General features: G+C 70.9%; 52 protein-coding genes, 1 pseudogene and 1 riboswitch (1 of these 54 running past the window's edge). Of the genes and pseudogenes, 27 read left to right on the plus strand and 26 right to left on the minus strand.

The annotated features are described in order from the left end of the window. Together IEY73_RS20355 and IEY73_RS20360 are read left to right on the plus strand one after the other, a co-directional pair. A partial coding sequence (locus tag IEY73_RS20355) for an ABC transporter permease (protein ID WP_189080858.1) occupies positions 1–931 on the plus strand: 931 nt, incomplete at its 5' end. Next, complete coding sequence (locus tag IEY73_RS20360) at positions 928–1,830, plus strand: carbohydrate ABC transporter permease (protein WP_189080859.1); 903 nt, start codon at positions 928–930, stop codon at positions 1,828–1,830. The genes IEY73_RS20355 and IEY73_RS20360, both read left to right, overlap by 4 nt. Here IEY73_RS20360 and IEY73_RS20365 read toward each other — a convergent pair. Next, the gene (locus tag IEY73_RS20365; RefSeq protein WP_189080860.1) at positions 1,820–4,060 is read right to left on the minus strand and encodes a glycosyl hydrolase family 95 catalytic domain-containing protein; all 2,241 of its coding nucleotides are present in this window, start codon (positions 4,058–4,060) and stop codon (positions 1,820–1,822) included. The genes IEY73_RS20360 and IEY73_RS20365 overlap by 11 nt on opposite strands. Before the next feature lie 46 nt (positions 4,061–4,106). Between IEY73_RS20365 and IEY73_RS20370 the strand changes: the two genes are divergently transcribed. From IEY73_RS20370 to IEY73_RS20380, 3 genes are all read left to right on the plus strand, one after another. After that, positions 4,107–6,128: a beta-galactosidase gene (locus IEY73_RS20370; RefSeq protein WP_229715996.1), complete on the plus strand. Its 2,022-nt coding sequence runs from the start codon at positions 4,107–4,109 to the stop codon at positions 6,126–6,128. A gap of 52 nt (positions 6,129–6,180) precedes the next feature. Next, complete coding sequence (locus tag IEY73_RS20375) at positions 6,181–6,384, plus strand: hypothetical protein (RefSeq protein WP_189080861.1); 204 nt, start codon at positions 6,181–6,183, stop codon at positions 6,382–6,384. Positions 6,385–6,588: 204 nt separating this feature from the next. Continuing rightward, positions 6,589–7,473 (plus strand): MHYT domain-containing protein, encoded by an 885-nt coding sequence (locus tag IEY73_RS20380; RefSeq protein ID WP_306661514.1) that lies wholly within the window; start codon positions 6,589–6,591, stop codon positions 7,471–7,473. 22 nt (positions 7,474–7,495) lie between these two features. Here IEY73_RS20380 and IEY73_RS20385 read toward each other — a convergent pair whose 3' ends face one another. The 3 genes from IEY73_RS20385 to IEY73_RS20395 all read right to left on the minus strand — a co-directional run bounded on the left by IEY73_RS20385 (position 7,496) and on the right by IEY73_RS20395 (position 8,715). Continuing rightward, on the minus strand, positions 7,496–7,828 hold the full coding sequence (locus IEY73_RS20385) for a PRC-barrel domain-containing protein (protein ID WP_189080863.1): 333 nt from the start codon (positions 7,826–7,828) through the stop codon (positions 7,496–7,498). Between the two features lie 29 nt (positions 7,829–7,857). After that, the gene (locus tag IEY73_RS20390; RefSeq protein WP_229715997.1) at positions 7,858–8,289 is read right to left on the minus strand and encodes a response regulator; all 432 of its coding nucleotides are present in this window, start codon (positions 8,287–8,289) and stop codon (positions 7,858–7,860) included. A 75-nt stretch (positions 8,290–8,364) separates the two neighbouring features. Then, positions 8,365–8,715 (minus strand): DUF2750 domain-containing protein, encoded by a 351-nt coding sequence (locus tag IEY73_RS20395; protein WP_189080865.1) that lies wholly within the window; start codon positions 8,713–8,715, stop codon positions 8,365–8,367. A 130-nt stretch (positions 8,716–8,845) separates the two neighbouring features. Between IEY73_RS20395 and IEY73_RS20400 the strand changes: the two genes are divergently transcribed. Continuing rightward, entirely contained in the window at positions 8,846–9,331 is a 486-nt protein-coding gene (locus IEY73_RS20400; RefSeq protein ID WP_229715998.1) for a GNAT family N-acetyltransferase, read from the plus strand. An 83-nt stretch (positions 9,332–9,414) separates the two neighbouring features. Further along, complete coding sequence (locus IEY73_RS20405) at positions 9,415–9,900, plus strand: hypothetical protein (protein ID WP_189080867.1); 486 nt, start codon at positions 9,415–9,417, stop codon at positions 9,898–9,900. An 88-nt stretch (positions 9,901–9,988) separates the two neighbouring features. Here the strand turns inward: IEY73_RS20405 and IEY73_RS20410 are convergent, their stop codons facing one another. Together IEY73_RS20410 and IEY73_RS20415 are read right to left on the minus strand one after the other, a co-directional pair. Then, positions 9,989–12,397 (minus strand): lipopolysaccharide biosynthesis protein, encoded by a 2,409-nt coding sequence (locus tag IEY73_RS20410; protein ID WP_189080868.1) that lies wholly within the window; start codon positions 12,395–12,397, stop codon positions 9,989–9,991. A gap of 303 nt (positions 12,398–12,700) precedes the next feature. Then, positions 12,701–13,195, minus strand: a complete 495-nt coding sequence (locus IEY73_RS20415; RefSeq protein ID WP_189080869.1) for a GrpB family protein — start codon at positions 13,193–13,195, stop codon at positions 12,701–12,703. Between the two features lie 160 nt (positions 13,196–13,355). Here IEY73_RS20415 and IEY73_RS20420 point away from each other — a divergent pair, with 160 nt between their 5' ends. Then, a complete protein-coding gene (locus IEY73_RS20420) occupies positions 13,356–14,183 on the plus strand; it encodes an LLM class flavin-dependent oxidoreductase (RefSeq protein ID WP_189080870.1) in 828 nt (275 codons plus the stop codon). 32 nt (positions 14,184–14,215) lie between these two features. Here the strand turns inward: IEY73_RS20420 and IEY73_RS20425 are convergent, their stop codons facing one another. From IEY73_RS20425 to IEY73_RS20435, 3 genes are all read right to left on the minus strand, one after another. Continuing rightward, on the minus strand, positions 14,216–14,779 hold the full coding sequence (locus IEY73_RS20425) for a hypothetical protein (protein ID WP_189080871.1): 564 nt from the start codon (positions 14,777–14,779) through the stop codon (positions 14,216–14,218). 243 nt (positions 14,780–15,022) lie between these two features. Beyond that, entirely contained in the window at positions 15,023–16,846 is a 1,824-nt protein-coding gene (locus tag IEY73_RS20430; protein WP_189080872.1) for a M48 family metalloprotease, read from the minus strand. Between the two features lie 52 nt (positions 16,847–16,898). After that, positions 16,899–17,447: a GNAT family N-acetyltransferase gene (locus tag IEY73_RS20435; RefSeq protein ID WP_189080873.1), complete on the minus strand. Its 549-nt coding sequence runs from the start codon at positions 17,445–17,447 to the stop codon at positions 16,899–16,901. 25 nt (positions 17,448–17,472) lie between these two features. Between IEY73_RS20435 and IEY73_RS20440 the strand changes: the two genes are divergently transcribed. Further along, the gene (locus IEY73_RS20440) at positions 17,473–18,939 is read left to right on the plus strand and encodes a beta-N-acetylhexosaminidase (protein WP_229715999.1); all 1,467 of its coding nucleotides are present in this window, start codon (positions 17,473–17,475) and stop codon (positions 18,937–18,939) included. A gap of 144 nt (positions 18,940–19,083) precedes the next feature. Here the strand turns inward: IEY73_RS20440 and IEY73_RS20445 are convergent, their stop codons facing one another. Both IEY73_RS20445 and IEY73_RS20450 read right to left on the minus strand, forming a co-directional pair. Next, on the minus strand, positions 19,084–20,019 hold the full coding sequence (locus tag IEY73_RS20445) for a hypothetical protein (RefSeq protein WP_189080875.1): 936 nt from the start codon (positions 20,017–20,019) through the stop codon (positions 19,084–19,086). Positions 20,020–20,030: 11 nt separating this feature from the next. Beyond that, positions 20,031–20,666 carry a hypothetical protein gene (locus tag IEY73_RS20450; RefSeq protein WP_189080876.1) on the minus strand — a complete coding sequence of 212 codons (636 nt, stop codon included), beginning with the start codon at positions 20,664–20,666 and terminating at the stop codon, positions 20,031–20,033. 350 nt (positions 20,667–21,016) lie between these two features. On the opposite strand from IEY73_RS20450, the gene IEY73_RS20455 reads away from it, so the two are divergent. From IEY73_RS20455 to IEY73_RS20480, 6 genes are all read left to right on the plus strand, one after another. Next, positions 21,017–23,764, plus strand: a complete 2,748-nt coding sequence (locus IEY73_RS20455) for a sensor histidine kinase (protein WP_189080877.1) — start codon at positions 21,017–21,019, stop codon at positions 23,762–23,764. A gap of 9 nt (positions 23,765–23,773) precedes the next feature. Then, positions 23,774–24,193, plus strand: coding sequence for a roadblock/LC7 domain-containing protein (locus tag IEY73_RS20460; protein WP_189080878.1), 420 nt, complete (start codon positions 23,774–23,776; stop codon positions 24,191–24,193). Continuing rightward, positions 24,183–24,596, plus strand: coding sequence for a DUF742 domain-containing protein (locus IEY73_RS20465; RefSeq protein WP_229716000.1), 414 nt, complete (start codon positions 24,183–24,185; stop codon positions 24,594–24,596). The genes IEY73_RS20460 and IEY73_RS20465 overlap by 11 nt, the downstream gene beginning before the upstream one ends. Then, positions 24,577–25,155: a GTP-binding protein gene (locus tag IEY73_RS20470; RefSeq protein WP_189080879.1), complete on the plus strand. Its 579-nt coding sequence runs from the start codon at positions 24,577–24,579 to the stop codon at positions 25,153–25,155. The genes IEY73_RS20465 and IEY73_RS20470 overlap by 20 nt, the downstream gene beginning before the upstream one ends. Before the next feature lie 18 nt (positions 25,156–25,173). Further along, positions 25,174–26,232, plus strand: coding sequence for a lactonase family protein (locus IEY73_RS20475; protein WP_189080880.1), 1,059 nt, complete (start codon positions 25,174–25,176; stop codon positions 26,230–26,232). A gap of 166 nt (positions 26,233–26,398) precedes the next feature. After that, positions 26,399–28,114 carry a substrate-binding domain-containing protein gene (locus IEY73_RS20480; RefSeq protein ID WP_189080953.1) on the plus strand — a complete coding sequence of 572 codons (1,716 nt, stop codon included), beginning with the start codon at positions 26,399–26,401 and terminating at the stop codon, positions 28,112–28,114. Between the two features lie 32 nt (positions 28,115–28,146). On the opposite strand, the gene IEY73_RS20485 is transcribed toward IEY73_RS20480, so the two are convergent. Next, on the minus strand, positions 28,147–29,289 hold the full coding sequence (locus tag IEY73_RS20485; RefSeq protein ID WP_189080881.1) for a PP2C family protein-serine/threonine phosphatase: 1,143 nt from the start codon (positions 29,287–29,289) through the stop codon (positions 28,147–28,149). A gap of 63 nt (positions 29,290–29,352) precedes the next feature. On the opposite strand from IEY73_RS20485, the gene IEY73_RS20490 reads away from it, so the two are divergent. Next, positions 29,353–29,829 (plus strand): MarR family winged helix-turn-helix transcriptional regulator, encoded by a 477-nt coding sequence (locus IEY73_RS20490; protein WP_189080882.1) that lies wholly within the window; start codon positions 29,353–29,355, stop codon positions 29,827–29,829. Here the strand turns inward: IEY73_RS20490 and IEY73_RS20495 are convergent. Beyond that, entirely contained in the window at positions 29,812–30,978 is a 1,167-nt protein-coding gene (locus tag IEY73_RS20495) for an ROK family protein (RefSeq protein WP_189080883.1), read from the minus strand. The genes IEY73_RS20490 and IEY73_RS20495 overlap by 18 nt on opposite strands. A gap of 74 nt (positions 30,979–31,052) precedes the next feature. On the opposite strand from IEY73_RS20495, the gene xylA reads away from it, so the two are divergent. Genes xylA through IEY73_RS20510 form a run of 3 tightly spaced genes read left to right on the plus strand, consistent with a single transcriptional unit; the run spans position 31,053 to position 35,174 of the window. Next, the gene (gene xylA / locus IEY73_RS20500; RefSeq protein ID WP_189080884.1) at positions 31,053–32,240 is read left to right on the plus strand and encodes a xylose isomerase; all 1,188 of its coding nucleotides are present in this window, start codon (positions 31,053–31,055) and stop codon (positions 32,238–32,240) included. A 23-nt stretch (positions 32,241–32,263) separates the two neighbouring features. After that, positions 32,264–33,679 (plus strand): xylulokinase, encoded by a 1,416-nt coding sequence (xylB, locus tag IEY73_RS20505; RefSeq protein WP_189080885.1) that lies wholly within the window; start codon positions 32,264–32,266, stop codon positions 33,677–33,679. Positions 33,680–33,689: 10 nt separating this feature from the next. Beyond that, complete coding sequence (locus IEY73_RS20510; RefSeq protein ID WP_189080886.1) at positions 33,690–35,174, plus strand: MFS transporter; 1,485 nt, start codon at positions 33,690–33,692, stop codon at positions 35,172–35,174. On the opposite strand, the gene IEY73_RS20515 is transcribed toward IEY73_RS20510, so the two are convergent. From IEY73_RS20515 to IEY73_RS20525, 3 genes are all read right to left on the minus strand, one after another. Next, positions 35,082–36,725, minus strand: coding sequence for a glycoside hydrolase family 13 protein (locus tag IEY73_RS20515; protein ID WP_189080887.1), 1,644 nt, complete (start codon positions 36,723–36,725; stop codon positions 35,082–35,084). The two genes, IEY73_RS20510 and IEY73_RS20515, sit on opposite strands and share 93 nt — an antisense overlap. Positions 36,726–36,796: 71 nt before the next feature. Next, positions 36,797–37,705, minus strand: a complete 909-nt coding sequence (locus IEY73_RS20520; RefSeq protein WP_189080888.1) for an MHYT domain-containing protein — start codon at positions 37,703–37,705, stop codon at positions 36,797–36,799. A 197-nt stretch (positions 37,706–37,902) separates the two neighbouring features. After that, positions 37,903–38,046: a GPGG-motif small membrane protein gene (locus IEY73_RS20525; protein ID WP_189080889.1), complete on the minus strand. Its 144-nt coding sequence runs from the start codon at positions 38,044–38,046 to the stop codon at positions 37,903–37,905. 768 nt (positions 38,047–38,814) lie between these two features. On the opposite strand from IEY73_RS20525, the gene IEY73_RS20530 reads away from it, so the two are divergent. Continuing rightward, positions 38,815–39,816 carry a sigma-70 family RNA polymerase sigma factor gene (locus tag IEY73_RS20530; RefSeq protein WP_189080890.1) on the plus strand — a complete coding sequence of 334 codons (1,002 nt, stop codon included), beginning with the start codon at positions 38,815–38,817 and terminating at the stop codon, positions 39,814–39,816. Between the two features lie 108 nt (positions 39,817–39,924). Here the strand turns inward: IEY73_RS20530 and IEY73_RS20535 are convergent, their stop codons facing one another. The 3 genes from IEY73_RS20535 to IEY73_RS20545 form a co-directional block, all read right to left on the minus strand. Continuing rightward, positions 39,925–40,851: an NlpC/P60 family protein gene (locus IEY73_RS20535; protein ID WP_189080954.1), complete on the minus strand. Its 927-nt coding sequence runs from the start codon at positions 40,849–40,851 to the stop codon at positions 39,925–39,927. A 40-nt stretch (positions 40,852–40,891) separates the two neighbouring features. Next, positions 40,892–41,020: riboswitch (cyclic di-AMP (ydaO/yuaA leader) on the minus strand. A gap of 208 nt (positions 41,021–41,228) precedes the next feature. Next, the gene (locus tag IEY73_RS20540; RefSeq protein WP_189080891.1) at positions 41,229–41,543 is read right to left on the minus strand and encodes a DUF3817 domain-containing protein; all 315 of its coding nucleotides are present in this window, start codon (positions 41,541–41,543) and stop codon (positions 41,229–41,231) included. Positions 41,544–41,554: 11 nt separating this feature from the next. Continuing rightward, a complete protein-coding gene (locus tag IEY73_RS20545; protein ID WP_189080892.1) occupies positions 41,555–41,986 on the minus strand; it encodes a hypothetical protein in 432 nt (143 codons plus the stop codon). Between the two features lie 109 nt (positions 41,987–42,095). Here IEY73_RS20545 and IEY73_RS20550 point away from each other — a divergent pair. Continuing rightward, positions 42,096–42,623: pseudogene (locus IEY73_RS20550) on the plus strand (DUF1360 domain-containing protein); the annotation flags it as partial. 405 nt (positions 42,624–43,028) lie between these two features. Here the strand turns inward: IEY73_RS20550 and IEY73_RS20555 are convergent. The 3 genes from IEY73_RS20555 to IEY73_RS20565 all read right to left on the minus strand — a co-directional run bounded on the left by IEY73_RS20555 (position 43,029) and on the right by IEY73_RS20565 (position 45,943). Continuing rightward, complete coding sequence (locus IEY73_RS20555; protein WP_229716001.1) at positions 43,029–44,789, minus strand: MDR family MFS transporter; 1,761 nt, start codon at positions 44,787–44,789, stop codon at positions 43,029–43,031. After that, a complete protein-coding gene (locus IEY73_RS20560; RefSeq protein ID WP_229716002.1) occupies positions 44,786–45,259 on the minus strand; it encodes a MarR family winged helix-turn-helix transcriptional regulator in 474 nt (157 codons plus the stop codon). Before IEY73_RS20560 ends, IEY73_RS20555 begins: the two co-directional genes overlap by 4 nt. 69 nt (positions 45,260–45,328) lie before the next feature. Beyond that, complete coding sequence (locus IEY73_RS20565; RefSeq protein ID WP_189080955.1) at positions 45,329–45,943, minus strand: class I SAM-dependent methyltransferase; 615 nt, start codon at positions 45,941–45,943, stop codon at positions 45,329–45,331. Positions 45,944–46,274: 331 nt separating this feature from the next. On the opposite strand from IEY73_RS20565, the gene IEY73_RS20570 reads away from it, so the two are divergent. Then, positions 46,275–46,916 (plus strand): response regulator, encoded by a 642-nt coding sequence (locus IEY73_RS20570; RefSeq protein ID WP_189080896.1) that lies wholly within the window; start codon positions 46,275–46,277, stop codon positions 46,914–46,916. A gap of 176 nt (positions 46,917–47,092) precedes the next feature. Beyond that, entirely contained in the window at positions 47,093–48,490 is a 1,398-nt protein-coding gene (locus IEY73_RS20575) for a hypothetical protein (RefSeq protein ID WP_189080897.1), read from the plus strand. A gap of 22 nt (positions 48,491–48,512) precedes the next feature. Here IEY73_RS20575 and serA read toward each other — a convergent pair whose 3' ends face one another. Both serA and IEY73_RS20585 read right to left on the minus strand, forming a co-directional pair. Continuing rightward, a complete protein-coding gene (serA, locus tag IEY73_RS20580) occupies positions 48,513–49,727 on the minus strand; it encodes a phosphoglycerate dehydrogenase (RefSeq protein WP_189080898.1) in 1,215 nt (404 codons plus the stop codon). A 122-nt stretch (positions 49,728–49,849) separates the two neighbouring features. After that, entirely contained in the window at positions 49,850–50,767 is a 918-nt protein-coding gene (locus IEY73_RS20585; RefSeq protein ID WP_189080899.1) for a phosphotransferase family protein, read from the minus strand. A gap of 87 nt (positions 50,768–50,854) precedes the next feature. On the opposite strand from IEY73_RS20585, the gene IEY73_RS20590 reads away from it, so the two are divergent. Continuing rightward, a complete protein-coding gene (locus tag IEY73_RS20590; RefSeq protein ID WP_229716004.1) occupies positions 50,855–52,216 on the plus strand; it encodes an O-antigen ligase family protein in 1,362 nt (453 codons plus the stop codon). On the opposite strand, the gene IEY73_RS20595 is transcribed toward IEY73_RS20590, so the two are convergent. After that, positions 52,138–52,986, minus strand: a complete 849-nt coding sequence (locus IEY73_RS20595) for a class I SAM-dependent methyltransferase (protein ID WP_189080900.1) — start codon at positions 52,984–52,986, stop codon at positions 52,138–52,140. The genes IEY73_RS20590 and IEY73_RS20595 overlap by 79 nt on opposite strands. A gap of 115 nt (positions 52,987–53,101) precedes the next feature. Between IEY73_RS20595 and IEY73_RS20600 the strand changes: the two genes are divergently transcribed. Continuing rightward, positions 53,102–53,773, plus strand: a complete 672-nt coding sequence (locus tag IEY73_RS20600; protein WP_189080901.1) for a winged helix-turn-helix transcriptional regulator — start codon at positions 53,102–53,104, stop codon at positions 53,771–53,773. On the opposite strand, the gene IEY73_RS20605 is transcribed toward IEY73_RS20600, so the two are convergent. Next, the gene (locus IEY73_RS20605) at positions 53,770–54,618 is read right to left on the minus strand and encodes a helix-turn-helix transcriptional regulator (protein ID WP_373292828.1); all 849 of its coding nucleotides are present in this window, start codon (positions 54,616–54,618) and stop codon (positions 53,770–53,772) included. The two genes, IEY73_RS20600 and IEY73_RS20605, sit on opposite strands and share 4 nt — an antisense overlap. A 103-nt stretch (positions 54,619–54,721) precedes the next feature. Here IEY73_RS20605 and IEY73_RS20610 point away from each other — a divergent pair, with 103 nt between their 5' ends. Together IEY73_RS20610 and IEY73_RS20615 are read left to right on the plus strand one after the other, a co-directional pair. Beyond that, positions 54,722–55,405: an SDR family NAD(P)-dependent oxidoreductase gene (locus IEY73_RS20610; RefSeq protein ID WP_189080902.1), complete on the plus strand. Its 684-nt coding sequence runs from the start codon at positions 54,722–54,724 to the stop codon at positions 55,403–55,405. Between the two features lie 152 nt (positions 55,406–55,557). Beyond that, positions 55,558–57,671, plus strand: partial view of a GDSL-type esterase/lipase family protein gene (locus IEY73_RS20615; RefSeq protein WP_189080903.1) — the 5' portion only. 466 nt of this gene lie beyond the right edge of the window; 2,114 of the gene's 2,580 nt are visible here — the first part of the coding sequence; the start codon lies at positions 55,558–55,560; the stop codon falls past the right edge of the window.

Raw genomic sequence — 57,671 nt, forward strand, 5'->3', positions numbered from 1 at the left:
TCGTGCACCGCTGCGGGCCCGGCTGCGGCGCGACTGGCCGTTGCTGGTGATGGTCGCGCCCGGTGTGCTGTTGCTCGGCGTCTTTCATTACCTGCCGGTGCTCGGAAACGTGGTCGCGTTCCAGGATTACAACCCCTACCTGGGTGACAGCCCGTTGCAGGCGTTCGCGAACAGCACCTGGATCGGGTTGGAGAACTTCCGCATCCTGTTCGACGACCCGGCGTTCTGGGACGCCGTCTGGAACACCCTGTCCATCACCGCGTTCCAGCTCGTGTTCTTCTTCCCGCTGCCGATCCTGCTGGCGGTCCTGCTCAACAGCGTGCTGTCCACGCGGCTGCGCGGCTTCGTGCAGACCGTGGTCTATCTGCCGCACTTCTTCAGCTGGGTGCTGGTGGTCACGTTCTTCGTGCAGATGCTGGGTGGCGCCGGGCTGCTGTCCCAGGAACTGCGCGACGCGGGCATCTCGCCGCCGCAGATCATGTCCAACCCGCACACGTTCATCGTGCTGGTCACCGGCGAAGCCGTCTGGAAGGACGTGGGCTGGGGCACCATCGTCTTCCTGGCCGCGCTGTCCACCATCGACCCGAACCTCTACGAGGCGTCCGCGGTAGACGGCGCCAGCCGCAGGCAGCGGCTCTGGCACATCACCCTTCCCGGGCTGCGGCCGGTCATCGTGCTGCTGCTGATCCTGCGCCTGGGCGACGCGCTCACCGTCGGCTTCGAGCAGTTCCTGCTGCAACGCGACGCGGTCGGGCGACAGGCCGCCGAAGTGGTCGACACGTACGTCTATTTCCAGGCGATCATCACCGGCGACTACGGCCTGGGCGCGGCAGCCGGACTGTTCAAAGCGCTCGTTGGCCTGTTCCTCATCCTGCTCGCCAACCGGGTCGCCCACGCGATGGGCGAACAGGGGGTGTACTCGCGATCATGACGACCACCGCGCACGCCCGCCGCCCGGCCTGGGAGGAGAAGCCCTCACCCGCCGGGCAGACCATCAAGGGCGGCATTCTCCTCGCCGTCGTGCTGGCCGTGCTGATCCCGCTGTGGGTGGTGCTGGTCACCAGCGTGTCGTCACGGGAGACCATCAACGCCGCCGGCGGGCTGGTGGTGGTGCCCCGCGAGATCGACCTGGACGCGTACCGGGTCATCTTCGCCGGCGGGCAGGTCGCCCGTGCGCTGGGGATCAGCGCCGTGGTGACGGTCATCGGCACCGCGGTGAGCCTGGTGGTCACCGTGCTGGCCGCGTACGGGCTGTCCCGGCCCGGCTCGGTGGCGCACCGAGGGCTGCTCTTCTACTTCCTGCTCACGTTCCTGATCTATCCGGGGCTGGTGCCCAGCTATCTGGTGGTGACCGGCGTCGGCCTCAAGGACAACCTGTTGTCGCTGGTCCTGCCGGTGGCGGTGAACGTGTTCAATCTGGTCGTGGTGCGGGCGTTCATCCAGAACATCCCGGCCGAGCTGATGGACAGTGCCCGGGTGGACGGGGCGGGCGAGTTCCGCATCCTCCTGCGCATCGTGCTGCCGCTGTCCAAGGCGGTGATCGCGGTGGTGGGCCTGTTCTACGCCGTCGGCTACTGGAACGTGTGGTTCACCGCGCTGCTCTACATCGACGACAACCAGAAGTTCCCGATCCAACGGATCCTGCAGAGCTTCATCCTGGCCGGGCTGACGCCGCAGACCTCGGGCAGCGCGGTGGGCGTCGCCCTGCCGCCCACCCTGGCGATCAAGATGGCGGTGGTCGTGGTGACGGTGTTGCCGATCGCCGTGGTGTACCCGTTCCTGCAACGCCACTTCATCCGGGGAGTGCTGATCGGCGCCGTCAAGGGGTGACCGTCATGCCGACCGCATCGCCGCGCGCACGCCGGGAGATCCAACTCAGTGTCAACGGCTGGTGGGCCGGCAGGACGCCCGACCAGCGGCCCGGACCGGCCGTGACGACCAGCGGCGTGTCGCGCCTCGCCACCAGCTCCGCGATCACCATGCCGGGTGCCCAGCGCAGCTCGCGCAGGGTGATCGCGTCGCGCGTCCGCAGCCCGGTGACCCGCCCGCGAGGCCAGGCGGCGGGCAGCGCGGGCAGCAGGTCGAGCCGGCCGTGCGCGCATCGCACGAGCATCGCCGCGACGACCGCGGGCAGGCCACCGGCGATGTCCACGTTGAAGATCGCGCCCCGGTTGTGCGTCGGCACCAGCGTCGGCCGCCAATAGCGGGTGGCCATCCCGGCGACGCACCGGTACGCCTCCTCCGCCATGCCCAGCGCCGCGGCGGCCAGGCCGAGCTGGGTCAGCCCGTACGCCATCTCGTCCGCCTCCGCGGTGTCCCACCAGGCCAGCCGGTCACGCACCGCGGCCCGTGCCGCCGCCCGGGTCGCCGGATCCTCGGTGATCAGCGGATCCGGCTCGTACCACAGCGGCCACAGGTGCGACGCGTGCCGGTGCGCCGGCTGGTCGTCCAGATCCGGGTGCAGCCATTCGGCCAGCCGGCCGTCCGCCACCCGGTAGCCCGGCAGCGCGTCCCGCAACGTCCGCCATCCTTCCCGGTCCGGCTCCTCGGGGCCGGTCAGCGCGAGCAGGTTGGTCAGCACGTCGCGGGCGATGGCGACGTCCATGGTGGCATCCACGCATGCCTGCGATCCGGTGCCGGCCGGCGCGTTCTCCGGCGAGTAGGACGGCGCGAACGTCGCACGCCCGTCCCGGATCTGCACGAAGTCCCGGAGGAACTGCGCGCATTCGCGCAGGAACGGCAACGCCCGCTCGTGCAGGAACCGCTGGTCGCCGGTGTATCGCCAGTAATCCACGTAGAGCCGGGCGAGCCAGCCCGCCCCGGCGGTCCAGAACGTCTGGCACCACACCGGCCCGAAGTGGTTCTGCCGGCCGTGGGTGGACAGGTGCACCGGCGTCAGCACCCCGCCCGCGCCGTACAGCCGTCGAGCGTTGCGCCGCAGGTCGCCGCGGACCCGGTCGATCAGGTCGAAGACCGGCAGCAGCAACTCCGGGGTGCCGGTGGGCAGCAGACCGGCGACCGCCGCGGCCAGGTTGCCGTCCAGCGTGTATCCGCTGGACCAGGGCGGCGTCCAGGTGCCGCTCCAGACGCCCTGCAGGGTGGGCGGCAGCGCGCCGCAACTGCTGATGATCACGTACCGCCCGGCGTCGAAGAGGCGTTCCACCAGTGCCGGATCGGCCGCGGCGCGGCCCTCGCCCGCGTGCGCGAGCAGATCCGCGGTCGCGGCGGTGCGCTCCGCGGGTGCCGCACCCAGGTCCAGGTGGACCCGGCCGAACAGCTCGCCGTGCACCGCCGCGTGCTCGGCGAGCAGGGCATCGAAGTCGTCGGCCGGGGGCTCCGGGTCCGGGTCGCCGGGCAGCAGCGTGCGGATCACCAGTACGGCGTCCGACTCCAGCACCCCGGCGGGAGCCGTGGCACCGCCCCGCACCCGGCAGTGCACCCGATAGCCGGAGAGTGCGCCGGGCCAGGTCGCCTCCGGAAAACGCGCGGACAGCATGATCGCCTCGGGCGTGACCGCCACATCGGACACATACCGGCGCGGTGGCGCGCCGTCGATCGGCGTCAGTCGCAGGCTGCCCGCGAAGCCGCCGGTGGCGCTCAGCCGCACCACGATCGCGTCCAGGGGCCGGGAGGCGAACGCGGACAGGCACACCGTGCCGGCGGCGTCTTGCCGGCGCAGCGTGACCAGGCCGGTTTCCGGGTCGACGTCGCGCCGCACCGGTCCGGCCGCGCTGGGGGAGCGTGGCCGCACGGTCAGCGTGGCGGCGCCGACCAGCGGGTCGATCCAGAGAGTCTCGGCATACCGCGGGTCCGCCGCTGCCGCTTCCCGCCAGACCGCGGTGGCCGCCTGCGCGTACCGGCCGGCGCGCAGCATGTCCCGCAGCTCGGGCAGCCTGCTCGCGGTGTCCGGCGGATCCCGTGGCGGGTGCAGCGGCAGGAACAGCCGCTCGTGCGAGAACGTCAGCCGCAGCGCCGCCGGACCGCCCCGGCACAGCGCGCCCTGCCGGCCGTTCCCGGTGACCAGGGCGTCCTCCCAGCCGTCGTTGACACCATCGATCACCGCACCTACTTTGGCTGGACTCCCAACAAAGGACAAGGGGGCCGGCGTGTTCTACGGCGGCGACTACAACCCGGAGCAATGGCCGGAACGGGTCCAGGACGAGGACATGGCGCTGATGCGCGCGGCCGGCATCACCGCGGTCACCGTCGGCGTGTTCTCCTGGTCGTGGCTGGAACCGGCGCCGGGGCGGTACGAGTTCGACTGGTTGGACCGGGTGCTCGACCGCCTCGCCGCGCACCGGATCGCCGCGGTGCTGGCCACCCCGACCGCCTCGCCGCCGCCCTGGTTCTCGCTGGCGCACCCGGAGGCACTGCCGGTCGGCGCGGACGGCGTGCGGCTCAGCCACGGCAGCCGGGACACCTACTGCGCCAGCGCGCCCGCCTACCGGGCCGCCGCGCGCAGCATCGCCGCGGTGCTGGCCCACCGGTACGCCGAACACCCCGCCCTGGCCCTGTGGCACGTGCACAACGAGTACGGCACCACCTGCCACTGCGACATCACCGCCGAGGCGTTCCGTGGCTGGCTGCGCGCCCGTCACGGCGACCTGGACGGCCTCAACGAGGCCTGGACCACGGCGTTCTGGAGTCAGCGCTACACCGACTGGGCGCAGGTCCGGCCGCCCCGGGTCACCCAGTACCTGCCCAACCCGGCACAGGTGCTGGACTTCCGCCGGTTCACCTCGGACGAACTCCTCGACGCGTACGTCGAGCAGCGCGACGTGCTGCGCGCCGCGACCCCGGGCATCCCGGTGACCACCAATTTCGTGCTCGGCGACTGGGTGCCGGTGGACCATGCGCGCTGGTCGCGCGAGGTCGACCTGGTCGCCGTGGACCATTACCCGAACGACGCCGGTCCGGCCGCGGAGGAGCAGGCGGCGTTCGCGGCGGACCTGGCCCGGGGATGGGCACGTTCCGCCGGCGCTGCGGACTGGTTGCTGATGGAGACCGCACCGAATCTGATCTACACGCCGGACCGGATGCACACGAAGGAGCCCGGCCGGATGGTGCGGCAGAGCATCGCCGCGGTGGCTCGCGAGTCCCGCGGCGCGATGTTCTTCCAGTGGCGTGCCCCGTGCGGTGGCGCGGAGCTGTTCCACTCCGCGCTGGTGCCGCACGCCGGGCCGGACAATCGGGTGTTCCGCGAAGCCGTCGAGCTGGGCGACCGGCTGCCCCGGCTGACCGAGGCCGCGGCCGGACGGGTCGACGCGCGGGTGGCGGTGCTGTTCGACGAGCCGTCCGCGTGGGCCCTGCAGGCACCGGGCCTGCCGGCGCAGGTGAACCACCGGGCGGAGGCGGAGCGGGCGCACCGCGCGCTCTGGCGCCTGGGCATCACCGCCGACGTGCTGGGCGGCGGCGACCTGAGCCGGTACGCGATGGTGGTGCTGCCCGCGCACTACCTGATGAGCGACGAGCGGGCCGGGCGGTTGCGCGCCTGGGTGGTTGCCGGTGGCCGGCTGGTCGTCACCTATCTCAGCGGCGTGGCCGACGAGCATGCCCGGATCCGCACCGGCGGGTACCCCGGCGCGCTGCGGAACCTGCTCGGCGTGCGGGTGGAGGAGTTCCACCCGGTGCCGCCGGGGGAGACCGTGCCGCTGTCCGGCGGGGGCACCGGCGCGCACTGGACCGAGACGGTGCACCCGGAGGGGGCCGACGTGGTGACCCGGTATGCCGCCGGGGTGCTGGACGGCCGCCCGGCCGTCACCCGGCACGCCCTGGGCCACGGGGAGAGCTGGTACGTGTCCACCCGTGTGGATGCCGGCGGCCTCGCCACGCTGCTGCGCACCGTGGCGGAGGCCGCCGGCATCGGACCGGTGTGTGCGGATTTGCCGCCGGGCGTCGACGCGGTGCGCCGCCGCGACGGCGAGCGTTCCTGGCTCTTCCTGCTCAACCACACACCGGAGGCGCACGCGGTGCGCGCCGCCGGTGTGGACCTGCTGACCGGTGACCGCGCGGACGGGATCGTCGAGCTGGCCGCGGGCGGCGTCGCGGTGATCCGCGAGGATCCGGCGTCCGGCCGGGTGGTGGGGGCGTCGCATGCGGAAAAGCCCGGAAAGCCCTCAGGGCGGTGACCCACCGGCCGATTGTTGCGGCCGACCTCGTGAGCGGGAGGGAGGGGCGACCGTGGAAATGGCGATGGAGATCGGCTACGGGCTGATCGAGGATGCCTTCGGTGAGTCGTCCCCGGTCCCGTGGTGGGCGTGGATGGGCGCGCTCGGCATGGTCTTCTGGGGCCTGCTGGTGCCCGGCGCGAAGGATGTCCGACCCGCGGCCGACGACGACGACCGTCTACGCGCCGCCGAGGCTGCTCTGGGGCGCCGTTCCTGAGTGGTCGGTTGTCCGCCGCGATGGCGGCGAATCGTTGCGGCCGTTCCGCCGAACGGCCGATGGCCGGAGAGGGCCGTCCGGACGGAACTTGCGCCGTGGCCCACTGTCCGCTGCGGATGTGGATTCCAGCAGGCAGGATGCATTCCGTACGCCGATCTTGGGGGGAACGGAATGGTGGAAATCCATCACTTTACGCACGGATGGGTGACCCCCGGCTTCAGTTATGCACTGTCCGTGCTCGGCTCGTTGCTCGGTCTCGTGTGCGCGATCCGCCTGCGCAACGCGCAGAACACCGCCGGGCGTGTCTGGTGGCTGAGCCTCGCCGCCGTGGCCATCGGGGGCACCGGCATCTGGACCATGCACTTCGTGGCCATGATGGGTTTCAGCGTGGACGGCACGCCGATCCGGTACGACGTGGGCCTGACCGCGGCGAGCGCGCTCATCGCGGTCGTCTCGGTGACCGTCGGGCTCTCCATCGTCTCGTTCGGCAACCGGGCGGGCAGCGTCCGGATCATCCTCGGCGGTCTCATCTCCGGCCTGGGCGTCGGCGCGATGCACTACACCGGCATGGCGGCGATGCGGCTCAACGGTCACATCGAGTATGGGATCGGGCTCGTCGTGGTCTCCATGGCCATCGCGGTGGTCGCCGCGACGGTGGCGCTCTGGCTCGCCCTGACCGTCCGCAAGGCGACCGCGATCGTCGGCGCCGCGCTGGTCATGGGCGTGGCGGTGAACGGGATGCACTTCACCGGCATGGCCGCGATGTCGGTGCACCGGGTGAACGCGAACGCGATCGGCACGCCGTCCGGCGCGACCGCGAGCCAGATGCTCATCCCGATCGGGGTGGCGGTGCTGTTCGGCGCGCTCGGTCTCGCGTACGCGCTGATGGCCGCCCCGACGGACGAGGACCGCGCGGCCGCTGCCTACCTGGCGTCCCGCAGGTCGCCGGACTCCTCGGTGCCGCAGTCGACGGGCCGCCCGGCGCCGCAGGCGTCGTCGCGGCCGGACATCCCGGCGTCACGGGAGGCCGGTCGCCAGATGCCGACCATCGGCGCCTCCTGGACGTACCGGGACCGCTCCGGACGGTGAACCGGGCGGCCCCGCGGCCTGGTCACTTCGGTGAGATCAGCCAGTTCCAGGCCCGTTTGAGCAGGCTCTCCTCGTCGGCCTCGGCGTTCGGCTCGGCCAGTTCCGCGGCCGGCACCGCGACGATCACCCCGCGTTCGTAAAGCCCGTCCACCTGGTCCGGCCGGGCGAAGCGGTGTCCCCGTGGGGTGGTGAGGATCAGCCCGTGGAAGATGTCCTCTTGGTCGTCGGCGAGCACGTGGGCCACCTCGCCGACGGACTCGCCGGACCGGTCGTAGACGGCGGTCCCGTCCGGGAGCGCCAGATATGCGATGGGAGCGCCCAGGTCCTCGGGCGCCGTGTCGGTTTCCTCGGCCATGCGCGCGAGGTACCCAGATCGGCGCGGGTTCAGTCCGGCGTCGGCAGAACGGCGACGTCCCGGTAGAAGTGGTTGATCTGGCGCACCGTCGATTCGAAGTCGTCCAGTCCGAACGGCTTGGTCACGTAGGCGTTGGCTCGGTGCTGATAGCTCGCCACGATGTCCGGCGTGTCGCCGGAGGTGGTGAGGATGATGACCGGTATCGCCTTGAGCGTGTCGTCGCTCTTGATGGCCGCCAGCGTCTCCCGCCCGTCCATCCGCGGCATGTTCAGATCCAGCAAGATCAGATCGGGTCGCGGCACGCCGGTGAACGGCTCGTCACGGCGCAGAAAGTCCAGCGCCTCACGTCCGTCGGCCACACGGTGGACGGTGGTGCGGGCATCACTGTTCTCCAGCGCCTCGGTGATCATGAGTGCGTCGGCATCGTCGTCATCGACGACGAGAACCTGCAGACTCCGCACCGCGTCCCCCTTTGGTTGCAGTGCGGCAAGCATAGGGGTAGTGCGTCTCGCCTCGCCAGCGGGTTGGCACCGGTCTCACATCGGCACGCTGAACCAGCTCGCTACCCGGGCCGGGGACATGTCGTAGCCGGTCGCGCGCGCCCCGGCCCAGTTGACGCCGACCAGCAGGCCCCGCACATCCATGTCGGGCAACCAGGCGTCCAGCCAGTCGTCCATGTCCACCTCGACGACCTCGAAATTGCGGTACGGGCCCACCTGGTCGACCACGCGATGAGCGCGCGACGCACGGGACCAGAAGGGCAGTGCCCGGGTGCCGTCCGGTGCCTTCGGCGTGGGGTGGCCCAACTGGTCCCGGATCGAGAAGACCCGCCAGTCCTGCGTTGCCTCACGTCGGAAGGCCGCCCGGTGCGGACCGCTCAGGGACATGCCGCCTCCTCCTCGTTGTCGCGCCTGCACCCATCGTCGCTTCCCCCGGGGCGCGGAGGGCGAGAAAGGGCAAAACGACCCCACCGCCGCGTGCCGTCCGCGGCGGGCAGCGAGCCGTTACCGTCGCGCGGTGGAGATTCTGGAGGCGACGTCGTCGCATTGGCCGCAGATCTATCCCTTCTTCGCGCGGATCGTCGCGGCGGGGGAGACGTACGCGTACCCGGAAGGTCTCGGGTCGACGGAGGCCGCGGAACTGTGGATGGAGCGCCCACCCGGCCGGACCGCGGTGGCGGTGTCCGGGGGACGCGTGCTGGGCAGCGCGAAGATGGGCCCCAACCGTCCGGGTCGTGGCGCACACATCGCCACGGCCGCTTTCATGGTCGATCCGGAGGCGTCCGGCCGGGGCGTGGGGCGGGCGCTCGGCGTGCACGTGGTCGAGTGGGCGCGCGCCGCGGGCTACGTCGGCATGCAGTTCAACGCGGTGGTGGAGACCAACACCGCGGCGGTGCATCTGTGGCAGGCGCTCGGTTTCCGCATCATGACGACCATTCCGGGGGCGTTCCGGCATGCCACGCGCGGTTTGGTTGGTTTACACGTTATGTACCAAAAACTCTGATTGTTCCCCGATAGCGCAAAGTCTGAATAGTCTGTTTCGTGACGCATCACCACCGGGGTGGTCCAGCGACACGGAGGAATGAGATGAGCAAGGGCCGGCGCATCGCATCACTGGCCGCGGCCGCGACGGCGGTCGTGGCCGTGACGTCGGTAGTCCCGACACCGGTGTCCGCCGCAACGGAGACGAAGGGCCCCGAGCCGGTCAACGTCTCGCTGCAGACGGTGCGCGCGCACCAGCCGACGTTCGTCCACGTCTGGTGGCGCACCGACAAGACGATCTGCGACTTCGAACTGCGGGTGTGGGGGACGCCGCGGGTGGAGGTCGGCTACCCGGCGAACACCGGCACCTACACGTCCTTCTCCCACGGCAGCAGGCTCGACAAGCGGGAGATCGACTACACCGCCTTCCGGGTCGACGCGGACGTCGCCGGGTCCCGGTGGATCTCGCTGCCCGCGATGCTGACCTACCGTTCCTGCGCCGGGGAGCCGCGCGACTTCGCCCGCACCACCACCTTCCGGCTTCCGGTGCACGTGCCGTCCGCGGCGGGCGGCGGCTCCGCCAGCTCCTGAGCGCCCCGCCCGTTTCTGTTCCACGAAGGTGCGCGCGGCCGGCGGGGGCGGCCGGCCGCGCGCGGTCCTCGGGATGGCGGGCGTCAGCTCACCGATCGGCCGCCATCATCAACGCGGTGGGGTCGGTGCAGACGAGTTCGACCGCCCGGGCCACCGTCGCCGGGTCGTACGTGGAGGCGTGGAACAACACCGTCACGTGGAGCACGCCGCCCATCTCGCTGAGGGCCACCGTGATGTCCGCCGGTCCGGTCCGCGTGGGAACGCTGTGGTTCACCCGCTGCGCCGCCTCGATAGACCACGGCAGGTCGGCGAGCGCATCGTGCGAACCCTGATCGATGAACGTCAACCGCGGTCGCGGGTCGGCCGCTACCTCCCGCGGATCCGGCGTGCCGGGCGCGCCGGCCACCGCGGCCCTGGCCCCGCGCAGCAGCATGACGGTGCGCATCGAACCGCGCGTCAACTCGTCCGTCAGCGCCGCATGGATCGCCGCGGGGTCGGTGAGCGAAGCCGGCGACAGGTAGCGCCGTGCGTCCACCACGAAGGTGGCGCCGCTCTCGTCCGGATGCAGACCCAGCTCGCGCAGGGCCGCGGCGAACGAAGCGAAGATGACCGCGGACGTGCTCACCCCCGGCGCGTACCGGTCGCGCCAGGCACGCAACCGGTCCGCGACCTGCGCCGACCGGTCGTACCGCACGGCGAGGCCGGGCGTCCACGGCCGGGTCGGCGCATCCGGCCGGCGCGGCGCGCGAGACGGCCGGAGCGCCGCACGCCACCGTCCCGGCCGCGCCCCGCCCTGCCGCCACCAGGCCCGCGGCAGGACGGTCCGGTGGCGAGACAGCGGTTCCATGTCGGCGGCCCGTTCCGCCGCCGCGGCCCGGATCAACTCACGCAGCAGGACGTTCACCGGACCGGCGTCGCCGTACGCGCCGGCGACCTTCATCGCCACGTATCCGCCGCCGGTCAAGATCCGGACCGGGTGGTGGCCACGTGGCTCGGCGAGTAGCCGCTCGGTCATCGCGCCCGCGTCGGCGGGCGCGTCACCCAGGTCGGTCACCGCGTCCCGCGCGTACGCCGCGAACGTCGGCGCGTCCATGTGCAGCCACCGCGCCCCGGAGCGGTCCAGGCGTGACACCGCGCGATGCGTGGGATCCGCGGCGTGCAGACCTGCCAGGGCGGCACGCAACCGCTGCGCGGACACGCCGGTGAGTGGCCCGACGGTGCGAACGTCCTCGGTCGGCAGCCCGGCACGTTCGAGCACCGTCAGGCTGGTGGTGGACACGAACCCGGCATCGAGCTCGGGGCGGGCGAAGACCACCCGCAGCACGGTCGGCGCGACAAGCACGGCCTCCAGCACCATCACCGCGGCCACCCAGGCGACCAACTCGGTCAGGCTGCCGCGGCTCCCGCCGTACCACGCGGCCAGCAACTCGGCGAGGCCGGCGAACACGGAGAAGATGCCCGCGCCGCGGAGCCGACCCTGCACCCGGGAGACGGCCAGGAAGAAGTGATGGAAGATGTACGCCAGATAGGTGAGCGCAAGGATCTTGAGCGCGGTGCTCGCCGATGCCGCGTACGACGCGCCGAACAGCGACATGATCGGTTCGGCTGCGAGGGCCACCACGATCGACGCCGGCAGTCCCACCACCAGGGAGATCGCCAGGCCGACCCGGACCTTGGAGCGCAGCGCCGCCTTGTCGCCGCTGGCCACCGCGAACAGGGTGAGCGCCACGTTGCCCGGCACCATGGCCAGGACCGCGTTCACCATGAAGGCGGTGTAGAAGGCGGCGTTCGCCTCGGCGGAGAGCACCGCCGTGACGACCAGCGGCAGTGTCGCCCGCGGCAGATAGGTGGCCAGGTTCAGCAGGTTGTGGTCGAAGGTCGCCCGGCCCCGTCCGCGCAGCAGCGCCAGTCGCGGCCGCAACGAGTCGATCACGCCGCGCCGGCGCAGCGTGCGGCTCAGCACCGCGATCGACAGCACCATGCCCGAAACCCAGGTGAGCAGCAGGCCGCCGCCGGTCACCGTGATCGGCAGCAGCGCCACCACGCCCAGCAGTGCCAGTTTCAGCACCGAGAACCAGGCGTTGCGCATCAGTTGCAACGGTCCCCGCAACAATCCGACCAGGGCCTCGTCCAGCACGAGCGTCATCGAGTTGAGGGCGATGCCGGCCACCAGAAGGACGGTGGTCGGCGCGTTGCCGAGGGCATCCTGCAGCCCCGGTATCCACAGGTGGGCGACCACGATGTAGCCCAGGCCACCGACCGTGGCGGCGCTGCCGGCCACCAGCATGCACGTGGAGATCAGCTCCCATCGGCGACCGGCGAGCTTCGGCAGATCCGAGATCAGCATGGTGCCCATGCCGAACATCCCGATGGTGCCGATCAGCGTCATCGCCGACACCGCGGCGGACGCCTTGCCGACCGCCTCGGCCGGTGCCGTCCGCGCGGCGAGCCACCAGTAGACGAAGCCGAACAGCGAGGTGACGGCGGTGGTCGCCATCAGCGATCCGGCATTCAGGAGGAGATCCAGGTGGCCGCGGAGGGTCGCCACGAGGCCTCTGCGCGGCGCATCCGTCGGCGATGCCTCGGTCGTGGTCAAGAGCCCCCCAGTGATCGACAAGAAAACGGTAGTTACTCGTCATAATGGGGCGGTAGGGCGAAGCGGACGAAGCTAACGTCACCTTCCGGAGTGGAGCCGGTGCGGTCTGGCGGGTTCGGGGAGCCGTTCGGCGGAGGGCCGGACGGCCACATCTGCCTCAGCCGGGCTCATCACCCCAGACCGGTCGACTCCGCCCAGGCGGTCTCACTCCTCCCAGACCGGCACGGAAGGGAGGCCGCGCTCGGCGCGCGCCCGGTCGGTCAGTTCCTGGATGAGCTCGGTCTTACCTCGGGTGTAGGCGTCGCCGGGACCGTGCCGGGCCATCAGCCGGCGCTTCACCTGCGCGTATCGGTCCCGGTCCGCCGGATGCGCACGCAGATGGTCGCGCAGCAGCCGCTCATTGCGGGTCGGCCAGCTCGCGACCGTCACCACGTGCAGGTGGACGACCAGCCCGTCCGGATCCGACCGGCGCAGGAACAGCCGCTCCGGCATGTCCGTCGGGACCACCTCGAACCCCGGCGGCGCGGTGACCGAGGCGAGGTCGTCGACCGCGGCCATCAGGTCGATGACCGGCTTGGCGGCCAAGCCGGGCACCGCCGTGCTGCCGATGTGCTCGATCACCGCGAACCGGTCTGCCAGGTCGGTGCACCACTGCGCGCCGAGCCTGGACCACCGCTCGTCGGACTCCACGATGCTCACGTCGGACCCCCGTCTCCGTAGTCGATCGCGTCGACAGCGACCCTAAACCCGGCAGACCATGGTGGATCGGCGCCCCCGTGGCGCCGATCCACGCGGGCAACCTAGCGGCGGCCTCTGACATTCTCGGGCGCCGATGCCGGAGGCTTGGCACAATGCGGCGATGACCACTCTTGGCGTCGTCTTCCTACCGCAGAATCCGCCCGAGACCCTGCCCGCCGTGGCCCGCGCCGCCGGCGCGGCGGGGCTGGAGGAACTGTGGCTGTGGGAAGACTGCTTCCTCGGCGGCGGGGTGTCGTCGGTCGCCGCCGCGCTCGCCTCCAGCACGCATGTGCGGGTCGGCCTGGGTGTGATGCCGGTGCCGTTGCGCAACGTCGCACTCGTCGCGATGGAGATCGCCACGCTGTGCCGCATGTTCGGCGACCGGGTGATGCCCGGCGTCGGGCACGGGGTGCAGGACTGGATGGCCCAGGTGGGTGCCCGCCCGGCCTCGCCGATGACCCTGTTGCGGGAATATGTGACAGCGCTGCAGGCACTGCTGCGCGGCGACATGGTGACGACCGAGGGGCGCTACGTCCGCCTCGACGGGGTGCGTCTGGACTGGCCGCCGGACCCGGCCCCACCCCTGTGGCTCGGCGCCACCGGCCCGAAGACGTTGCGCCTGTCCGGCGAACTGGCGCACGGCACCATCCTGTCCGGTGGCACCTCGCCCGAGCTGACCGCGCGGGCGAGGGAACTGACCGGCGGCCATCCCCTCGCGGTGTTCGTGCCCGCCGCGACCGGTCCCGGCGCCGAGCAACGTCTCGCCGCGCTCACGCTGGATCATCCCGGCGTGCACGGTGACGCGGCCCAGATCGCGGACGCGGTGATGCCGTGGATCGAGGCGGGCGCCACCTCGGTGATCCTCCAGCCCACCCCCGACGAACCGGATCTGCCGGGCTTCATCAGGTTCGTGGCGGAGCAGGTCAGGCCCAAGATCCCGCGGGCCTGACGGGACGTCCGGGCAGCTCGCGAAACGGCCGTTCAGCCGGCGCTGGCGAGTTCCACATCGCCGGCATCGCCGGTGTTCTGCCCGCCGCCGTCTTGCCCGCCGGTCGAACCGGCGCCGTTCTGCCCGTCATCCTCGGTCGCCGGATCCGACGCTCCGGTGCCGCTGCCGCCGGTGGACGACGGGGACGGGGACGGGGGTGTCGCGGCGCCGCCGGTCGGCGTGGCGGACGCGGACGGAGTGGACGGACCGCTTGTGGATGATGCCGACGGAGTCCCTGCCGCGGTGGTCCGGCTCGGCTCCGGGTCGGCGGCCTCCCCGTCTCCGGTGGCGCTCGGCTGCTGAGGCGACGCGGCCGGTAGCGGGTCGAGCTGGGCGCCCGAACGCGGCTGCGTCGGCACGACGCCGGACGGATCCTGGGGTGCCGATCCGCCGCCGCCGGAGGACGCCGAGCGGTCCACCTTCTGCTCCGAGACGATCGCCGGGGGCTCGTCGGCCGGGGCGGTCGCGGTGCGCCCGAACTGCGCGCCGAGCCACAACGCCGGGCCGAGTCCGACGGCGACGATCGCGCCGAACAGCGCTGCCGGTCCCCGTTCCATCGGCGCACCCCCTGTTTCGCTGACGATCTTCGCTTCGGCTCCGGGTCGTTCTGTACCCCATAACCCGGAAGATGAAGCAAGCACCGCCTCATCCCAGTGTGGCTTCCGGCGACGCCTCGATCACGCGGATTGTCGCGGCTGTGACCATGCCGTTGCGTGCCCGTGTCGTGACGCCCGCTCACTGAGGAGAACGGATGTGGTGCGGGTTCGGTTCAGCACCGAGGCCCGTGAGGTTGTGCCAGATCAGCGAGGTCGTGCCAGAAACGCCAGGGCGTCGTCCAGCGCCCGCCAGCCCCCGGGCAGCTCGTCGGAATCGAGCGCGGTGCGCACCGACAGGGCACCCCCGTCGCGCAGACGCAAATCCCAGGCCCGACGGGTCCGGCGCCGCTGGATCGCCCCGGAGATCTCCGCGTACGGCACGAAGCGCCCGTTCGGTGCCGCCTCCCCGCCCGCGGCGAAGCGCGCCAGGCGGTGCTTGGCGGCGCCGTGACGCCCGCGGGGGAGCCCGGGCACCAGCAGCAGTCCGGACTCGGCCACCAGCAGATCCGTGCGTGCGCCGTCCACCACCAGGTTGACCACCCCGCTGAGCACCACCGGGCGCGGCTCGCTCGTGCCGCCCGAGGCGGCCGGGTCGATGCCGGCGTCGGCCAGCCGCGCACGCGCCGTGCCGACGGTCGCCGGGTCGCTTGCCTGCACGGCCGGCCCACGCAGGTCCAGGTGCGAACCGTCCCGGGCGACCAACTCGGCCGTACCGGTCCAGCTATGCCGCCACCGGGCCGCGCCGCCGTCCAAGGCGGCCAGCGCGAGCAACAGAGTGATCAGTTCGATGACCCGCTCGGATCGCTCGTCCGGTGCGAGATCGCCGAAGACGCCCTCGGCCGCCTTGCCCAGTCGGCCGTCCGCGGCGAGATCGAGCACGTCGGCGGCGGTCCGCACGATGGTGCCGACGGTGTGCGAGAGGGCGCCGAGGGCCGCATCCGCCTCGCGCCGCATCTCCGCGGACCGGGCCGCGCCGAAGAACTCGTCCCAGGTGACCACGACGCGTCCGGCGGCCGGAAAGGACACCTCCTGCAGCGCACGACCGAGGCCGGGCAGGTCCGGCACCAGGTCGCCGTCCGGGAGCCGGACGGATCCGGCCGTCGTCGTGTCGATGGCGGCGCGCCGCTGGGCGGCCGGGGGATGGGTGTCCCAGAAACCCGGGGGTGCGGGTTCCTGGGCGCGCAGCGCGGCCATCTCCTCCGCGCGCGCCGCCAGCATCCGCAGAAACCCACCGAAGATGTCGTCCGGCGCGCAGCCGGCCTGCCACCCCGGGCCGAGATATTCCGCGTGGAAGACCCGTTGCAGCCGCTGCAGGGCGGGCAGGTCCCGGAGCACCGCCACGGCCGCCGGGCCACCGGCGAAGGCCGCGGCCATCCGATCGGCCGCGAGCTCCGCGTCGCGGCGCAACGGCGCGTCGACGGCGCGGTACCACCGGGCGTACGCGCGCAGCAGCGGACCGGCCGGATTGCGGTGCGAGATGCGCGGCACCACCCGGCCCACCGTCAGACGACCGCGGTGCGCCACCCGGGCGAACCGGCCGCCCGTGGTGGGCGAGCCGTGCGCCATCTCGTGCGCGACCGCGGCGGCCAGCCACGCCCCGTCCCACACCAGCAGCGGCGGCATGCCGAGGTAGAGCTCGCGGCGCCCGCCGAGCAGGCCCAGCAGTCGGCCGCGTTCGTGCAGTGTGACGCGGGCCTCGGCGATCACCACGATGCCGTCCGGTGGACGCGTCGCGGCGGCGCGGGCGGCGTCCTCGACCATGGTCCACAGCGCGGGCGCGTCGTCGCGGCTCACCGGCACCCCGGCCGGCGGCACCCGCCGCGCGTGCAGAGCCCGCCACGTCGCGTACGCCATGACGCCGACCGTGGCCATGCACACCGGCCCGCCGACGCGCAGCGCGAGCGGGCCGGGCAGCAGCGAGAGCAGGAGCAGCACCGGCGCCACGACCAGGGCGAGTTGCAGCGTCGCGACGACCGGGAACCCGGCGAGCGTCAGCACCGATGCCCGCGCCCGGACGCCACCGCTCACACCGCACCCCCTGAAGACGCTCGGCACAGCGTAGCCGCGCGCGGCGGAGGGCTCAGCGCACCGGCAGGTCGTGCAGCGGCCGGGTGCGCACATGGTCGTCGTGCCATTGCGCACCGACGCGGAATCGCTTGGTGCCCACCACCGAGAAGCCACTCTTCTCGTAGAACCGTGCCGCCCGTCCGTTGCGCTGGTTGACGCCGAGCCAGCAGTGCAGCGCGCCGGTCGAGGCCGCCGCCTCCAGAGTCGCCGCCATCAGCGCCGCGGCCACGCCGGAACCGTGCCGGTCCCGGGCGACATAGAACTTGCTCAGTTCGATGCTGGCCTTCTCGTCCACCACGGCGCCCACGTCCGGGTCCAGGATCGGGCCGTCGACAAGCATCGAATAACCCGCCGGCTGCCCGTCGGCCAGGGCCAGCAGCACGATGCGGTCGGGGTCGGCCAGATAGCGGGTGAAGCTGTCCACGGACAGATGGGTCGCCACGAAGGTGTCGATGTCGGCCTGCTCCGTGCCGGGCGGGCAGGCCAGGCCGAACGTCCGAGCGGCCAGGTCGTGCAGGGGCGCGGCGTCGTCCGGCGTCGCGCGGCGTGTGGTGATCGGCATAGTCCGGGAGTCTAAGTTTGTTTTCGTGAAAGAACCTTTACAGCTCGGCGATGTGATTCCCGTCCCCGCGCAGGTGCATCCCGACCCGGATGCCGATTTCACCGTGACGGCAGACACCAGCCTGGCCATCCGGGGCCTGCGGGACCCCGTCGAGGGCATTGCGCGGCGGCTCGTGCAGGCGCTGGCGGAGCGCACCGGCGTGCGGCCACGGCTGGCGGAGGACGGCGATCTGGCTCTCTGCCTCGACGAGACCGATGCCGGCCTGCTCCGGCTCGGCGACGAGGGTTACGAACTGGTGATCGCCCAGCACGGCGTGACGCTGCGTGCGGCGGCGCCGGCCGGGTTGTCCGCGGGCGCGCAGACCCTCGCCCAACTCGCCGACCGGAACGGCCGGCTGCCGGGCGGGCGGATCGTGGACCGGCCACGCCTGCCCTTCCGCGGCGCGATGCTCGACCTTGCCCGGCACTTCTTCACCGTGGACGAGATCAAGCGGTACATCGATGAGATCGTCGTCTTCAAGATCAACCATTTGCACCTGCATCTCACCGACGACCAGGGGTGGCGCCTGGAGATCCCGGGATGGCCGCGGCTGACCGAGGTGAGTGGCGGCGCGGGAACGGGAGTCGACGGGGCCGGGCCGGGATTTCTGCGCGCCAAGGAGTACGCCGACGTGGTCGCGTACGCGGCGGAGCGGTTCGTCACCGTGGTCCCGGAAATCGACATGCCCGGTCACGTGCATGCCGCACAGGTGGCCTACCCGGAACTCGCCGGCCGCGACGAGCCGATCGCCCCGCGCACCGACACCGAGGTCGGATACAGCTCGCTGCTCGCCGGCTGCGACGTCACGTACGCGTTCGCCGAGGACGTCATCCGCGAGGTCGCCCGGCTGACGCCCGGCCCGTTCCTGCACATCGGTGGCGACGAGGCGCAGGCCACCACGCGCGCCGATTACCAGACCTTCCTGTCCCGCGTGCTTCCGCTGGTCGGCAAGTACGGCAAGCGGGTCGTCGGCTGGCACGAGATGGCCGCCGTGGACCTCCCGGAAGCTGCCGTCGTGCAGTACTGGCGGATCGAGCCGGCCGACGACGGCGTGGCTCGCGCCGCCGCCCGGGGCAGCAAGGTCATCATGTCGCCGGCCGATCGGACGTACCTGGACATGAAGTACGACCCGGACTGCCGGCTGGGGCTGGAATGGGCCGGGATGCTCGACGTGGAACGCGCGTACCGATGGGATCCGGCGGAGCGGCTGCCCGGGGTCGGCGAGGAGGCGCTGCTCGGTGTCGAGGCGCCGCTCTGGTCCGAGACGCTGCGCAGCATGGCGGACGCGGAGTTCATGACGTTTCCCCGGCTCGCGGCGACCGCCGAGGTCGGGTGGTCGCCGCGCGCGCGGCGGGACTGGGATTCGTTCCGACGCCGCCTTGCGTCGTTCGGCCCGCGGTGGACCGCTCGCGGCGTCGCCTTCCACCGCGCGAGCGCCATCGACTGGAACTGACGGCCCGGCAGGTGAACAGTGACCCGGTGCCGCAGGCACATGAACAGCGGCCCGGTGCCGCAGGCACATGAACAGTGGCCCGGTGCCGCAGGCACATGAACGGCGGCACCGGGCCGGGTGGATGCGGTCCGGGTGGATGTGGGCTCAGAGGGAGATCAGGCGGTTGAGGATCTCCCGGTAGCCACGCAGTTGCACACGCAGCCGTTCGGTGTCGTCCGAGTCCTGCGCCAGCGCGTCCTTCTGCCCGCGCAGGCTAGCGGTGAGCTTCTCCACCGCCTCGTCGACCAGGCCGCCGGCCTCGTCGGTGGCCTCCTTCGGGCTGTCCACGAACCGCAACTGCACCTCGCGCCAGCGTTCCTGCAGGGCGCGGGCGTCCTGCTCGCCGAACAAGGTCCCGAGTTCCGGGGCGGCCACGGCGCCGGGCTTGGCGTCCTTGCTCGCTGCGGCTTCCGCCGCGCCGTCCGCTCCGGCGGCGACCACGGCCGGCTCGGCGGGCGGGGTGTCCGTCTCGGCTGGTGTGGTGTCGGCGGACGGGGTTTCTGAGGGCGCCTCCTCCTCGGTGGCGGTAGCGGTGTCCGCCGCGACGGCCGGAGCGGCGTCCGCGTCGGTGCCGGTGGTGTCCGGCGTGGTCGGCTCGTCGGCGTCCAGCGGCTTCTCGGTGTCCGGGTCGACCGCAGTGGGATCGTCGAAGCCGCCCTCGTCCTTCAGCGCCGCGTCCTCGCCGCGGGTGTCGTCGGCCGGCTTGCCGTCCGGTCCGTACGTCGTGGTGCTGCTCGCCGTGGTCGCCGGGTCGGAGTCGGGCGGCGTCCCGGCGTACGCGGTGCTCTCCGCCGGGGTGCCGTCCGGCTCGGCGGAGTCCGCTACGGCAACGGTGTCCTCGCGGTCGTTGTCCGGCGTGCTTCCCGGCGCGTCCGACCAGGGCGAGCCGGCCCGCTGCGGGGGTACCGCGACGGGTTCCGACTGCACGCTCTCCGGTGCGTCGTCGCGTGCCTGCTCGGGGCTCTCCTGCTCGGCGCGCGTCTGCACCTCGCCGCCCTGCTCGTCGGTGTTGTCCTTGCTCTCGTTGGTGAAGAAACGCATCGTCGGGCTCCTCAGCGGCTGGTCTCGGTGGTGGTCGGGCTGGGGTCGGTGTCCCCGGCCGGCGCCGTCTCCGCCGCGGGGGTGTCGGTGGTGTGCTGCGCGGGCGCGTTCTGCACCGGGTCGGTGCCCAGCAGGTCGGCGAAGAGCGCACGGTAGTGCACCAGCGCCTGGCGCAGATCCTCGGTGCTCGCCTCGCCCCGCGCGCTGCGTTCGCTGATGTCGTGCGCGTCGCGATAGTGGCCGAGCGTGCGGGCGTGCTCGACGGAGAGGTTCGCCAACTGATCGTCGTAGTCCGCGGTCGGGTAGCCGCGCTCGGCGATCAGTTTCGTGGTGAGCTCGTCCGCGGTGGCGACCGCCTCCGCCGGGGTGTCGACGAACTCGACCTGGACTTCTTCCCACGCCACCGAGTACTTGGCCTGAGACTCCGCGGAGAGCGGCTTGAGCTGGAGCTCGTGGTGGCGTCGTTCCCGGTCGCGGAGTTCCTTCTCCGCGTCGGTGCGGCTGCCGGTGTCCGCGACCACGCGGTCGTACTCGGGCCCGAACGTGGTCTGCAACCTTTTCCGCCGCCCGGCCTGCACGCCGTAGATCACGGCGGCGATGACCACCAGGACGACGATGATCAAGAGAATGATGAGCCAAGGGGACATGGGACCCTCCTTCGTCACCGCCTGCTATTCCCAATCGGCGCTGGTTGTCAACCCGAATCTGGAGAAAGAGGTGAGCCTCGATGCATGTTGTCGGCCATCGGACCGATGAACCGACTCACCGGACATTGTGGTCAATAGGCCACGTTGTGGCATGCTCGCCAGGTGGCCGGACCCGATACTCATTACGTATCCTTCGCTAAGCCGCGCCTCGAAATCCCTGGTCGAGGTTCCGGGGCACGGCTGGGGCGCACGCCGCCCGTGATGACCTCGTTCACCAGGTCGGGCGTGACTTGGACAAACTGGGGCGACGCGGCGTGTCGGTCCCTGCCGAACACGTCGGGCGGAGCTTGATGACATCTCGCAGCTGGTCGATCCGTTCGAAGATCATCGCACTGATCGCGGTGCCGTTGGCCGCGTTGCTGGCGTTGTGGATCTTCGCGACCATGCTCGCCTCTGGCCCGGCGCTCAACCTCCTGTCCGCGCGGACGGTGCTGGACACCGTCGGCAACCCGGGCCGGGTGCTGGTCAGTGAGCTGCAGAAGGAACGCCGCCTGTCGGTGGAGTTCCTGTCCACCCCGGACGGTGGTGAGGCGCCCACGCTCTCCGCGCAACGCGACGCGACGGACCGGGCGGCGGCCGATTTCCGACGGTCCGCGGGCAGCAGCGATGCCCGGGACGTGTCCGGCGATCTCTTGCGGTCACGCATCGAGCAGGTCCTCACCGAGCTGAACACGCTGCCGGCCAACCGGGCACACATCGACGCCCACGAGGTCGACCCGACGGGTGCCCAGGGGCTCTACAACACGCTGATGGACGCCGCGTTCCAGATGTTCACCGCCACCGCCACGTTCGGTGACGAGGGCATCGACAGGGACGTGCGGGCGCTGATCGTGGTCGGGCGCGGCCAGGAGTACCTCAGCCGTACGGACGCGATGCTGGCCGCGGCGGAGACCGCGGGCCGGTTCACCGCGGACGTCCGCCGGGAGTTGCTCTCCTCGGTCGGCACCGCGGGCTTCCTCCTCGCCGAGGGTGTCGGGGATCTGCCCGCCGAGCAGCGCACCGCCTATCAGGAGCTGAGCGGCGGTGAGGCGTTCATCCGACTGCGGGCGATGCAGGCGACGCTGGTCGCGGACAGCCGGGCGGGTGCCGCGTCGCCGGTGTCCCAGTCGACCTGGCAACCGGTCTACGACCGTTTCACCGAGCAACTGCGGACGTTCCAGGTGAACGCCGCCGCGGCGCTGGCCGATGAGGCCCAGCCGGTCGCGGTCGGCGTGCTGATCCGGCTCGGTGCGGCCGGCCTGCTCGGTCTGCTCGCGGTGGTCGTGTCGGTGGTCGTGTCGATCCGGGTGGGCCGGTCGCTGGCCGGCCGGCTGGTGCGGCTGCGTGGCGAGGCGCTGGAGATGGCCGGTGAGCGGCTGCCCACGGTGGTGCGCCGCCTGCAGCGCGGGGAGACCGTCGACGTCGACGTCGAGACGCCGCCGTTGGAATACGGCGGGGACGAGATCGGCCAGCTCGGACACGCCTTCACCGAGGTTCAGCGCACGGCGGTGCGGTCGGCGGTCGAGGAGGCGAACGTCCGGCGCGGCATCAACGAGGTGTTCCTCAACATCGCCCGGCGCAGCCAGACGCTGCTGCACCGCCAACTGGCCCTGCTGGACAAGATGGAGCGCCGCGAGACCGAGCCGGACGAGCTTGAGGACCTCTACCGCGTGGACCATCTCGCCACTCGCATGCGTCGGCACGCGGAGGACCTGGTGATCCTGGCCGGCGCCGCGCCCGGCCGGGGCTGGCGACACCCGGTCGGCCTGATCGACGTGGTCCGCGGCGCGATCAGCGAGGTGGAGGACTACAAGCGGATCGACATCCGAGGCGTGCAGCCGTCGGCGGTCGTGGGTCGCGCGGTGGGCGATGTCATCCACCTGCTGGCCGAGCTCCTGGAGAACGCCACCTCGTTCTCCCCGCCGCAGACCCGGGTGGATGTCGCCGGGCAGGTGCTGCCGAACGGGTACGCGATCGAGATCGACGACCGTGGCCTGGGCATGTCACAGGAGGCCATCGACGAGGCCAACCGCAAGCTGCTGGAGCCGCCGGAGTTCGACCCGTCGGACAGTGCCCGGCTCGGCCTCTTCGTGGTCGCGCAACTGGCCCACCGGCACGGCGTCCGGGTGTCGCTGCGGCCGTCGGCGTTCAGCGGCGTCACCGCGATCGTGATGATCCCCGGTGAGCTGATCACCGCGGCGCCCGGACTGGCGGCGCTGCCGGCCGGCCCGTCGGCGACCGGTCCGGATCAGCCGCTGGTCGGCAACGGCACCGATGATCCGCAACGCCGTTCGCTCGCCGCGTTGCAGTGGCAGGGTGCGGAGAAGCTGCAGTCGCTGCCGGTGCAGGGCCGGCCGGCGACCATCGAGGGCACGGCCACACCGGCGGAGCCGGCCGCGCCGGCGGGCAGCCCGGCATCGCCGGGCCGGGCGATTCCCCGGCCCCGGACGCCGGTCACCGGGCCGGCGCCGAGCAGCGTCGCGGCCGGCCTGAGCGCGGAGGGGCTGGTGCAGCGGCGGCGGACTCCGCGTCACCGGCCCGGGGGAACACCCGTCGAGGCGGCGGCGGAGACGCCGCAGCCAGCCGCCGAGCCCGCGGACGGCGCCCGGGAGGGTGCCGCGCCGGAGTCGCCCGCCGATCCGCCGGCCACCCCGGAAGGGCTGCCACGCCGGGTCCGGCAGGCCAATCTCGTCCCGCAACTTCGTGAGCGGCCGGTGACGGACAATCAGCGTGACGTCATGTCGCTGCGGTCCCCCGAGAAGGTCCGTGAGCTGATGTCCGCGCTGCAACAGGGCACCGCGCGCGGGCGGTTGGCGGCGGCCGGCATCGATCCGGATCACACCGCCCCGGCCGCGGCCACCGCGGAAGAGGCACCCGGCGCCGATGCCGGATTTTCCGAAGCAGCTACCGTCAGTCTTCCCGTGGTGCGCGACGACGGCGCGGGGGAGACGGGCGGCGACGACTCCGACCGGCACGGCGGCGCCGGGCGCGGGGACAAAACCGATGGGCCGGGCAGGCACGACGGCTCGTCACACGCACCACATGATCAGGCCGGATAAGGACGCAAGGTGGCAGAGACAAAGCAGAGCGCGAACCTCACCTGGCTCCTCGACGATCTCGTCGAGCGGGTTCCCTCCGCGCAGCAGGCGGTGGTCCTGTCGGCGGACGGGCTGATGATGGGCTCGTCGTCCGGGCTGGACCGGGACGACGCGGAGCATCTCTCGGCGATGGCCGCGGGATTCCAGAGCCTGGCCAAGGGCGCGAGCCGGCACTTCCGTGCCGGGCCGGTGCGGCAGACCGTGGTGGAGATGGAGACGGCGTTCTTCATGGTCACCGCCGCCGGCCAGGGCGCCTGCCTCGCCGTGCTGGCGGGCGAGGACGCCGATCTCGGCCTGATCGCGTACGAGATGGCCATGCTGGTGGTGCGTGTGGGCGAGACGATGGATGCGCCGGGCCGGCACGGGGTGACGCCAACCGATGCCGGCTGATCCGCTGCAACGCTCCGGGTCGGGCGATCCACTGCGGACACCGCACGACTGGATGGATCACGACGCCGGGCCGGTGGTTCGCCCGTACGCGATGACGGGCGGCCGGGTCGTTCCCTCCGGGACCGGGATCGACCTGGTGGCGTTCGTGGTCTCGACCATGCCCGACGCGGGCTCGGGACCGCACATGCATCCCGAGCACCACGCCATCGTCGCCGCCAGTTGGGAGCCGATTTCGGTGGTGGAACTGGCTGCGAAGCTCGACCTCTCGGCCGGGGTCGTGCGTGTTTTATTGGGTGATCTACGCTCTGCGGGGTTGATTTCGCTGTACGAGCCACCGGCGGCGACACAGCCGCATGATGTCGACGTTCTCAAGGCGGTTGTCGATGGCCTCCGAGCGCTCTGACCGGATTCCGGTCGCGCTGAAGATTCTCATTGCCGGCGGGTTCGGCGCGGGCAAGACCACCATGGTGGGCTCGGTCAGCGAGATCCGGCCGCTGCAAACCGAGGAGGTGCTGACCGGCGTCGACGGCGCGGACGACACCGACGGTGTCGAGGAGAAGCGCACGACCACGGTGACGATGGACTTCGGTCGCATCACCATCACCGACGACCTGCAGCTCTATCTGTTCGGCACTCCCGGCCAGGACCGTTTCTGGTACCTCTGGGACGAGCTGTCGCACGGGGCGCTGGGCGCGGTGGTGCTGGCGGACACGCGCCGTCTGGCCGACTGCTTCCCATCCATCGACTATTTCGAGCAGCGCGGCACACCGTTCGTGGTCGCGGTGAACTGCTTCGACACCGACAAGCGGTTCACCACCGACGCGGTGGCGCGCGCGCTCGACCTGGACCCCGGAGTGCCGGTGGTGCTGTTCGACGCCCGCGAGCCGGTGGCCGCTCGCAACGTGCTCATCGAACTCGTCGAGTACGTGGCCCGGCGGCAACTGACGACGGCAGGACGGTGAGTCTGGTTGGATCGGGACGTGGCCGAGCCTGCTGAATTCCTCTACGTCGGTTGCTACACGGGTGAAACCGGGGGCGACGGTGAGGGCGTGGCGCTGCTGCGCCGCGATCCGCGTACCGGCGATCTGACCCGTCTGGGTGTCGCCGCTCGGACCCCGTCGCCGTCCTTCCTCGCCCAGCATCCGACGCTGCCGGTGCTGTATGCGTGCAACGAGCTGGAGGCGGGCACGGTGACCGCGTTCGCGGTCGCCTCGGACGGCGGGCTGACTCAGCTCGCCACCCGACCGACCGGCGGTCGCGAGCCCTGTCACCTGGCGGTCACGCCGGACGGCCGCCATCTCATGGTGGCGAACTACTCCAGCGGCAGCGTCGCGGTGCATCCGCTGGACGTCGACGGCGCGCCGGACGAGCACTGCGACCTGCTCGACCTGGCGGGTAACGGCCCGGACGCGGAGCGGCAGTCCGGCCCGCATGCGCACATGGTGGCGCCGGATCCGAACGGTCCGGACGTGCTGGTGTGCGACCTCGGCTCGGATCGCGTGTGGCGGTCGCGCCTCGATGCGGTCTCCGGTCGGCTGTCGCCGCCGGAACCGGCGGTGCACGCCGCACCGGGGACCGGCCCGCGTCACCTGTTGCGGTCTCCGGACGGGGCGCTTCTGCTGGTCGGCGAGCTGGCGGGGGATCTGGCGTGGTACCGCGCTGCGGGCGGCGGCGTCTGGGAGCGGCGAGGTGACGTCCCTGCGAGCACCGTCGCCGGGCGGAACCTGCCGTCGGAGGTCGCTGCCGGGCGCGACGGCCGCTTCGTCTATGTCGCCAACCGCGGGCCGGACACAGTGTCGACGTTCGCCTGGGATGCCGAGACCGCGACGATGGTCGCGGAGGTGCCCACCGGAGGCTCCTGGCCGCGGCACATGGTCTTGCTCGGCAATCACCTGTACGTAGCCAATGAGCGGTCACACACCGTGACAGTGTTCCGGATCGACCCCGATACCGGCGCGCCGCAGGTGCAGGGTGATCCGGTGACCGAGTCGAGTCCCACGTGTTTGCTCCCGTGGCGGAGGATCGCAAACGCGAAGTAATCGCAGGATTACTCGAAGTAGCGGATACTTTAGGAAATTCTTATCCGAGTAACTTTCAACCGAACGTATATGGCATTCGGTTCCAACGATGCGCAGTATGGAGCGCGTGTCAGGACGCCATCGCAGAGAGTTCAACTTCCGGGGAGCCGGCGTCATCGCGGTGGCGATGGCGATCGTGGTCGTCCTCGCCGGGTCCTGGCTCGGCTACCAGCAGCTCACCAACGACAAGTGCACGGGCCAGACGCGCCTGACGGTCGCCGCCGCCACGGAGATCGCGCCGGTGGTGGAGCAGGCTGCCCAGCGGTGGGTCACCCAGGATGATGCCAACGTCAACGGAACGTGCGTGGCGGTCAGCGTCAGCGCCGTCAACCCGGCCACCATGGCCGCCGCGGTCGCCCGGGAGCACCAGGTCACGCTGACCGGTCTGGGTGACGCGCCCAAGTCCGTGGTGGTGCCGGACGTGTGGGTTCCGGACTCCTCGACCTGGCTGCTGCGCCTGCGGTCGGAGGCGTCCGGCTTCGTGCCCACCGACGGCAAGTCGATAGCGCAGAGCCCGGTCGTGGTCGCCATGCCGGAGCCGGTGGCGGAGACCCTCGGCTGGCCGGACAAGAAGCTCGGCTGGAAGCTCCTGCTGGAGAAGATGAAGACGGACAGCGCGCTGCGCACCGGCATCGTCGATCCGACCCGGGACGCGGCGGGCCTGGCCGGGCTTCTCTCCCTCGGCAGCGCCGCCGGCGTCGACCAGGCCGGCTTGGCCGAGAAGGTGAACGCGCTGCGCGCGCTGGCGGTCGGGAGTTCGGCGCTGCGCGACGATCTGCTGCAGAAGTTCCCGCGCTCGCGCGAGGCGGCCGATCTCGCTACCGGATTGAGCGCCGCCCCGCTGTCCGAGGAGGACGTGGTGGCGTACAACGCGGAGCGGCCGCCCGTGCAACTGGCCGCGCTCTACCTTGACCCGGTGCCGCCGCCGCTGGACTACCCCTTCGCGGTGATGCCCGAGGTCGACCTGCAGACCTCCGCCGCCGCGGCCGGGCTGCACCGCGTGTTGCAGACGGCGGCCTTCAAGGACAGCCTGGCCGAGGCGGGACTGCGCGGACCGGACGGCACGGCCGGATCCGGGTTCGCCGCGCCGGTCGGCGCGCCACCCGCCTCCGCTCCCGCCCCGGCGCCGTCCGCGTCGGCGGGCGAATCGAACGGCGGTGCCGCCGCGTCGGGCCTGGACGCCTCCGCGATCAGCCAGGCGCTGGGTAGCTGGGCCGCGATCACGCTGCCCGGACGGGTCCTGGCCGTGTTCGACGTCTCCGGTTCGATGCTGACGAAGGTGCCCACGGCCGGCGGCGCCACGCGTGCCGAGGTGACGCGCAAGGCCGCCGCGCAGGGGCTGGCCTTGTTCGACGACAAGTGGTCGGTCGGCAACTGGGTCTTCTCCACCGACATGGTGGGCAAACAACCCTGGAAGGAACTGGTGCCGATCAGCCCGCTCACCTCGGCACGGGGGAAACTGCAGGAGGCGATCACCAAGATCGTGCCGAAGCGTGACGGCGACACCGGTCTCTACGACACCGCCCTCGCGGCGTACAAGCGGGTGCAGGACGACTGGGAGCCCGGCCGGGTGAACTCGGTGCTGCTGTTCACCGACGGCAAGAACGAAAACGAGGACGGCATCAGCCGGGCCACCCTGGTCGACGAGTTGAAGAAGCTCAACGACCCCAACCGTCCGGTACGCATGGTGATCATCGGGATCGGCGGTGAGGTCGACCGTTCCGAGCTTGAGGCGATCACCGGCGCCACCAGCGACGGTGGCGTCTTCATCGCCGAGGACCCGGCGCGGATCGGCGAGATCTTCCTGGAAGCGATCGCGAGCCGGACCGGCGCCAGCCAGTGACGGTGTGCCCGATCCCCGCCCGGCTGGGATGATCAGGACTCGGATCCGTCGGGGCCGTTCCAGTCCAGGCACACCACCACCGCGTCGTCCTCCAGATCGGCCTCGCCGAGGTAGGTGCGCAGGTCACTGAGCAGCGTCCGGACGGCTTGTAGCGGGGCCATGGCGGCCGAGCGCCGGACGAACCGGTGCAGCGCCACCTCGCCGTACCGTCCGGCCTCGGTGGCGGCCTCGACGATGCCGTCACTGACGATGATCAAGCGCTCGCCGGGCCGCAGCGACATCCGTTCGGCGCGGTAGTCGGACGCCTCGAACATGCCGAGCGGGAACTGCTCCTCCGGATGGCGGTCCCGCAGCGTGCCGTCGTGCAGTGTCATGAGATTCGGTGAGCCCGCGTCGACCACCATCAGCTCGCCGGTGCGGGTGTCGAGTTCGAGCAGCAGCGCCGCGACGTGTGCCGCGCCGGTGTGCTGGGCGAAGATCGCCTGATCCGCCAGCGCCGCCTGGTCGGCCAGGTCCAGGCCGGCCCGGCGGGCGTTGCGCAGCGCGTACGTGGCAAGCGAGGTGAGCAGCGCGGCGGACATGCCCTCACCCATGCCGCCGAGCACGCTCAGGAACAGGCGGCCGTCCTGTTCCGCCCAGTCGAAGCCGTCGCCGCGCACCGCGTACGACGGTTCCAACTGGCCGGCCAGGCTGAACGACGGGCGCACGCGGCTGCGGCCGGGCAGCAGTTCCCACTGCATCTCCGCGGCAAGGGTCAGCCGGCGGGCGCGGGCCGCGCTGGTGTAGCGGTCGGTGCCCACGGTGGCCGATTGCAGCTCGTGCGCCAGCACGGTCGCCGCCACCGCGAGTTCGGCCCGCAGCCGCTCGTCGCCGGGCACGGGCGCGCATCGCAGCACGCCGATGCGCTCGCCGCGCGAGGTCACCGGAAGGAAGACGGCCTGCCCGGCGGTCACCTCGGACTGGTGGTCGAAGCTGCGCCATGCCGGATCGCCGGGCCGGACCGCGGCCGGGCCGGTGAACAGCGGCAACAGCGCCGTCAGGCGGTAGTCGACGAGGTACAGCTCAACCTCCGCAACGGCGAACTCCTTGGCCAGCACCTCGGCCAGAGAGTCGACTATCGCGTCGGCGGGCGCGTCGGTCAGCGCACGCACTACTGCGGTCAACCGCTCGGACACCCGTACACCCCCTCATTCGCCCCCTGCGGCTGAGTGTGCCGTACGGGTAGTCTCGGTCGCACCATGGCCGAACACCAGGGATCGGGGCAAACCGATCCGACCCAGGCCGCGGCCGTCGACGACGCGGCGCGTGCGCTGCTGTCCGCCTGGGATGCCGCCCGCGAGCAGGCGACGCCGCGCCTGTCCGCGCCGCAGCTCGGTGCCCTGCTGGCGGTGGAGCGGGCGGAGGGCATCAACCTGCGTGGACTGGCCGGCCAACTCAACATGATTTTGTCATCCGCGTCCCGGTTGTGTGATCGGTTGGTCGCCGCTGGTCTGGTGGAGCGGGCACCCGGCCAGGCGGACCGGCGCGAGATCGCGTTGTTCCTCACCCCGTCGTCCCGGGCGCTGCTGGAAAAGCTGCGCACCACGCGGCGTTCGATGCTCGCGGCGGTGCTGGAGCGGATGTCGCCCGGTGGCCGGGCCGCCCTCCTGCGTGGCCTGTCCGAGTTCGCTGCGGTCTCCCGCACGGACAGCGGGGAGTCAGCTCGCACGGCCTGACAGGCGGTTGGCGAGCCAAGCGGCCGGGTCCTGCTGGACCGAGCGGATGACCGCGTCGGCCGCGCCGCGCATTGCCGCGTCTGCACCCAGGGCCGCCGCGCGCAACTCGACCGGGGCGAGGTCGAAGGTCAGCACCCGGCGCCGCAGTTCGGCCTCGATCGGGCCGGCCAGGTCGGGGACCAGCGGCGCGTACCCACCGCCCAACACGATGGTGTCCACGTCCAGCAGGTTGACCACCGCGGCCAGGGCGATGCCCAGCGCCCGGCCGGCGGCGGTCAGCGCCCGCGCCGTCGAGGATCGCGCGGCGGCCGACTGGATCGCCTCCTGCCCGGCGAACAGTTCCAGGCAGCCGTGGGCTCCGCAGCGGCATGCCGGGCCGTCCGGATCGATCGAGACGTGCCCGATTTCGCCGCTCCAGCCGCGCACCCCGCGATAGAGTGTGCCGTCCAGGACCAGCCCGGCGCCGATGCCGATCTCTCCGGAGACATAGACGAAGCTGGGCCGGCCGCCCGCGGCGCGGAGTTCGCTGAGCGCGGCCAGGTTCGCCTCGTTGTCGACCGCGACCGGCAGGTCCAGCTCGGCTTGCAGCAAGGCCCGAGCGTCGACGTCCTGCCAGCCCAGATTGGGCGCCACCCGGACCCGTCCGTCCGCACCGACCAGTCCCGGTACGGCCAATGCGGCACCGGCCGCGCGAAGGCCGTCCGCCTCGGCGAGCTCGCGGGCCCGGCCCGCCAGGGCGGCGAGCCCGCTCAGCGCTTGCGCCGCGTCCACCGGTCGCTGGTCCGCGTGCGAGACGAGCCGGTGTCGTACCGCCCCGGTCAGGTCCACCACGCAGGCGGCCAGGTAGTCGACGTTGATCTCCAGGCCCAAACCCACCGGCCCGTCCGGGGCCGGCGCCAGCCCGGCCGCGGGCCGTCCCGCGCCGGTCCGCGGCGGCGGCTCCACCTCGGTCAGCAAGTCGCCCGCGATCAGCTCGTCGACCAGCGCCGACACGGTGGCCCTGGTGAGCCCGGTGGCGGACGCCAGGGCCGCCCGGGAAATCGGGTTTGCGCTGTTCACCACGGTCGTCAGCGCCAGCGCGAGATTATGGGCGCGGACGCTCGACTGGCGCACGGGGGCATCGGTGAAGGCGGGCAGGCGGGGAGTCACAGGCTTGACAATGCCACATCTCAGCCAAATAATTCAGGCAATAAACAAATCCGATCTGTTGCGTGGAGGTAACCGTGGCGGTTCAGCCCACCCGCGATGACAAGTTCTCCTTCGGCCTGTGGACCATCGGCTGGCAGGCACGAGACGCATTCGGCGACCCCACACGGGGCGTCCTGGACCCGGTGGAGGCGGTGCACAAGCTCGCCGAGCTGGGGGCGTACGGCATCACCTTCCACGACGACGACCTGATCCCGTTCGGCTCCGACGCGCAGACCCGCGACGGCATCATCGCGGCGTTCCGCAAGGCCCTGGGCGAGACCGGGCTCATCGTCCCGATGATCACCACCAACACGTTCACCCATCCGGTCTTCAAGGACGGGGCGTTCACCAGCAATGACCGCTCGGTTCGCCGGTACGCGTTGCGCAAGGTGCTGCGCAACGTCGACCTCGCCGCGGAGATGGGCGCCAAGACCTTCGTGCTGTGGGGCGGCCGGGAAGGTTCCGAGTACGACGTGGCCAAGGACGTGCAGGCCGCGCTCGACCGTTACCGGGAGGGCCTGAACCTGATCGCCCAGTACTCCGAGGACCGGGGGTACGGGCTGCGCTTCGCGATCGAGCCCAAGCCCAACGAGCCGCGCGGCGACATCCTGCTGCCCACCGCCGGGCACGCCATCGCCTTCGTGCAGGAACTTGAGCGTCCCGAGCTGTTCGGCATCAACCCCGAGGTCGGCCACGAGCAGATGTCGAACCTCAACTACGCGCACGGTATCGCCCAGGCGCTCTGGCACGGCAAGCTCTTCCACCTCGACCTGAACGGCCAGCACGGCCCGAAGTTCGACCAGGACCTGGTCTTCGGCCACGGCGACCTGCTCAACGCGTTCGCACTGGTGGACCTGCTGGAGCACGGCGGCTGGGGCGGCGGGCCGGGCTACGACGGGCCCCGCCACTTCGACTACAAACCCTCCCGCACCGAGGACGTCAACGGCGTCTGGGAGTCGGCGGCGGCCAACATGCGGATGTACCTTCTGCTCAAGGAGCGGGCGCGGGAGTTCCGCGCCGACCCGGCGGTGCAGGAGGCGCTCGCCGCGAGCAAGGTCACCGAGCTCGCGCAGCCCACGCTGAACCCCGGCGAGACCTATGCTGATCTTCTCCAGGACCGCAGCGCGTTCGAGGACTTCGACGCCGACGCGGCCGGCGAGCCGGGCTACGGCTTCGTCAAGCTGCACCAGCTCGCGATCGATCACGTGTTGCGGGCCAACTGACCGACGAGAGAAAGATGGAGCGCATGACTCTGGTCGCCGGCATCGACTCGTCCACGCAATCCTGCAAGGTCGTCATCCGGGACGCCGAGACCGGGCGGCTCGTGCGGCAGGGCAGGGCGAGTCACCCGGACGGTACCGAGGTGCATCCGGACGCCTGGTGGGCCGCGCTGCAGACGGCGATCGACCAGGCCGGCGGTTTGGACGACGTGGCCGCCGTCTCGGTGGCCGGACAGCAGCACGGCATGGTGGTGCTGGACGAGAACGGTGAGGTCGTGCGCCCGGCGCTGCTGTGGAACGACACCCGCAGCGCCGGCGCCGCCGCCGACCTGATCGAGGATCTCGGCGGCGGCGAAGCGGGCCGCCGGGCCTGGGTGGATGCCGTCGGGATCGTGCCGGTGGCCAGCTTCACACTGACCAAGTTGCGGTGGCTGGCCCGCACCGAGCCGGAGAACGCCGCCCGGGTGGCCGCCGTCTGCCTTCCGCACGACTGGCTGACGTGGAAGCTGTCCGGCGCGCGTGGCCTGGACACGCTGCGCACCGACCGCAGCGACGCCAGCGGCACCCTCTACTGGTCGCCGAAGACCGGTCAATACCGGCCGGATCTGCTGGAGCTCGGGTTCGGGCGGCCCATCGCCACACCCGAGGTGCTGAGCCCGACGGGCGTCGCCGGGCACCTGCCCAACGGCGCTCCGTTGGGTCCCGGCGCCGGCGACAACGCCGCCGCCGCGCTCGGTGCGGGTGCGCTGCCCGGCGATGTGGTGATCTCCATCGGCACGTCCGGCACGGTGTTCGTGGCCAGCGACGTGGCGCCCGACGATCCGAGCGGCACGGTGGCCGGTTTCGCCGACACCACGGGCCGGTTCCTGCCGATCGTCGTCACGCTGAACGCGGCGCGGGTGCTGGACGCCGCGGTGCGGTTGCTCGGCGTCGACCACGAGCAGTTGGCGAAGCTGGCGTTGTCCGCGCCGGCGGGTGCCGGCGGGCTGGTGCTGATCCCGTACCTGGAGGGGGAGCGCACGCCGAACCGGCCCCGGGCGACCGGCGCGATCCACGGGCTGACGCTGCGCACCTCGGACCCCGCGCACATGGCCCGCGCCGCGGTCGAGGGGATGCTGTGCGCGCTGGCGGACGGGTTGGACGCCCTGGTCCGGCACGGTGCCACCGCCAACCGTGTGGTGCTCATCGGCGGCGGGGCGCGCAGCGAGGCGGTGCGCCGCATCGCGCCCGCCCTGTTCGGCCTGCCGGTGCTGGTTCCGCCGCCCGGGGAATACGTCGCGGACGGCGCCGCGCGCCAGGCGGCGTGGGTGAGCCTGGGCGGCGACGCGGCACCGACCTGGACCGCGGAGAGCCCGGAGGTCTACGAGGACGCGGGCGTCCCGTTGATCCGGGAACAGTACGCGGCCGCGCGGGACGCGGTGATCGACCGGCCGGAGGGTTAACCTCTTCCCCGTGACTCTGCGGGGCAGCGCGGCGCACCGCGTCTACAGCGTGGTCGTCTTCGTGGTGCTGGCAGCGCTGGACAACGTGGCGATCGGCCTGGTGCCGCCGCTGTACGGCAGCATCGGGACGGCGTTCGGCGTTTCCGAGGCACACATCGCGCTCGCCACCACCGTGATGTTCCTGATCAGCGCGGTGGCGGCGATCGGTTTCGCGTACGCGGGAGACCGCACCGACCGCAAACCGGTGCTGATCATCGGCACCGTGATCTGGGTTGCCGGCACCGCATGGTCCGGCCTGAGCGGCGGATACACCAGTTTCCTGCTGTCCCAGGTGTTCGCCGCCTTCGGCCTGGGCGCGGTCGCGTCGGTGAGCTTCTCGGTGGTCAGCGACCTGATCTCGCCGAAGCGCCGCGGGCTGGCGATGAGCTTCTGGGGGCTGTCGCAGGGCGTCGGCACCATCGCCGGCACCATGACCGGTGGCGTGCTCGGCCACCAGGACTGGCGTCGTCCGTTCCTGGTGGTGGCCGCCGCCGGTGTGGTGGCCGCGTTGGCGTACCTGTTCACCTACAACGTGCCGCGCGGGGACAGCCAGCCGGAATTGGCAGGCATCGAGTACGACGAGCGGATCCACCACGATCACCTGCCGGTGATCCTGCGCCGGCGTACCAACATCTGGCTGATTCTGCAGGGGCTGTCCGCGCAGGTGGCGTTCGGTTCGCTGGTCTGGTTGCCGGTGCTGTTCCGGGCCAGGGCGGCCGACCAGGGCTATTCGAGTGGCACCGCGGTGCTGGTGGGCAGCGCCTTCGCCACCCTGTTCCAGTTGGGCGGCGCGCTGTCCATCGTCGGCGGCATGGTCGGCGATCGCCTGCAACGCCGTACGCCCCGCGGCCGCGCCCTGGTGGCGGCCATCGGCGTGCTGGCCGCCGTGCCGTTCTATGTGGTGCTGTTCTTCGTTCCGATGCGCATCCGGGTGCCGGACGGAGCCGGGTCGGCGGCGGTGATCCGCGCGGTGCTCACCGATGTGTTCACCGAGCCGACCGTCGGTGCCTGCCTGGCCACCGCGGTCTTCGCGCTGATGCTCACGTCGGCCAACTCGCCGAACTGGTTCGCCATGATCGCGGACGTCAACCCGCCGGAGCACCGCGGCACCGTCTACAGCCTCGGCAACCTGGTCAACGGGTTCGGCCGCGCGGGCGGCAACGCGCTGGTCGGCGTGGCGTTCAGTCGGCTCTCTGCGGCGTTTCCACCGCCGGTGAACTACGCCGTCGGGCTGGCCGCCTTCCAGCTCTTCTTCGTCCCCACCGGGATCATGTTCTGGCTGGCCAGCCGCACCGTCGGCAGGGACATGGCGGACACCCACGCCGCGCTGATGGCGGCGGGGGCGTCCGGTGCGCGGCGTCGGTCAGCTCAGGACCCACACCGTCACGTCGGCCGGGATCCGGCCGTCGGCGTCCAGGGGCTCGCTGCTCAGCAGGACTCGGGCGCCGACCGGTAGCGTGGCCGGCTCGTCGCCGAAGTTCGTCATGACCAGCAGCGGCCCGATGCGGAACGTCAGTCGCTCGGGGGTGCTCTGCACCCAGGTGAGCGCGGCGCGGCCGAGACCGTGTGTGCGCCGCAGCCGTAGCGCGCTGCGGTACATCTCGTAGGTCGACCCGGGCACGTCCCGCTGCCGGTCCAGGGCGTACTCCGCCCAGCTCGCGGGCTGGGGAAGCCAACTGCGGTCGCCCGGTCCGAAGCCGTACGACGGGGCGTCGGCCTCCCAGGGGATCGGCACCCGGCAGCCGTCGCGTCCCCGTTCCGTCTGCTCGGAACGGGACCAGGCAGGATCCTGCCGATGCTCGTCGGGCAGCGTGGTGTGCTCCGGAAGGCCCAGTTCCTCGCCCTGGTACAGATATGCCGACCCGGGGAGCGCCAGCATCAGCAGGGTCGCCGCGCGGGCCCGGCGCAGCCCCAGGGCGATGTCCGGCTGCGGATCGTCGGCGCCGATGCCGTGCAGCCGGTCCTGCCCGACCGGATAACCGAGGCGGGTCGCATGCCGCACCACGTCGTGGTTGGACAGCACCCAGGTGGTGGTGGCCCCGACGGCCTGGTTGGCGGCCAGCGAGGTCTCGATCACCGCGCGCTGCCGGTCGCCGGACCAGGGCGCCTGCAGGTAGAGAAAGTTGAACGCCTGGTGCATCTCGTCCGGGCGCACATAGCGCGCCAGCCGCTCGGCCGGCTGCACCCATGCCTCGGCGACCAGGATGCGCTCACCGGGATAGGTGTCCAGCAGCGCCCGCCACTGACGGTAGATCTCGTGCACACCTTCCTGATCCCACATCGGCGCCGGCGGGCCGTCCGGCGGAACTCCGCCGAGGATCACCGGGGGCGCCTCCCAGTCGCTGAGGTTCTCCTCCTTGACCAGGCCGTGCGCGACGTCCACGCGGAAGCCGTCCACGCCCCGGTCGAGCCAGAACCGCAGCACCGACAGGAACTCCGCGCGTACCTCGGGATTGCCCCAGTTGAGATCCGGCTGGGTGGCGTCGAACAGATGCAGATACCACTGGCCGGGCGTGCCGTCCGCCTCCACGACCCGTTCCCAGGCCGGGCCGCCGAAGACGCTGCGCCACCCGTTGGGCGGCTCGTCGCCACCGGGGCCGCGGCCGTCGCGGAAGACGTAGCGTTCGCGGGCGTCGCTGCCCGGGGAGGCGGCGAGCGCCTCGCCGAACCAGGGGTGGTCGCTGGACGTGTGGTTGGGCACCAGATCGACCAGGACCTTCAGCCCCTGGCCGTGCGCCTCGGCGATCATCTTGTCGGCGTCGCCGAGGTTGCCGAACCGCGCGTCCACCGAGCGGTAGTCCGCCACGTCGTAGCCGGCGTCGTGCTGAGGCGAGGGATAGAACGGGCTCAGCCACACCGCGTCCACGCCCAGATCGCGCAGGTGGCCCAGGCGGGCGGTGATGCCCGGCAGGTCGCCCATGCCGTCGCCGTCACCGTCCGCGAAGGATCGTGGATATACCTGGTAGATGACGGCGTCACGCCACCATCGGTCCGTGGTTGGCTGCATGTTCCCAGGCTATCGGCCACGGACGCGGCGACCTGAGACATCACGTGGCCGGTGGGTGACCCGTGCGCCGGTCAGACGGCGGTGGAGTCCCGCTCCGGGTGCCCGCTCGCTGGTCGGGGCGGGACCGGCAGCGGCGACGGCCGGGGGCCCGGTTCGCGTTGGTGAAGCGTCATCGCGATGGTCGTCTGGCGCAACGACCATGAGGTGCCCGCGTGGGCGCCTCGGCGGGAGACCCCGGCCCCGTCGGTGAACACCTCCTCGGTCATCGCTTGCAGGGCGCTGAAGGCGACGCCGATCGTGATCACCGTGGTGACCAGGATCACCGGCACGATCATCAGGAGCGGGCGAAGGCCGTCCACCCCGTTCGGCCCGGGCGGGGCGAGTTCCACCTGGATCGCGGCCATGTTGCCGTAGTGCGCGCCACACATCACGACGGCCGTCGCGGCGCCCGCGGCGATGCCGCGCCACCAGCCGCGGGCGGTGGTCACCCATGCGAGGGCGAGCACGGCGGCGACGACGGTGCCCAGCCCGGACACGGCGACCAGCACGGTGCGGTAATGCAGCACCCCGGCCACGTGCACGGCGTGCATGCCCGCGTAGTGCGCGGCCAGCAGCCCCAGCCCGGTGATCGCCCCCGCCATCACGAGGCGTCCGGATCCGCGCCGCCCGTGTCCGTGCAGCATCAGGCCGGCGCCGACGCTGAGTACCGTCAGCGCCAGGCCGAGTGCGGTCATGCCGATCCCGTAGCGCACCGGGCTTCCGGGCAGGTCGAAGCCCAGCAGCGCGGCGAAGTGCATCAGCCAGATCCCGCCGCCGATCGCGAAGGCGGCGATGACGAACCACCGGGTGCGACGGCCCCGCGTGCGTGCCTGGCGGGCGCGGGCGGCGCTCAGTGTGCCGAGGTACGCACCGACGAACGCCACCAGGGTCGCGGCGACCGGGTTGAAGGCTCCGTACGTGAAGTGATGGACCTCCGCCACGATGGTTACCTCGCGAATGTCGGGGACGTTTCGCGGGTCATTGAGCCAGAGGGCCTCGGGGCGTCATCGCACGATTTGTGTGCCTTGCACGAAAGGCGTCCACCCATGAGAAACCGGGGCCACCGTAAGGCCACCTCGACGGAGATGACGATACGGCGACCCCGGTGTGGGGTTCGTACCGGAGGAGGGAGGGTCGGTCAGGTGAAGATGCTGACGCCGCCGGGGCCTACCAGGAGACCGACGATGATCAGCACGACGCCCCAGAGGATCTGCCGCCGGAACAGCGCGAGGATGCCGGCGACCACGAGGATTACTGCGAGAATCCAGAGCACTAGGTCCATGAGCAGCCGGGTACCCGATCGCCCGGAGCGGAAAACCTCCCGCATCCCAAGGGTGACTGTCCGATGTGTAGGCCGTCGCGGTCACCCGTCAGCCGGGCTTTGAGCGATGCGGGTCACGGCACTGTGTCCGGCGTCACTCCGTCGGAGACGTGGCAGCCGCCAAGCCTCCCCGGCAGCCGCGGCGAATGCCTCATGACGAGATCGGTTGGGGAATGGCGTGGCGAATGCGGCACCCATGCGTGGTGTGGCTTTCGTCACTCGGCGGGGCGGGAGTGGCGACGCCACCTCGATTAATGGACATCGACGTCAGCCGCCTGCGCACATCACCGGTTCGGGCGACTGAACTGGTGGGCAGGTTGTTCCATCGTGACTGGCTATGCGGAATTCGCCGTGGCCGTCGCGGAGTTTGATTCATGCCGGGCGGCAACCGGTCGATGCTCCCGGTGAACCCCAACGGCTACCCGGCCGTACTGGGTGGTGATGAGCATCGCACGGGTAGCCGTGACGCCCGTCGCAGAGACGGATGAGGGGCTGATGGTGTCATGAGGCGTGCAGAGGGTATGCGTTCGTTGGCGCGTGCGTCGACGGATGCGCCAACGGGATGGCTGACGAGGGTCTCCCGCAGAAACTACGCAGTCGGCTCTCAGCCGATGCTCAGCCACCCGTGACACTTTCGACCATACACAAGCGGAATCACTGCGGACTGTCATCTGTTGTGAATGTGGCAGTTTCGCGATGCACGAACTGCGGACGTTACGGGAGGGGCCGATGGACGCAGGCAACGCCCGTAACACAGTGAGTGAAGGCAATGAGGGGACCGTGGGCAACGTGGAGAAGAACACCATGATGCGGACCGATGAGGTCGCCGAGGAGCGGGACCTCGTCGGAGTCTACCTGCACGAGATCTCCCGGACGCCGCTGTTGGATGCCGCCCGGGAGGTTGACCTCTCCAAGGCTATCGAGGCCGGCCTCTACGCCGAGCACCTGCTCGACAGCGGCGACGTTCGCCGTGGCGTGAGCCGGGAGGAACTGGAAAGGCTGGTCGTCGAGGGCGAGCGGGCGAAGGACCTGTTCATCCGCGCCAACCTGCGGCTGGTGGTGTCGATCGCCCGACGGTACGTGCGATCCGGCATGCCGATGCTGGACTTGATCCAGGAGGGCAACACGGGCCTCGTCCGCGCCGTGGAGAAGTTCGACTACGAGCGTGGATACAAGTTCAGCACGTACGCGACGTGGTGGATCCGCCAGGCGATCAGCCGGGCGATCGCGCAGCAGGAGCGCACCGTGCGCCTGCCCGTGCACCTCGTCGAGGACGTCAACCGGATGCGTAACGTCACCCGCCAGCTCGTCCGCGAGCTGGGTGCCGACCCCGAGCCCGAGCAGATCGCCAAGGCGCTCGGCGTGACCGTGGAACGGGTCAACGAGCTCACGCGCTGGGCGCAGGACACGGTGTCTCTGGACACCCCCGTGGGCGACGACGGCGACACGAACCTCGGCGACCTGGTGGCCGACAGCGACGCGCCCTCTCCCGAGGACGTCGTCCTCACCGGACTTGAGCGCCAGCGCATCGAGGGCCTTCTCAACCACCTGGACGACCGGTCCGCGGGCATCATGCGGGCCCGCTACGGCCTGGAAGACGGCCGCGAGCACTCGCTGACCGAGGTGGCTTCGCGGTTCTCGCTGTCCCGCGAGCGGATCCGGCAACTGGAGATCCAGGCGCTGGGCCGACTGCGTGAGCTGGCTCGCGCGGAGGGCCTGCAGGCCGCCTGATCGATCCCTCCGTCGGCTCGCCACCGCCGCCGAGCCGACACGCGCGACGACTAAGGGCCGGCCCCCTCTCCAGGGGGCCGGCCCTTAGTCGTCGCTGATGGGGGGAGACTACGGGCGGCCGTAGCCGTATGGCGTCATGATGTACATCGAGCGCTTCTTGACGGTTGTGCCGGCGTGCGGCGCGTCGATGACCTGTCCGCCGCCGACGTAGATGCCGACGTGCCCGAGCCCGCGATAGAAGACCAGGTCTCCGGGTGCCAAGGCGGACTTGCTGACATGCGACACCGCACTCCACTGCGCGGCGGCGTTGTGCGGCAGGGACTTCCCGGCCGCCGCCCAGGCCGCCGCGGTCAGGCCGGAGCAGTCGTAACTGCCCGGACCGGAGGCGCCATAGACGTACGGCTTGCCGATCGCTCCGTACGCGTAGCGCACGGCCGCGCCCGCGCTGCCGGACACCGACGGGACCGGGCCGGAGTACGAGGTTGTCTTTTCCCGCTCCCGGCCATAGGCCGCCTTGCGCATCGCGTACAGGTTCTTGAGGTCGGACTCGATCTTGTCCTTGCGGGCTGCGAGTTCCTCGACCTCGGCGGCCTGCTTCTTCTGCGTCGTCTGCAGCGCCTTCTGCCGTTCGGTGAAGGTCTCCGTGGTGGCGGTGTATTGCGCGATTTGACGCTGCCGCTTGCGGGACATCTGGTCCAGCACGCTCATCTTGTCGACCAGGTTGCCGGGGCCGTCGAGGATCATGTTCATCGTGCCGACCTGGCCCGTCATGTAAGCGGTCTGCGCCATCGTCTGGACATCGGCGCTGGCCGCCTGCAGGGCCTTCTTGGCCGGCTCCAAAGAAGCCGCCAATTCCTTTTCGTCGGAGATCGTCTTTTTCAGGCTGATCTTCAGCTTGTTGTAGGACTCGGTGATGTCCTCAAGATTGTCCGACGCCTTATCGATCTTCTTGGTGATGTCGCTCGACGACGGCTCGGCGTGCGCGGCCGTCGCGGTGCCTCCGGAGATCGCGACCGCCAAGGCGGTGACCACCAGGGCCCGGAGTGTCGTACGGGCGTGTGCCAACGGTGCGTGCCTCTCTTCCGTCGGCCGCCTACCGGGTTAGCTGACGGATTCGGGCGGAAGATGGCCCTACCGCTGGCGCGGATTCACCCCATTGCTGCGCGGTGGTTCCCCGGTTCGCCGGGACGGGCGCGGTGGCCGTGCCCGTCGCGGGGATTCGGCGGCGATGGCCCGGCGCCACGTCCAAGCTGTGGCTGCGGACCGGACCAACCGCATCAACTTATCGGGGCGGAGAATTTCCGCAAGAGGCGGGTGGAGTGACTTGTGCCAATAAGGAAAACGTAAGGAAAGGGTATCACGGAGTGCAGTCGCGTGATTTCAGAAAGTGACCAGAATGGCGTACGCGCGATTTACTTCATGGCCGCCGGCTCGGGCGTCGCCCAGGCATGGGACACTTTCCGTTCTGCCCAGAACGAGAAGAACGGGATGGTGCCGGCGAGCATGACCAGCAGCATCCTGCCGAACGGCCATTTCGCGCGTCGGCTGAGGTCGAACGTCGCCACCAGGTACACCATGAAGAGGAAGCCGTGGATCGGGCCGACCGCGGCGACGACCGTGTCGTTGCCTCCGGCATATTTCAGCGGCATGCCGACCAGTACCAACACCAACAGGACAACGCCGACGACCCAGGCGATGATCCGGTAGCGGGTGAGAGCTCCGTGCACGTTTTACGTCCTTATCTCTTGCCCGGATAGTCGCCCGGCCGCGCCGCCGGGTGCGCGGCCAGCCAGGACAGGTAGTCGTTATAGGCGGCGAGTTCCGGATCGTCGTGATCCGTCGGTGGCGTGCTACCCGCCGGCGCACGGACCGGCCGACCATAGCCGTTCCGCGTGGGCGATCCGACGAGCTCGGTGGCCTCCCGTCGGTCGCCGGGCTGCTCCGTCGTGTCGGACGCCTGATCCGCCGGCCGGGCGCTGCGGACCTCGCGGAGCCACAGGAACACCACGAAGGCCGCGAACACCGGCCACTCGACGGCATATCCCCAGCTGAGCGCGTTACCTCCGGCCGCTCGGCTCCACTGCCACCACCCCAGGCCGAGGAAGCTCAGCACGAGAACGAGCGCGACCACGTGGCGAGCGATCCACGCCGGGGTCCACAGCCCTCTCATGGTGGCAAGCCTAGCCGTGCGGGTTTGGCCGATGCGGCCGCGGGCAACGCACCGGGAGGCGGTCCGCATACCCTGAACCATGGAGCCCGCACCGTTGGAGGAGGCGTCGATGAAACTTTCCCCCCGGACTCGGCTCGAACGTTTGCGCCGGGCGTACGCGCCGCACGAACATCGTCCGCTGGACGGCTACCTGGTGGCGATCGGCGCGTTCGGGACGCTCGCCGGCAGCCTGGCCGCCGCAGCGAAGGTCACCGGTCGGCCGGTGCCGGAGCGTCCTTCGACCTCCGACGTCGTGCTGATCTCGATGGCTACGCACAAGTTGAGCCGCCTGCTGGCGAAGGACTCGGTGACCAGCCCGCTGCGCGCGCCCTTCACCCGGTACGCGGAGGCGGGCGGCGCCGCGGAGGTGAACGAGGAGGTGCGCGACCGGGGCAGCACGCTCCGGCACGGCATCGGCGAACTGATAACGTGCCCGTTCTGCCTGGCCGTCTGGGTCGCTACCGGCCTCACCGGCGGTCTCGTGCTGGCGCCCCGGCTGACCCGGCTGGCGTCCACCGCGCTCACCGCGACCGCGGTCTCGGACTTCCTGCAGATGGCCTACTCGGCCGCCAAGGAGGCCGCGGAGGGAAGCCCGTCCGCGGACGACGAGTCCGAGTCCGCCGGGCACGATGCCGACGACACGTCCGTGGACACGCAGCCGCTCAACGGGCGGACCGTCTTCCCCGGCTGAGTGGCGGGCCGCAGTGGCCTGCGTCACAACCGCTGCGGGAATCGCGCCAACCGGTCGATCGTTGTCAGCGGATGTCGGTGTGTCCAGTGTCCCCGGGCCTCACCATAATTGCCCTCACGGAATACCGTTCGGCTGGAGCCGTGTTGCGCCACTCGCCGCGAGGCGACATGCACACCGACGCCACCGCGCCGCTCCCGGCTCTCCGCCGGGGGCGGCGCTTTGCGTCCGCAGAACCGAGCGCCTGGACGTCACCGGGCGGGCACCGCGCGCAACCGCGCCGCGTGGTGCCCCGCCCGGGAACTCCCGACGACGTCATGCCTCCGCGTTGTGACTGCCCTGTCCGGCGGAGACCGTGCGGGTGTCGGTGCCCGCCTCCACTTCGCCGGAACGCTCGTGGGCGCCTTCGGCGGCCTCCTCGGCGGCCCGCGCGTCCTCGGCTCGTTGCGCCTGGGCGGACTGCTGGGCGAGCGGGATCTCCGGCAGGAACAACACCACGATCAGCCCCACGATCATGATGCCGAGCGCCATCAGGAAGACCACATGCACGCCGTTGGAGAAGCCCTCCTTGAACGGGTGCGCCACGACATCCGACAGCCGGCTCAGGAACGAGGTGTCGTCCAGCGAACCGCCTCCGGTGGCCTGCTGGAGGATCTGCGCCTGCTTCGGGTCGGCGGCCAGGGACTGCTGGAACTCCGGGGTCTGCCGCGCCGCCGAGAACGACGACTGGATCTTGCTCGGTAGCACGTTGAACAGAACCGACAGGAACACGGCGGTGCCGAGCGTGCCGCCCATGGTGCGGAAGAAGGTCACCGTGCCGGTGGCCACGCCGATCTCCCGGGGGGAGACAGCGTTCTGCACCGCGGTGATCATCGGTTGCATGTTGCCGCCGAGACCCAGGCCCATGAGCACCATGATCAGCATGGTCTTCCACAGTGGTGTGTCGGCGCCGATGGTGGCGAAGAGCCCGAGCGCCACCGCCATGAAGGTGCTGCCGATGATCGGGAAGATCCGGTACCGGCCGGTCTTGGCGATGAGCTGGCCGGCGGTGATCGATCCGGCCATGATGCCGACCACGAACGGGATCATCTGCAGCCCGGCGACGGTCGGCGAGCTTCCCTTGACGATCTGCAGATACAGCGGGACGGTCATCAGGCCGCCGAACATGGCCATACCGAGGATGGTGCTGGCCCCGGAGCCCACCGCGACCGTGCGGTTGCGGAACAGCCGCAGCGGCAGCAACGCCTCATCCCCGTACGCCCGCTCGGCGAACACGAACGCAACGAGCCCGATCAGGCCGATGCCGTAGCACAGCAGCGCCCGGCCGGAGCCCCAGCCCCAGTCCCGGCCCTGTTCCGCCACGGTCAGCAGCGGCACCAGGCCGACGATCAGCGCGACCGCGCCCGGCCAGTCGATGCGGTGCTCGGTGCGGCTGTGCGGCAGGTGCAGCACCCGCGCGACGACCACCATGGCCGCGATGCCGATCGGCACGTTGAGGTAGAAGACCCAGCGCCAGCCGTCCACCCAGAGGATGGTGTCGGCGCCGGCGAAGAATCCGCCCAGGATTGGGCCGACGACGCTGGCAGTGCCGAACACGGCCAGGAAGAAGCCCTGATATTTGGCGCGCTGGCGGGGTGGAACGATGTCGCCGATGATGGCCAGCGCCAGAGACATCAGACCACCGGCGCCCACACCCTGGATGGCGCGGAAGGCGGCCAACTCGTACATGTTCTGTGCCAGCCCGCACAGCATCGAGCCGACCACGAAGATGGCGATCGCGAACAGGAAGAAGCCGCGCCGGCCGTAGATGTCGGACAACTTGCCGTAGAGCGGGGTGGAGATCGTCGACGTGATCAGGAAGGCCGTGGTGGCCCATGCCTGCAGGTCGAATCCGTTCAGGTCGTCGGCGATGGTCCGCGTCGCGGTCGCCATGATGGTCTGATCCAGCGCGGCGAGGAACATGCCCATCATCAGGCCGACGAGGATCGTGATGATTTGTCGATGTGTGAAGTCGGCCGACGGCCGGGCGGCGGCTGGCCCGCCGGCCGGCGCGGTGGTCGTGGGGTTGCTGCTCACGCTTTCTCCTGGGGTGTTGCCCGTCCGGTGCGCAGGAGCGCCTCGACGGAGCTGTTGAATTCTTCGAGCAAGCTGGTGAAGGTCTCGACCCGCTCCGTGGGCCATGTGCTCAGCACCTGGACGAGCAGGGCGCGACGCGCCTCGTGCATCTCGTGGCATGCCGCCATCCCCGCCTCGGTGACCGCCAGCCGTGAGGCCCGCCCATCGACCGGATCCGCCTGCCGGTGCGCCAGGCCCGCCTTGACTAGCTGCGCGGCCTGCCGGCTGATCGTGGACGGATCGGCCTGCTTGACCTCCGCAAGCTCGGTGACCCGCATGGGCCCCATATGCCGCAAGGGGAACAGCAACATCAGGGCGGAGAACTCAGCGCCGAGGTCCCCGGTGGTCAGCATTCCCTTCGCGCGGGCGCCGATGCGGGTGAATCTCATGATCTCGCTGGCAAGACGGCCGATGCTGTCGTCTTCGTGCACACTCATGGCTGTTTCCGACTGTCGGGCGGTGGCTGTCGGCCGCATTGTGCGGGCCGAGATGTTTGCAGCCTACAACTTGTTGGTTGGTGAAAGCATCGTCCATACCCCTGTGATGAGTGTCTCGGCTTCTTCCAGGGCGGCGGGCACCGCGACCTCATACTCGGCCACCCGGCGGCACAGCCTCTCCGGGAGATACCCGCGACCGGGGTCGCCAATCAATGTCGAAGCACCTCGAGCGGCGCATTTCCGCAGACCGGTGGTCATCTGCCGGGCGACCGTCGGGCTGTAGAAGACGTCGCCCGCCAGCACCACCTCACCGAGCTCGGGAATCTCGCGGGCGTCGGCGACCCGTGCCTCGACCGCCACACCGTTGGCTGCGGCGTTGCGCTCCGTGGCGTGCACCGCTCCCGGGTCGATGTCGATGGCGTGCACCCGGCTCGCTCCGGCCCGCGCCGCGGCGATCGCCACGACCCCGGACCCGCAGGCGATGTCCAGCACTTCCCGGCCGGCCACCGCGGCCGGATGATCGAGCAGGTAACGCGCCAGCGCCTGGCCGCCGGCCCAGACGAACGCCCAGAACGGCGGCGGCTCGGAGCTGCGGAACTCGCCACCGGCCGCATCGAACAGCCCGACCCGTTCGCCGGCCAGATGGAGTGAGATCTCCGGGGTCAGCGGCACGGGCATCAGCGCGGTTTCCTGCACCGGACGATTGTGGTCCCGGCCGACGGCGGCACGCTTCCCATTTGATGCGCGTCACAACGACGGCCGGCGGTGCACATCACCCGGATGAGGGCGGATATCACGCGGGAGGAAGATGCCGGTGAGGGGGATCCTCCACCGAAAAGCCCGGTATCTCAGCCGGTCGGTCTCATCCGCGCGGCAGCCGGTCAGCCGAGTCGGTACCGCGCCGCGAACGCTGTCAAGCTATTGGTACGGGTAGGAATTGTGGCGCGGAAACATAGACTTCCACATCTGTCGTAGTGGGTTCGACGTCTGTCGGACGGGGAGGTGGCGAATGGGTGACGCGGCGATCACCGTGCTTGTCGTCGATGGTCACCAGACCTTTGCCGAGCTGCTCGGTGTGGCCCTGCGCGGCCAGCCTGACCTGCGATATGTCGGGCACGCGCGGACCGGACAGGAAGCTTTACGGCTGGTGGCGGAGCTGCTGCCGGATGTCGTACTGCTGGACCCGGAACTGTCCGATGCGGACGGCATCGCGATCGCGGAGCTGATGCGGCACCGGTACCCCGACACGCGGGTGGTGATTCTCACCGCGAGCAACGAGGCGACGCTGGTCGGCCGGGCCACCGCGGCCGGGGCGGCCGGCTTCCTGACCAAGAACGGTCCGCTCGGTGACGTGCTGAACGCGGTGCACACCGCTCACGGTGGTGGCATGACGGTGTCCACCGACATCCTCGCCCGCCTCCTGCGGAGCACCACGCCGGTGGTCGGCCCGCGCCCCGGCGGCCTGACCGCCCGGGAACACGAGGTGCTGGAGCTGATGGCCGCCGGGCTGGACCCCCGGGCGATCGCCCGGCGACTCGGCATCAGCGTGCACACCTGCCGAGGCCACGTGAAAGCGGTGCTTGGCAAGCTCGGTGCGCACAGCCAACTCGAAGCGGTCGCGGTTGCCCGCCAGCGCGGCCTCGTGCAATGAGAAGCTTGGGTGCCATGAGGAGCTTGGGCGCCATGAGGAGCTTGGGCGCCATGACGAGCGGATACAACGCAGAGTAATCCAGGCGATCACTCATCCGTTCCGCGGATGAATCCGTATCACCTCCCGGAGCGCCCCGGACAAGATCGACGGCGCCGGCGCGATCGGGAGGACATCGCGTGGAAGGTTCAACACCACCCGGCTTCGGCCCGGGGGACGGTGCCGTGCCCGACCTGGCCGTGGCCGACCTGCCGCCCACCTCGGGCGCTCACTGGGCCAACCGGGACAACGACCCACAGCGGCGGCATACCGGCGGTGAGGTCACGCCGTTCCACCGCCCGCACGCGGTGCGCTGGTCGGAGGAGGACGATCCGTCACCCGCGTTCCCGGCGTCGACGGCCGACGCGGAAAGCGCGGCCTCCCGGGCCGTGTCATGGGACGGCTTCGCGCCGTCGCCGGCCACCGAACCGGCCGCATTCGTCCCGGAGCCTGGCGACTGGCAACGGCCGCCCGGATGGCAGCCGCCGGAGCCGGATGCCTGGCGGCCGCGCGAGCCGGATGCCTGGCAGGTGCCGGCGCAGGCGGCTCCCGAACCGGAGCCCGGTGCGCCCGGCGTGTTCGGGCGCGTCTCCTATGGGTTCACCGCCGAACCGATCGGCGGCGCGCGTTTCACCGATGCCGACGTCTCGGACGATGCCGTGGCCGCCTGGCCGGCCCCGCACGATCCGTGGGCCGGGACCGGTCACCAGGTCCGGGCGCACCGGGCCACCCGCCATGACGACGGGGCCACGGAGACGAGCCCGTCCGGCACCGGCCCGGCACCGCGGCGATCTCGGCTGACCACCGCGGCAGTGGCGGTGCTGCTGACCGCGGTGTTGCTCGGCGGCTCGGTCGTGGGATTCACGTACTTCTCCGGCGACGACCGCAGCCTGGCGTCGGTACTCACCCTCGGCATGGCCGGCGGCGACGGCGCGGCCACGGCGGCCCTCGACGGCCGGACGCATGCCGGGTTCGAGCTGGTTGCCGCCACCACCGACGTCCGGGTCCGGACCGCCGATCTGGGGGAGCAGCTCTACCGGATCTCCTCACCCGCCGGCTCCGGGTCCACACCGGATCCGGTGCTGGTCCGCGACCAGGTGCAGTTGCGGCTGGCACCGGACGGCGACGGCGCATCGGGGCGGGTGCAGGTGCTGCTGTCCAGCAAGGTGACGTGGACGCTGCGGTTCAGCGGCGGCGCGCGGGAGCAGACCGTCGACCTGTCCAGCGGCCAGATCCGCTCGATCGACGTCACCGGCGGCGGACGCCGTTTCGAAGTGGTGCTGCCGCCACCGGACGGGACCGTACCGGTGCGGGTGGCCGGCGCGCTGGACGAGCTGTCGCTGGTCTCGCCCGACGGGGTCCCGGTACGCGTCCGGATCGGTGGCGGCGCTCAGACCGTGGTCGCAGGCGCCCGCACTCTGCGTGACGTGCCGCCCGGATCGACGCTGACCCCGAAGAGCTGGAAGGTGCAGAATAGGTTCGATGTGGACGCGGGGGCCCGCATCACGCGCTTGTCGGTGCGCAGCCGGTCCAGCTAACCGGCCGCGCACCCACCACGGCCTAGGACAGCACGCGCAGGCGCACCGTCTGCGGCATGGCGCGCAACTGGTCCAGCACCGCTGCGCTGTACCCGCCGCTGATGTCGGTGATCAGGTAGCCGTACTCGCCGCGGGTGCTGAGCAACTGGCCTTCGACGTTGACCCGGTGCTCGGCCAGGATGCTGTTCACCTGAGCCAGCACGCCGGGCATGTTCGTGTGCACGTGGACGACCCGGCTCATGCCCGGCTGCTCCGGCAGGGCCACGCCGGGCATGTTCACGCTCAGCGTCGTGTTGCCCTCCTGGACGAAGTGCGCCAGCTTGTTCGCCACGAAGTCGCCGATGTCCGACTGCGCCTCCTCGGTCGAACCCCCGATGTGCGGGGTGAGCACGACGTTCGGCAAACCGCGAAGCTCGGAGACGAACTCATCGCCGCGGCCCTTCGGTTCCTTGGGGAAGACGTCCACGGCGGCGCCGGCGAGACGGCCGTCGACCAGCGCGTCACGCAGCGCCGCGTGGTCGACCACGATGCCGCGGGAGAGGTTGAGGAACAGGCTGCCCGGCCGCATCCGGGCGAACTGATCGGCGCCGAAGAAGCCCGCATTGCCCGGTCGCCCGTCGACGTGCAGGGTCACCACGTCGCTGGTCTCCAGCAGCTCCTCCAGGCTGGCGCAGCGGTGCGCGTTGCTCAGCGCGAGCTTGTCCGCGGTGTCGTAGAACGACACGTGCATGCCGAGGTTCTCGGCGAGCACCGACAACTGCGTGCCGATGTTGCCGTAACCGACGATGCCCAGCCGTCGGCCGCGGATCTCGTGCGCGCCCTCCGCCGACTTGTCCCACACGCCCTGGTGCATCAGGGCGTTCTTCTCGGTCAGCCGGCGAGTCATCGCGATGATCTCGGAGATGGCGAGCTCCACCACCGACCGGGTGTTGGAGAACGGCGCGTTGAAGACGGCGATGCCGCGCTCGCTGGCGGCGCCCAGGTCGATCTGGTCGGTGCCGATGCAGAACGCGCCGATGGCGACCAGCTTGTCCGCGGCGTCCAACACCTTTGGCGTGATCTTGGACTTGGAACGGATGCCGAGCAGGTGCACGTCCCGGATGCGGTCGATCAGCTCGACCTCGTCCAACGCGGTGGAGACGGACTCGACCCGGAAGCCCTCGGACTCGAAACGCGCCACGGCGTCGGGGTGAATGCTCTCCAGCAGCAGGACCTTGACCTCGGCTTGGTCGATCATCGCTATCCGTTCTGATCGGGTGTGGAAACTTTTCCACCCTAGTCCGGCGCCCGGCCGGGACCGGGACCGGTGTGGTCGGCCTCCCACTCTGCGGCACGGCCGGGGCACGCGTCCCGCGCTGGTCAGCCCGCCTGCGCCCGCAGCCACGGCAGCAGCGCCTCAGCCTGCGCCCGCTGGAAGGCCCGAAGGGTGGGCAATCCGGGCGGGCCGGGCTGCCGGGCCATGTGCAGGAAGAAGCCCGCCAGCGCCGCGAAGAGGTCCCGGACCACGTCGCGGTCCACGCCCGCGAGGACGTCACCGGGGTCGCCGCCGTGCGCGAGGACGTTCACCGCGAGCAGGGCCCGGTCCAGCCACGGCGGTCCGGCGGCGGCCCATGGCCAGTCCACCACGACCAGCGAACCGTCCGGCCGGATGAGCATGTTGTCCGCGCGCACGTCGCAGTGGCAGAGCGTGTCGCCGGCGAGTGACCGCCGCGCGCGCTCGGCCGTCGCGCAGAGTTGCGGCAACCGGGCGCCCGCCCACGGATCCAGGTCGGCGGGCGGGTCCGCGGCGAGGCTCTCCCAGCCGACCAGATCGGCGCCCAGAGTGTCGGCCGCCGACGGCAGGCCGGCCAGGGCCGGCTCGGCGGCGAACCGGTCGAGCGTGGTCGCGGCGGCGCGCAACTCGGCCGGTTGCCAGGGCGTGCGCGGGTGACGCCCGTCGACGTCCTCCATGATCAGCGCGATCCAGTTGTCGCCGGAGTCGGTCACCTCGACGGTGGCGAGCAACCGCGGGGCGGGCAGCCCCGCCGGCAGCCGGGCCGTGTTGCGCGCCTCGGCGCGGGCCAGCTCCACGGACCGGGGATTGATCCCGGTGCCGACCGCCTTGACGAAGGCGCGGTCACCGGTGGCGGTGCGGATCCGGTCGGCGGTGCCCGGCGAGAATCCGCCGGCCTGCGGCGTCACCGCGGACACCGGCGCGCCGAGCTTGTGCTCGATCGCGGCGCGCAGCGTCGGCGGCAGATCGGTCCAGCTAATCCGGACCCCGGTGGCGGCAATCACCCGTCGATCGTGACAAGGCCGGTGGGCGCCGCCAACCGGATTTCCGCCACCCGCCGGGTCGGCGAGCCACCGCCTAAACTGCCAGTCATGCGCCGGTCACATGAGATCCCGATGTGGCCGCTCTATGTCATGTTCGGGCTCGTGCCGTTCTGGTGGGCAACCGGCGGCCTTTACCTTTTCTGGCCGTTGTTCGCGCTGATCCTCGCCGTCGTGCTGTTCGCCCGCGGCAAGATCGAAATGCCCAGTGGATCCACCACCTGGATGGTGATGGCCGCCGTGGTCCTGGTCAGCGTGACCCGGCTGGACCGGGTGACCGGACTGCCGATGTTCCTGCTGCGCCTCGGCTTCATGCTCAGCGCGCTGCTGGTTTATCTGTACGTCTACAACGCGCTCCGCGCGGGCGCGTCCTGGGATCGCGTCTTCCGTCCACTGTGCCTGTTCTGGCTGTCCATGGTCGCCCTGGGGTGGATCGGGGTGTTTGCCCAGAAGTTCACCCTCACCACGCCGGTGGAGATGCTGCTGCCGCACTCGATCACGGCCGACCGCGGGGTGCAGGCGATGGTGCACGTGCACGCCACCGAGTTCAACCCGCTGGGACGCAACCAGTTCTTTCGGACCGCGGCGCCTTATCCGTACACGAACAATTGGGGGACCGGCTTCGCGGTCCTGGTGCCGTGCGTGATCGCGTACCTGACCTCGATCCGCACCGGCGGCATGCGCGTCCTGCTGCTGATCTCCCTGCCGTTGTCGCTGATCCCGGCCTTCCTGACGCTCAACCGCGGGATGTTCATCGGGCTCGGGGCCGGGCTGGTCTATCTGGGCCTGCGGGCGCTGATGCGCGGCGACGTCCGGCTGATCGGTTCGATCGTCGGCGTGGCGGTGCTGGCCTGGGTCGCGACCCTGGTGGTGCCGGTCGAGGATCTGATCGCCAACCGCGTGGACAACACCGACAGCACCACCGACCGGGCCGATCTCTATCTGCAGACCCTCGGCGCGGTGGGACATTCGCCGATCCTCGGGTACGGCGGCCCGCGGCTGGTCGACACCACGAGCGGCGCCGAACCCCTGGGCACACAGGGGCAGATGTGGCTGGTGATGTACAGCCACGGCATCCCGGCGCTGCTGCTGTTCCTGGCGTTCTGGGTGGTGGTCGCCCGGCGCATGGCCGCCGCGGTGACCTCGCCCGGCAAGTGGCTCAGCACGGTGCCGGTGATCGCCCTGGTGGTGACGCCCTTCTACGGCTTCACCGACATCAACCTGTCGGTGATGTTCTTCGCGATCGGACTGGGGATGGCCGCGCTCGACGGCCCGGTGCGCCGGCCGCCTCCGCCGGATGCCACCACGCCGGCATCGCCGGTTCGCCCGCCGCCTCAGCGGGCGCGGGCATCCGCGCGTGCGGCGGTGAGCATCAAGTACTCCCAATCCATCGCGCCGCCGCCCAGGTCGTAACGGCGGGCCAGGGCGGCGAGATCGTGGTCCAGCGCGGCGACCTTCTCCGGGTCGCCGGCGACGTTGCGGTACGCCGCGATGGTAGGCCCGTAGTTCGCCTTGAAGTAGTCGCGGAACGCCTCGGCCGTACCGAAAGAGCCGATGCGGACCGCGCCGCGGCGTTCCCGGACGTCCGTGATCCGGTCGCCGAAGAGCGTCCGCACGTGGTCCGGCCTGCCCCACAGCGGCGGCGGCTGCGCGCCGGGCGGCGGGGCGGGGGCGTACGGCTTCATGGCGGCGAACATCTCGCCGATGAACCCCTCGGGTGTCCAGTTGACCAGTCCGATCCGGCCGCCGGGACGAGTCACCCGCACCATCTCGTCGGCGCAGCACCGGTGGCGCGGCGCGAACATGACGCCCACGCAGGACAGCACCACGTCGAAGCGGCCGTCCGGGAACGGCAGCGCCTCCGCGTCGCCGACCTGCCAGTCCAGGACCGCGCCGCGCTCCGCCGCCCGCGCCTGCCCGGCGTCCAGCAGATCCGGGCACAGGTCGCTGGCGACGACGCGTCCGCCGGCCAGCGCGGCCGGGATCGCGGCGTTGCCGGAGCCCGCCGCCACATCGAGCACGTCGTCGCCGTCCACCACGCGCACCGCGTCGACAAGTGCGGCACCTAGCTCGGGGATCAGGTCCGCGGCCACCGCCGGGTAGTCGCCGAGCGCCCACATGGCCCGGTGGCGAGCCTTCAGGGCCCGGTCGGCATCGGTGTCGCTGGACGGCGTGGTGGTCATCGCTACGGCCTCCTGAGGTGGGCATCGTCGGTTCGTCCGAAGCTAGGGGGCCGAGCGGTCCGCGGCCAGTACACGATGTGTACCTGTCGGGGATCATGCACCTACGGTGAGGACCATGGGAGCGTCGTATCACTCGTTCTGTCCGGTGGCGAAGGCCATGGAACTGCTCGATGAGCGATGGACCATGCTCGTGGTCAACGAGCTGACGCACGGGCCACGGCGGTTCAACGAGTTGCGGCGCGGGCTGCCGCGGATGTCGCCCACGCTGCTGTCCAAGCGGCTGCACCAGCTCTCCACGGCCGGGGTGGTGGCGCGCGATGCGGACGAGTACCACCTGACCGAGGCGGGCCAGGAGCTGAGCCCGGTGGTCACCGCGCTCGGTGCCTGGGGCATCCGGTGGATCGGCCACCTCGGGGATCAGGATCTGAACCCGAAGTTGCTCATGTGGCACCTGTACGAGCATGTCGAGCACGAGGAGTTGCCGGCCGGCCGCACGGTGGTGGAGTTCTGCTTCACCGACGTCCGCCCGCCGCACCGGCACCGCTGGTGGCTGGTGCTGACCCGCTCGGATGCCGACGTCTGCGACGCCGACCCGGGTTTCGACGTGTCGGTCACCGTGGAGTCCACCCTGCGCCGGATGGTGGAGATCTTCCGTGGTGACTCGTCGTGGGCGGGCGCGTTGCGCTCCGGCGCGGTGACGCTGCACGGTCCGGCCGAGCTTCGCCGGGCGATGCCCGGCTGGATCCGCCAGTCCGGGTACGCCGCAGTGCCGCGCCGCGCAACCTAGTCGACCAGCGTCTGGGTGCCGAGGACGACGGCCAGCGCCAACCGCTCGGCATCCTCGGTGCCCGGCTCCGCGGTGTAGACCATGATGCGCAGATCGTCGGCGGCGACGACGAGGGTGTCGCAGTCCAGGGTGATGTGGCCGACCGCGGGATGGGCGATGGTCTTGTGCCGGGACTGTTCCGGGCGCGGCTCGGGACAGCCGGACTTCCAGAGTTCCACGAAGCGTGGACTCGCCGCGGACAAGTCGCTGACCAACCGCTTGAGGGCCCGGTCGGCGGGGTAGCGGGCGGCGGTCAGGCGCAGGTCGGCCACCAACCGCGTTTCGAAATCGGCGCGTTCCTCCGCGGTGTGCACGGCGCGGGTGCCGGGACCGGCCAGGTTGCGCCAGACCGCGTTGCGTTCGATGCCGCGCAAGTTCGAGGTGTCGCCCATGAGCGCGTCGTAGGGCGCGTTGGCCGTGAGAAGCGTCCAGGTGGCGTCGTACACCGCGACAGGCGTGTTCGCCAGCCGGTCGAGCAGGCGTTGCACGCTCGACGTGATCCGGGACGGGACCACATCGAGTCCGGGAGCGGCGTGCCCGGCCAGCCGGAACAGGAGCTCGCGCTCGGGGTCGGACAGGCGCAGGGCACGGACGAGCGCCTCGACGACCTGCGTCGAGGGTGCGGTCGCCCGGCCCTGTTCCAGCCGGGTCAGGTAGTCCGCCGAGATGCCGGCGAGCCCGGCGAGCTCTTCGCGGCGCAGCCCGGCGACCCGGCGGCGCCGGCCCACCGGCACGCCGACCGTCTCCGGCACCACCCGGTCCCGCCAGCGGCGCAGCATCCGGCCGAACTCCCATGACGACTCCACGCTGTCAGTCTGCGCGCTCGGTGACGCCGTTGTCCTGGCCCCGGCGTTCCCACGAAAACGGGGCGGCTGGCTGTGCCCGCGGCGGCCCGCGAGGCTCAGGGGCATGACAACCACACTCATCACCGGGGCCAACCGGGGCCTCGGTAAGGAAACCGCCCGTCAGCTCGTCGCGGCCGGTCACGTCGTCTACGTCGGGGCGCGCGGTGAGGCCCGCGGCCGGGCCGCCGCGGACGAACTCGGTGCGCGGTTTGTCCGGTTGGACGTCACCGATGACGCCTCGGTGGCCGCAGCCCTCGACCAGATCGCGGCCGACGGCGGACTCGACGTGCTGATCAACAACGCCGGCATCGCCATGCTCGCCCGCAGCGGCCCGGATGCGCTGGAGGTGTTCGACACCAACGCGGTCGGTATCGTCCGCGTCACCGAGGCGGCGCTCCCGGTGCTGCGGAAATCCGCGAACCCCGTGGTCGTCAACGTGTCCAGCGCGCTCGGCTCGTTCGCGGCCAATCACGATCCGTCCCGGCCCGCGTCCAGTGTCTCGGCGATCGTCTACGGCGCGAGCAAGGCGGCCGTCTCCATGCTCACCGTGCAGTACGCGCGAGCTGTGCCGGAGGTCAAGTTCAACGCGGTCGAGCCGGGATACACCGACACCGAGCTGGGCGGGGCGGACAACAGTCGCGGCCGCCCGGTGCGGGTCAGCGCCCAGACGATCGTTCGTGCGGCCTCCATCGGCATCGATGGCCCTACCGGCACGTTCCAGGAGGACGCCGGCGAACTCGGCTGGTAACGATATTCAGCCAGGTAAATTAAATCCTTCTCAAAATATTGCGATAATACGAATTAGCCGCTTAGGGTCGCTTCCGCCCGCACGCGCCGTCGGCGTGTGCGGGGCGGTCGGTGACGGGATCCGGCCATCGTGCCGGTGAACGGAGTCCTGTCGTGCGGTCGCAACGCCGTCCCTCGCCCCGTCCCTCGCCCCGTCGCTTGCTCATCGGGCTGCTCGCGACGCTGTTGATGTTCAGCGGCGGGTTCGTGGCCGTCGCCGTCACCGGGACGGCCGACGCGGCCATCCGCCGGTGCAATCCCGGAGACACCGACTGGCCGGACTGCCTGCCCACGCACGCACAACTCGACGGGGCGCTGAGCACGCCGCGCAACGGGGCGTACTTCTGGACCGGGCGGACGGGCGGCGAGAACGGCACGTCGGTGGAAGTCCCGGCCGGCGAGATCGCGCACGACCGGGGCGGGATCACCCTGGAGTCCGCCATCGAGGCGCACGGCTTCGCGATGCCCGACTTCCCGGCGCCGGACGCCCAACTGAGCCAGGCGGACCGGGATCGCATCGTCGAGATCTGGACCTATGCCTCACGCTCGTTGGCGCTGCACGCCAGTGGGATCGTCTTCGTGGTGACCAGCGACTGGCGGCGGCCCAACAACATCTGGGACACCCAGGAACAGCCCCGGATCATCAACGAGAACCCCGACACCGTGGCCATCTTCCAGATCAACGTGCTCACCATGGGCGAATCCCTGATCTGGCACCGTCCCGGATACACCGAGGACCAGGTGTGGCTGGCGCGGGCGCAGATGCAAGCGGAGCGGCTCTGTCCGCTGCTGGAAGCCGCGGGTTTCCCGCGCGCCTCCACCTGGTCGTCACCGACGTCGACGGGTGCCTTCTCCACCGTGGACGCCACGCCGATCCAGGGCGCCTACACCGGGCAGTACTGGGGCGTCAGCTCGACGAGCTCGTCGGTGACCTACACGCTGTATCAGGAGGACCGCGCGTCGCGGACGACGAACATGCCACCCTCGTACCGGGAGAACATCGCCGCCCGGCCGACCATCACCGCGCACCTCTCCCACGGCGGCCCACCCGAGTACTTCGAACTGGGCTGGGGCGGGTATCCGGGCGAGGCCGGATACGAAGGTCTGCTCTACGAGCCGGAAGAGCTCAACTGCAAGCACTACGACGGCGAACTCAAGCGCGCGGTCGCGGCGCCGCTGGCCGGGAAGCGGATCCGGCTCATGCCGCTGGGCGACTCCATCACCTTCGGCGTGCAGAGCTCGGACGGCAACGGATACCGGGACCGGCTGCACGACCTGTTGGACCGGGCCGGCGCGACGGTGGACTTCGTCGGTTCGGAACAGGGCGGCTCGATGTCCGACAACGACAACGAAGGCCACCCCGGCTGGCGGATCGACCAGGTCGCGGAGGTCGCCGCCTGCACGGTGCCGCAGTATCAACCCAACGTCGTGACGTTGCACATCGGTACGAACGACGCCAACCAGAATTATCAGATCTCCACCGCCGCGGACCGGGTCACGTCGGTGATCGAGAAGATCCTCGCCGACTCCCCGCACGCCGTGGTCCTCGTCTCGCAGGTGATCACGACCGGCAAAGCCGGCCTGCAGCCGCGCATCGACGAGATCAACTTCGCGGTCAACGACGCCGTTCGCGGCCTGCGCCAAGCCGGCAAGCACGTGATGATGGTGTCGCAGGAGGACGTCTGGCAGTCCGACGGCCTGCAGGACGACGCGCATCCGACGGATGCCGGATACGACAAGATGGCCGGCAACTTCGACGACACGCTCACCGCGCTCAAGGACTGGATCACCGACCCCGATCCGGTGCGCTCCACCTCGCCGGACTGTGACCCCGGCGCGACCGCGCTCGGTCCCGGATGGCGCAAACTCGGCGTCATCGCGCCCGGCACCTCCGACCCCGGGCGGGTGGAGTTGGCCGACGTCGACGGGGATCACCGGGACGACTACATCAAGGTGCACCGCGAAGGCTCGTTCCGGGTGCTGCTCAACCAGCGCAGCGACACCCCGGGTCAGCCGCACTTCGTCGACGTCGGCACGTACAAGCCGTACGGGATCAGTCAGGTCCCGGTCGATCCGGACGCCGAGGTGCCCTCCGACGGGTTCCGGTTCGCCGACCTCAACGGCGACGGTCGTGCCGACCTCATCAACGTGACGCCCACCGGCAAGAGCTCGGCGTTCCTCAACCTACCCGGCACCGACGGCGCGCTGAACTTCGTCAAGTGGGGGAT

The sequence above is a fragment of the Mangrovihabitans endophyticus genome, assembly GCF_014646155.1.
Taxonomy (GTDB): domain Bacteria; phylum Actinomycetota; class Actinomycetes; order Mycobacteriales; family Micromonosporaceae; genus Actinoplanes; species Actinoplanes endophyticus.

Coding starts and splice junctions, on each gene's coding strand:
- IEY73_RS20595 (WP_189080900.1), bottom strand. CDS start 52,986: ATGACCACCACGCCGTCCAGCGACACCGATGCCGACCGGGCCCTGAAG.
- serA (WP_189080898.1), bottom strand. CDS start 49,727: ATGATCGACCAAGCCGAGGTCAAGGTCCTGCTGCTGGAGAGCATTCAC.
- IEY73_RS20435 (WP_189080873.1), bottom strand. CDS start 17,447: ATGCCGATCACCACACGCCGCGCGACGCCGGACGACGCCGCGCCCCTG.
- IEY73_RS20545 (WP_189080892.1), bottom strand. CDS start 41,986: ATGAGAGGGCTGTGGACCCCGGCGTGGATCGCTCGCCACGTGGTCGCG.
- IEY73_RS20450 (WP_189080876.1), bottom strand. CDS start 20,666: ATGTCCCCTTGGCTCATCATTCTCTTGATCATCGTCGTCCTGGTGGTC.
- IEY73_RS20445 (WP_189080875.1), bottom strand. CDS start 20,019: ATGCGTTTCTTCACCAACGAGAGCAAGGACAACACCGACGAGCAGGGC.
- IEY73_RS20565 (WP_189080955.1), bottom strand. CDS start 45,943: ATGCCCGTGCCGCTGACCCCGGAGATCTCACTCCATCTGGCCGGCGAA.
- IEY73_RS20420 (WP_189080870.1), top strand. CDS start 13,356: ATGACCACTCTTGGCGTCGTCTTCCTACCGCAGAATCCGCCCGAGACC.
- IEY73_RS20515 (WP_189080887.1), bottom strand. CDS start 36,725: ATGCAGCCAACCACGGACCGATGGTGGCGTGACGCCGTCATCTACCAG.
- IEY73_RS20455 (WP_189080877.1), top strand. CDS start 21,017: ATGACATCTCGCAGCTGGTCGATCCGTTCGAAGATCATCGCACTGATC.
- IEY73_RS20490 (WP_189080882.1), top strand. CDS start 29,353: ATGGCCGAACACCAGGGATCGGGGCAAACCGATCCGACCCAGGCCGCG.
- IEY73_RS20405 (WP_189080867.1), top strand. CDS start 9,415: ATGAGCAAGGGCCGGCGCATCGCATCACTGGCCGCGGCCGCGACGGCG.
- IEY73_RS20590 (WP_229716004.1), top strand. CDS start 50,855: ATGCGCCGGTCACATGAGATCCCGATGTGGCCGCTCTATGTCATGTTC.
- IEY73_RS20425 (WP_189080871.1), bottom strand. CDS start 14,779: ATGGAACGGGGACCGGCAGCGCTGTTCGGCGCGATCGTCGCCGTCGGA.
- IEY73_RS20360 (WP_189080859.1), top strand. CDS start 928: ATGACGACCACCGCGCACGCCCGCCGCCCGGCCTGGGAGGAGAAGCCC.
- IEY73_RS20610 (WP_189080902.1), top strand. CDS start 54,722: ATGACAACCACACTCATCACCGGGGCCAACCGGGGCCTCGGTAAGGAA.
- IEY73_RS20525 (WP_189080889.1), bottom strand. CDS start 38,046: ATGGACCTAGTGCTCTGGATTCTCGCAGTAATCCTCGTGGTCGCCGGC.
- IEY73_RS20410 (WP_189080868.1), bottom strand. CDS start 12,397: ATGGCGACCACCGCCGTCACCTCGCTGTTCGGCTTCGTCTACTGGTGG.
- IEY73_RS20600 (WP_189080901.1), top strand. CDS start 53,102: ATGGGAGCGTCGTATCACTCGTTCTGTCCGGTGGCGAAGGCCATGGAA.
- IEY73_RS20470 (WP_189080879.1), top strand. CDS start 24,577: ATGGCCTCCGAGCGCTCTGACCGGATTCCGGTCGCGCTGAAGATTCTC.
- IEY73_RS20465 (WP_229716000.1), top strand. CDS start 24,183: ATGCCGGCTGATCCGCTGCAACGCTCCGGGTCGGGCGATCCACTGCGG.
- IEY73_RS20530 (WP_189080890.1), top strand. CDS start 38,815: ATGGACGCAGGCAACGCCCGTAACACAGTGAGTGAAGGCAATGAGGGG.
- IEY73_RS20480 (WP_189080953.1), top strand. CDS start 26,399: ATGGCGATCGTGGTCGTCCTCGCCGGGTCCTGGCTCGGCTACCAGCAG.
- IEY73_RS20570 (WP_189080896.1), top strand. CDS start 46,275: ATGGGTGACGCGGCGATCACCGTGCTTGTCGTCGATGGTCACCAGACC.
- IEY73_RS20385 (WP_189080863.1), bottom strand. CDS start 7,828: ATGGCCGAGGAAACCGACACGGCGCCCGAGGACCTGGGCGCTCCCATC.
- IEY73_RS20395 (WP_189080865.1), bottom strand. CDS start 8,715: ATGTCCCTGAGCGGTCCGCACCGGGCGGCCTTCCGACGTGAGGCAACG.
- xylB (WP_189080885.1), top strand. CDS start 32,264: ATGACTCTGGTCGCCGGCATCGACTCGTCCACGCAATCCTGCAAGGTC.